Below are 57671 nucleotides of genomic sequence, written 5' to 3'. Positions count from 1 at the left end.
AGCGACGCGCTGCACATCATCCGGCGTGACCGCGTCAATCCGATCGGGGTACTGGACGTACAGTCGCCAGTCGCCGATCGCAATGGCTTCATTCAACTGAGACGCAACCTTCATCGGCCCGTCGCGATCGAATGCTTCGCTGGCGCGGATCTGGGTCTGCGCCCGACGTACTTCCTCCTCCGTCACGCCGTTTTGCTGCACCTCCCGGATGACGTCGTTGACCGCGTCCTCGACGTCGTCGTGCGTCTGGTCCGGTGCCAGGAACGTGAGAAGGCAGAACAGCCCGGGGTCGCGAAGCCGGAAGTTCATGGCATAGGCATCGGTGGTCAGTCCCCGATCCGTGCAATGCCGAAAGAGGCGACTCCCCTTCCCCGACGCCAGGATGCGTCCGAGGACGTCCAGCGCTTCGGCATCGTCGTGGCGGCCGTCCGGACTCTTGTAGGCGTGCAGGAGCGCCCCCAGTTGTCCGTCCTGCCGTACCTCGACACGGCGCGGCCCGCTCTGCTCCGGCTCGCGGACCGGGTGGTCCATGATCTCGTGCTCGGACGAGGGAATCTCGCCGAAGTGCTTACCGACCAGCGACAATATCTCCTCGGGATCGACGTCTCCGATGATCGACAGCGTGGCGTTGTTCGGCCAGTAGTACTGGTCGTAGAAGTGCCGCAGACCCTCATCGTCGACGCCCTCGATGTCGCTCCGCCACCCGATGGTCGGGTGGCGGTAGGGATGGGCCAGGTAGGCCGACGCCCAGACCTCGTCGAAAAGACGGGAGGTCGGGTTGTTGCGTCCGCGGTCGTACTCGTTCAGGATGACGGTGCGCTCGGACTCTACGTCGGCCGGGTCGAGCAGGGCACCGCGCATCCGATCGGCCTCAATTTCCACGGCGAGGGGCAAATGCTCCCGCGGTAGCATCTCGTAATAATTCGTCCGATCGACCCACGTGCTGGCGTTGACTTTTGCTCCCACGCTCTGCAATTCGTGGAAGATGGATGTACCCTTCGATTTGTGGAATCGCTCCGTCCCCTTGAACATGAGGTGTTCGAGGAAATGCGTGGCTCCCGTCAGTCCCATCGGCTCGTTGCGGCTGCCGACGCGATACGTCACCATGAAGGTGGCGACCGGAGCGGCCGACTCGGGTAGGATCAGGACTTCGAGGTCGTTCTTCGCGTGGCGATAGGATTGAATGCCACCAAGCGTTTCCACGTGCTCAAACGAGCCGGGAAGGTCGGAAGGAGAAGTTGAGGAAGTAGACGCCATACGTTCGAATGCAGTCACGAGTGCTGAAAAGGACGGTGTTCAGGCATGCCCGGAGCCTGCTGCCGACGCGAGGGGGAGCGAACCGGCAACGGGCAGTTCCCGGCGTGAAAGGCGGTCAATGAGCGGCCAGCCAGTTTTCTCCGCTGTCGATATCGACCACGACCGGGACGTCATCGAGCGGGAGCGCATCGCGCATTTCTTCCTCGACCAACGTGCGAAGCACGTCCTCCTCCTCCGGCGGCATCTCAAAGACAAGTTCGTCGTGAACCTGCAGGAGCATGCGGCCCTCCAGACCTTCCTCCTCGAGCCGCTCGTGCACCCGGTTCATCGCGATCTTGATCATGTCTGCCTGCGTTCCCTGGATCGGCATGTTGACAGCCACGCGTTCGGCCCAGGACCGGCGATTGGAATTCGAACTATCAATTTCTGGGATGTAGCGGCGCCGGCCAAGAAGCGTTTCGGCATATCCCTTCTCCCGCGCCTTCTCGACCAGTTGATTCAGGAGGGTCGAGACGCCGGAATATGATTTCTGGTACTGGCTGATGAGATCCTGCGCCTCATCGACGGGGACGCGGAGCCGCTGAGCGAGGCCCCACGGCGAGACGCCGTACGGGATCCCATAATTCACCTCTTTCGCCTTCCGGCGCTGGTCGCGGGTGACGTCCTCCGGGTCGATGCCATAGACGCGGGCTGCAGCATCCGTGTGGATGTCACCGTTCGTGCGGAAGGTCTCGCGCATCGCTTCGTCGCCGCTCATTGACGCCAGAATGCGGAGCTCGATCTGGGCGTAGTCTGCGGCGAGGAGCTTCCAGCCGTCTTTCGGAATAAAGGCCTCCCGGATCTCGCGGCCGACGGCCGTCCGAACGGGGATATTCTGAAGGTTCGGGTCGCTGGACGAGAGCCGCCCGGTCGCCGTCCGCGTCTGGTTGAAGCTCGTGTGGATGCGCCCGGTTTCCGGGTGCACCAGCTTGCCGAGACTGTCCAGGTACGTGCTCTTCAGCTTGTACGTCTTTCGCCAGTCGAGAACCAGGCCGGGAATCTCATGATCTGTCGCCAACTCCTGGAGCACGCTTTCCTTGGTCGAGGGATTACCCGTTGACGTTTTGGAAAGGACGGGCATCCCCATTTTTTCAAACAGGATCTCGCCAAGCTGCTGCGGGGAGTTGATATTGAATTCCTCTCCGGCCAGTTCGAAGATGCGTTCTTCAAGTTCGTCCAGCTCGCCGGCGAGTCGTGCGGAGATCCGATCCAGTACGTCGGTGTCAACACGGATCCCGAGATGCTCCATATCGGCCAGCACGGCAACGAGCGGATACTCGATGTCGTGGGCGACGTCGTCCAGATCGACATCCTGGAGCTTCTCCTCCAGCGCCTCTGCGAGTTGCAGCGTGATGTCGGCGTCCTCGCAGGCGTACGGCGCGGCATCTTTGACGTCTACGTCGCGCATGGACCGCTCATTAGCCCCTTCCCCGATCAGATCGCTGATCGGAACCATCTTGTAGTTCAGCACCGACCGTGCGACGTCGTTCAGGTTGTGATTCTCTTCGGGCGCCAAGAGGTAATGCCCGACCATCGTATCCACGACCGGCCCGCCGACCTCCACGCCGTGCCGGCGCATGACGAGCATGTCGTACTTCATGTTGTGGGCGATTTTGGTGGTCTCGCGCTCCAGAATCGGGCCGAGCAGTTCCAGAACTTCTTCCGTGGATGTGCCGTCCGGCATCGGCGTCGGGACGTAAACCGCCGTTCCGGGCTCCCAGGCGAACGACATACCAACCAGGGACGCGTAGTGGGGGTCGGTACTTGTCGTTTCCGTATCAAACGCATAACGGTCCTGCTCCCCAAGCGTCTCGGCAAAGGCCTCGAGCTCATCCCGGTGCTGCAGGAAGGTATAGTCGGCTTCATCCAGATCAATCGTTTTGACCTCTTCGTACGGACCGAAGTCGAACTCCAGGTTCTCTCCTTCGGCCGTTTCATCGACCTCTTCCGGGTCGACGTCGAAGCGATCGAGTAGGGATTCGAACTCGAGATCCGAAAACAGCACCTTGAGTTCGTCCATGTCTGGCTCGGCCGCGAGCAGCGTGTGCCAGTCCAGCGCAACGTCAAGGTCCGTCTTGATGCGGACGAGCTCTTTCGACATCCGCGCATCGTCGGCGTGGTCCACCAGGTTCTGTCCCCGCTTTCCGCCGATCTCCTCCGCGTGTTCGATGCAGCCCTCCACGTCGTGGTATTGCTTGAGGTACTTCATCGACGTTTTCTCCCCGATATTGGGAACGCCGGGCACATTGTCCGAGCTGTCTCCCCACAGGGCCAGCATGTCGACAAACTGCGCGGGGTCCAGGCCGGTCTCCTCCCGGAAATCGTCGTCGGTGATGATTTCGAAGTCCTGATCCCCACGTGCCGGCTTATAGATGCGGACACGCTCGGTCAGGAGCTGCTTGAAGTCCTTGTCCGGCGAAACGATAACGACCTCTGCGCCATCCGCTTCGGCATTGCGGGCCAGCGTCCCGATGACATCGTCGGCTTCGACGCCTTCCACCTCGACAACGGGAATGTCCATCGCCCGGACGATCTGCTTGATGAACGGCAGATTTTCCAGGAGTTCGTCCGGCGGCGGATCGCGGTGCGCCTTGTAGTCTTCCTAGATGTCCTCCCGGAACGTACCGCCCGCCCCGACAGCGTCAAACACGACCGCGATATGGTCGATCTCCTGATCGTTGATCAGCTTCAACAGGGAGTTGGTGAAGCCGTAGGACGCGGACGTATTCTGGCCTTTGGAGTTGACCAGCGGTCGACTGATGAAGATGAAATGCGCCCGGTAGGCGAGCGCCATCGCATCAATAAGGTAAAGCGTATTCCCGTCGCCGTTGGACGACTCGTGGACGAGATTCTCCATGCAGGAAAGGGCAGGCAGCGGTGGAAAAGAGTGGACCGGATAGTCCTATGCCGGGCAACCGGTAGGGTTCGGTCTCGACCGTGTGCTTTTCCCGGAAATAACCGGTGCCACGCGGGCTTCCATGGGGCGGACAGACCTGTCCAGCAGCCGTGGCAACGGGCCGTGGGATTTCGCACGGTCATCGGCCCGCAGGGCGCGCAATCATGCGAACGCCATGGAGGCGATGTAAACCGTGTATGCCGCAACGAGCGCGGCCCCTTCCCGGCGACTAAGGGACAGACCCGTGCGGAGAAGCGGCAGGAGCGCAGCAGCGAAGCCCGTCATGATGAGGGCATCCAGGGCCCGAAATCCACCGGTGTCGAGCGGGTGAATCACGACCGTCAGCCCCAGAATGCCGAGCAGGTTGAAGATGCTCGACCCGACGGCGTTGCCGATGGCGATGTCCCCCTCGCCCCGATAGGCAGCGGCTGCGGACGTCGCCAGTTCTGGGAGACTCGTCCCGACCGCGACCACGGTCAAGCCAACGATGACGTCAGGCACCCCGAGCGTGGACGCGATCAATACCGCCCCATCCACCAGTAGATGGGCGCCCAACAGCAATCCGGCCAACCCGCCGACCAGGTAGATCAGGTCCAGCCAGAGGGCGTGCTGCTGTGGAAGACCGGTCTCGAACTCCGCCTGTAGCGCCGCCGCTCTGGGTTCGCGGCGTGCGACGTATACGCTGTAGACGACGTAGCCGACGAGGGCGGCAAACAAAATAAGGCCGTCGACGCGAGAAAGCGTCCCGTCCACTCCAACCGCGATCACAGCGAGGGAGCAACCGACGAGAATGGGGGCATCGGTCCGGATGATCTGCGCTTTAACGCCGATAGGGCCGAGGAGCGCCGCACATCCGAGAATGAGGCCGATGTTGGCGATGTTCGAACCAACCACGTTGCCGAGCGCGACGCCCGGGCTACCGCGTAGGGCGGCGCCAACACTGACAAGAAGTTCCGGTAGGCTGGTCGCCATGGCCACGACCGTGAGCCCGATCACGAGCGGCGAAATGCCAACGCGACGCGCGATGGACGTTGCACCGCGCACGAGAATGTCCGCGCCACCGGCGAGAAGCACGAGGCCTGCACCGATAGACAGAATCGGGAGGACCATAAGGGTCGAAGGGGGGACGGTCGAAAGGGTGAGGGGCAATGGCCTGGATCACGCCGGACACGCATGACCTACGTCGGATGTTACCACCCGGGCCGGTCATCCGCAGACACCGCTCCCAACGCACGCCGTACCCGACCGTTCACGCTGTGACGCGAGAGCGTCGTCGCTGCGTTGCGATCACACGCCTCTGCCCGGTGACGCCGCGAGGTCCGCTTGCGACTCACCGCCGGACACAGGTCCCGGTTACGCATTCGAGACCGACGTGCTGAAATCTCTCGCTGATCGACTCGAGGCCAACAGAAACGCGCCCCCTCCCGATGGGAGACGACGCGCCCTGGGTGGTATCGTGGTAGGCGTCAGGGTGGCCTGTACGATTTGCATGCGCGGCGGCCGGGCACCCGGACGCCCGGCAATGGGCAGCCTTAGTTGAGGCAAAGCATTCCCATCTGCGTCGGAAAGACCGGCATGAAGGTCGCGGGCTGCGGTTCAGGTGCCGGCTCTTCGGCCGTGGGGGCACTGGAGGGTGCATCGGTATTTGCCCGACCAGGCATACTGACTGGCCCCGTCGATTCCAGATCCGGATGCGGATCTGGCGGCAGTTCCTCGTCTGACGGCTTGTACACCCCCTGCGCCTCGGCGATCACGTCACCGTCCGGCGTCAGCAGGGCTGACTGGACGACAAATTTGGGTGGTTGCGCCATGACGACGCGGGCCGTGGCAACCACGTCGCCGCGGTAGTCCGGCACCTGCACGTTCATGTCAAAGTTTTCCGCCGTGACCATCTGCTCCTTCTCTAGCGAGCCGGCCGCAAGGGCGGCGGCATCGCTCATGAGCTTCTGGTGCGGCAGGTCATTTCCACCGATGGTGGAATCAGACTCGCCCGTCAGCCGGCCGTTCAGGAGAGCACGGCCAAAATTGACCGATACACTGCCCGCGTTCGATTCGGACAGCTCGGATGAATAAATGTGTTCGAGGCGCCGGAAGTGCTCGTTTTTGATCATTCTGGTACGCTATCGTGCAGGGTAACCCGAAAGGATGGCGGGCAACGTGCGCCGTATGTACCGCAATGATCGCCCCCGGCATGAACCGCACTCGCTCACCGGGACGTCTGGTCGTCACTCTGCGCACGCCACCATATACAGCTTTGTTTGACTACTATCATGAACGAAAACGATGCCATCCTGCGTGACGGGGAGTGTGCCTGTCCTTGTGACACGCGCCATGTCACAGACGTCGTATTTCATGTTACAAACCCGAACACAGGGATCCACCGCGGCGTGATGCTGATATTTCGTCGCGTCCGCGGCCGTCGAAAGTGTGAAGCCGCGTGTCGATTCAGGCAACGTATCGAATCGATCAAGCGGCACCTGCCATCCGCTCATCACTTTTCGGGTACCGGAGCGAGCGCTCGACGCGTTACCATGCGGGCGTGCGCACCCGAACACCAGGCGTGCGCACCCGCACGATCGAGATACGTCGAGTTCAGTTCAGCAGCAGAGGCCACGGAACCGCAAGGCTCTCCGTCCCCCGATTCGCCGCGATGATCGGCGTCGCGTTCGGCTGTATCGAGCTCTGCCGTTGCCTGGCTCGTCTGTATTGATGTGCGGGCGCTCCCAATTGTGGTTTGATGATATGCCGTGCGTCCTCGATAACCACGCACCCTCTCAGGCTTCCGTTTTCATTTTCAGATCGACAACCTGCCCCCCCCATGCTCACACCCGAACAACAGCAGGCCGTTGCGCAGCACCTGAACACGCGAGCCCAGCAGCCGACGTGTCCTGTATGCGGTACGACATCCATGCGCGTTCAACGCGACGTGCTTGCCCTTCCTACGGCCGGCGCCGACACGTCAGACATTCGCCGGGTCATCATCACGTGCACGTACTGCGGCCACGATATGCATTTCGACCCGGATGTCATGGGTCTCTCCCTTCCGCCATCCACGAGTGAAGCGTGATGCCTTAATCAACTACAGAGTAGTACTTAGAAGCGAGGCCGTCCTCTCACGGTCACCATTTTTTGGACGAATGCACCGGTGCCCCCCGGACTTTGTGGACTCATATTGTGGAATCGGCCTCTCCGGCGGCCTGTCCGCTGTATCGTGAAAAGACGATGGGTGAGCGAAACCTACTTCCAGTGTCGGAATATACAGGTAGCGTTGAAGTTGTTATGACAGGACTCGTCAACTGAACCGGCCTTCATCTATGGAACTTATGTCGACCACATGGCCCTGGTACGTCGCCGGGCCGATCATCGGGCTGATGGTACCCGCCCTCCTGCTGCTGACAGGCAAGGCGTTTGGGATTTCGTCCAGCCTCAAGCACACGTGTGCCGCCACGCTCCCCACCAAGGCGGAATATTTCCAGTATGATTGGCGTGCTAGCGGGCTCTGGAATCTGGTGTTTGTCGCCGGGATTCTGATCGGCGGGATTCTCGCCGTGCAGGTGTTTGGGGGAGGCGGTCCGACCGGCATTTCCGAGGCGACGCAGACCGACCTCCAGGCGCTGGGCCTGACGGACTTCTCGGGCCTCGTTCCGCCGGAGCTCTTTAGCTGGAGCGCGCTTTCGACGCCCGCAGGCCTGATCACCATCGTTCTGGGTGGCTTTCTCGTTGGATTCGGGGCCCGATACGCCGGCGGCTGCACGTCTGGACACGCCATTATGGGGCTGGCCTCCCTGCAGTTGCCCTCCCTTATCGCTGTCATCGGGTTCTTCATCGGCGGACTCACAACCACGTACCTCCTTCTCCCGCTAATTTTGTAGCCGAGCCGAGGCCCCATCCCCTCTCGACCCGGTTCTCTCCACCGAAATTCCTTCCTACAGTATGCCGACCTCTACTCAGACACAGAGCGCCGACCAGCCGGCCGTCCGGACGAGCGACGTGTTCATCTATCTTGCGATGGGCATCTTCTTCGGCGTCGTTCTCATCCTCAGCGAAGTGGTGTCCTGGTTCCGGATCCAGGAAATGTTTCGGTTCCAGTCGTTCCACATGTACGGTATCATCGGAAGCGCCGTCGCTGTGGCCGCTGTTAGCCTTCAGATTCTGAAGCGGACGAATGCTACCACCATCCGCGGCGAACCGATCACGATTAAGGATAAGCCCTGGAACAAGGGGGCGAACCAGCTGATCGGCGGCACCTTCTTCGGACTTGGCTGGGGGTTGCTCGGCGCATGCCCAGGGCCGATCTACGCGCTCATCGGTGCAGGGATAACGCCCGTGATCGTCGGGCTCCTTGCCGCACTTCTGGGCGCCCTCACCTACGGTTACCTGAAACCAAACCTTCCGCACTAACCAGTACGGAGGCCCTCCGGCGGGTGGCCCACGGGTTGCCCCCGTGCTGCCGCCATGTTTACCCGACCCGGATGTCGGGGGAGGCCCCACAGCATGTTTTCGAGCCCTATCGTAGCATGCTCATACAACTTGTTACTACATGAGGGGACATACAGCCGATTGCGGGCATAGATGCAACACCTGCGGCCGAATGCGATTCGGTCACCGGCTCACGGCCGGGCGCCAACCCGCCCCTCATTCCGCTCTACCGCCACGGTTTCGACCTTTCCACCAACTCACCGAACGTATCCATGCTATTCCGACAGATCTTCGACGAGAAACTCGCCCAGTACGCGTACCTCATCGGCTGTCAGCAGACCGGCGAAGCGATCATCATCGACCCGGAACGGGACATTGACCAGTATCTTGACCTCGCCGAAGAAGAGGGGGTCGAGATTGTCGCCGTGACGGAGACACACATCCACGCCGACTTCCTGTCCGGGGCCCGTGAGTTTGCCGAGCGCCTCAACACCAAGCTCTACCTCTCGGACGAGGGTGACGAAAACTGGAAGTACGAATGGGTAAAACAGGATCGCGAGGCCGGCGGGTCGTACGACTACGAGCTTCTGTACGACGGCGACGTCATCACGATTGGCAACATTGAGATCGAAGCCGTCCACACCCCTGGACATACGCCGGAGCACCTCTCGTTCCTCGTGACCGACAAGGGAGGCGGAGCCACGCAGTCGATGGGCATCGTCACCGGCGACTTCGTGTTCGTTGGCGACCTCGGCCGGCCCGACTTGCTCGAGTCCGCCGCGAAAGTAGAAGGCGCAATGGATCCGTCCGCCCGGACGCTGTACGACTCCGTTCAGCGTTTCATGGACCTGCCCGACTACCTGCAGGTGTGGCCCGCACACGGCGCCGGTTCGGCCTGCGGCAAGGCACTCGGCGCTGTCCCGCAGTCCACGATCGGGTACGAGAAGCAGTTCAACCCCATGATCGATGCGGCGAAACGGGACGAGGACTCCTTCGTCGACGCCATCCTGGAAGGACAACCGGAGCCGCAGATCTACTTCGCCCGGATGAAGCGGGACAACAAAATGGGCGCTCCGGTTCTGGGCAAGTTGCCGGCCCCGCAGCAGATCACCGCTCGGGAGCTGAAGGACGTCGCACACGATGACGATGCCCTGATCATCGACACACGCCTGGACCGGTCAGCCTTCATGCAGCGCCACATTCCCGGCGCGCTGTATGCCCCGATGAACAAGACGTTCAATACCGTCGTCGGCTCACTCGTCGAAGATGAGACGCGCCCGATCACGCTCATCATCGACGAAGAGGACGTAGAGGAAGCCGTGCGCGACCTCGTGCGGATTGGATACGACAACGTCGTCTCCTTCGCCGATACGGAGACCCTTCAGCGATACTTCGCCGAGGACGGCCCGGTCGCCACGATCGATGAGATCGACTTCGATACCGTGGACGAGCTCCGTACGCAGGACGGCGTCGACGTGCTCGACGTCCGCTACCGGTCGGAGTATGAGTCCGCTCACGTTGAAGGCGCCCTGAATGCCTCGTACACGCGCATGCCGGAATACGTCGACGGATTGCCCGAAGACAAGACGCTCCTCGTCCACTGCGCCAGCGGTGCACGGGCGGCAGCGGCGAGTGCGTTCCTGCAGTCGGTCGGTCGAGACGTGAAGTACGTGAACGACGTATTCGCCGACTACAACGAACGCAAGCAGGCCGTGACGGCCTGACCGCACCCTTTCCCCGCCTCGATGTGGGTCCGGCGGATGCCGGATCCGACCGCGCCATCGGGGCCGGGGGATCGGAGGCGCCGGCGTCTTCAGGCGTCGGTCCTGCGGTCCCGGAGCCTGGCTCCGGGGCGATAGGTCTCGTTCCCTGCACACGGTGGCAGCGGACCTACCGCTTCGGAGCCCACTCCCCCTCCTCGCCAACGTACGCTTCCTCCCTCCCTTTCCTTCCCGCCCGTGTACGCAGCCTGGCTCGGTGCTCTCCTCGTCGGTCTCGTTCTCGGTCTGCTGGGCTCCGGTGGGTCCATCCTGACCGTCCCGGTCCTCGTCTACCTCGTGGGGGTGCCCGATAAACTCGCTATAGCCGAATCCCTCGGCATCGTGACGCTGATCAGTCTGGTCGGAGCCATCCCCTTCGCCTACCGGCGGCTGGTAAGCTGGCGAAACGTCTGGCTCTTTGGCCTACCGGGCATGATCGGCGCCTACGGGGGGGCCTACCTCTCGATCTACGTTCCAGGCCCCGTTCAACTCGCTATTTTCGCGCTGGTCATGCTGCTGGCAGCGGTCATGATGTTTCGCCGCCCGGCGGCGATGAGCGGCCCCGAGGATGGACGGCGGAAAAGCTGGAAGATCATGCTCGACGGGCTCGCCGTGGGCGCACTGACCGGACTGGTGGGCGTAGGCGGTGGCTTTCTCATCGTTCCTGCCCTCGTCCTGCTCGGCGGCTTGCCCATGCACCTCGCCATCGGGACCAGCCTGCTGATCATCGCCCTGAAAAGCATCAGCGGTTTCATCAAGTACGTCGACGTGATGCACGACGCCGGATTTTCGATTCACTGGGACCTCGTGTTCATCTTCGGGGCGATCGGCATTGTCGGCAGCTTCATCGGCGGAAAGATTGGTGCGTACGTACCGCAGGCCCGTCTCAAGCGCGGCTTTGCCGTCTTTCTTCTTCTGATCGGCGTGGTCATCCTCTGGCAGAATGCGGCCAAGATGATCGGATGATGCTCCGCCCCCGTTCCGTCCCCCACGTTCACCATGTTTCTCAGCTATGCAGCGACTTGCCTCTCTCTTTCCGATCGCGGAGCAACTGGGGGCCTACTCGCGCGATAAGCTCCAGGGCGACCTCTCGGCGGGGCTGACCGTCGGGGTCATGCTCATTCCGCAGGGGATGGCGTACGCGCTCATCGCGGGCATGCCACCGATTTACGGGCTGTACGCATCTCTCGTCCCGCTCGTCATTTACGCAATCGTCGGGACGTCGCGTCAGCTCGCCGTCGGACCGGTTGCCATGGTCTCCCTCCTGGTCGCCGCTGCGGTCGGCCCCCTCGCAGGTGGTGACCCGTCGACCTACATCGGCCTCGCGCTTCTGCTCTCGCTGATGGTCGGCGTGTTGCAGTTTGGCCTGGGCCTCGCCCGATTCGGCTTCCTGGTGAACTTCCTTTCCCATCCGGTCCTCAGCGGCTTCACGTCGGCAGCGGCGTTGATTATCGGACTGAGCCAGCTCAAGCACCTCCTCGGCGTGGACATCGAGCGCTCCCACCTCATTCACGAGATCCTTCTTGCTGCCCTCCGGCAATTCGCGGACATCCACGTCCTCACGCTGGCCATCGGTGTCGGAAGCATCCTCTTTCTCATTGCTCTACGCCAGTGGGTCCCCGCGATCCCCGGGGCCCTGGCCGTTGTGGTCCTGTCGACCGGGGGTGTCTGGGCCCTCGACCTCGCTGCAACGGGCGTCAGCATCGTCGGCTCTGTGCCGGGCGGTTTGCCGTCTCCGTCGCTCCCCCCAATGGACGTGGACGCGGCGCGATCGCTCGTCCCCTCGGCACTGGCGATCGGCCTCGTCGGATTTATGGAATCGATCGCCGTCGCAAAGGTCTACGCCTCCCGGCACCAGTACGAGGTCGACGCCAACCGCGAGCTCGTCGGTCTCGGTCTTGCGAACATCGCGGGCGCCTTTTTCAGCGCCTATCCCACGACCGGCGGGTTCTCCCGGACCGCGGTGAACGACCAGGCCGGTGCTAAAACGAACGCGGCGGCCATCGTCAGCGCCGCGGTCATCGCGCTCACGCTCTTACTCCTGACACCGCTCTTTTACTACCTGCCGAAGGCCGTTCTGGCAGCCATCGTGATGGTTGCCGTCTTCGGATTGATCGACTGGGAAGAGGCGACGTTTCTCTGGCGGGTGGACCGAAAAGACTTCTACCTGATGGTGGTCACGTTCGCCGCTACGCTTTCGCTGGGAATCGAAGCAGGAATCCTGACCGGCGTCATCGTTTCGCTGATGGTCGTCATCTACAAGAGCTCAACGCCACACACGGCGGTGATGGGCCGCCTTCCCGGCACCGAAACCTACCGGAACCTGAAGCGCAACCCGGAGGCACTGACAGACTCGTGCCTCGTCATCGTCCGGATGGACGCGGGCCTCTACTTCGCCAATGTCAACGCCTTCAAGGACCTGGTCATGGAGATCGACGCCGAGGACGACTCCCTGGAGGCGCTCGTCATCGACATGTATCCGGTGAACACGCTGGATTCGACAGGCGTCCACGCGCTGAAGGACGTGATTGAAACATGCCGGCGAAACGACGTGAGTGTCTATCTATCCGGTGTGAAAGGGCCGGTGAAAGACGTGATGAACCGGGCCGGCCTGACCACCATGCTCGGGCCCGATCGCTTCTTTCACGAGGTCCATGAGGCTGTCGAAGCAGCCGAGTACAACACTTCCCTCGACCCGGCGAACCTCGATCTCCCAACCCGGACGACGGCCGACGTGTCGTGAGCCGACGCCGCGGAGCCTGCATCACCCGGGTTGCCCCTTCCCGACCCCGGGACTGTAGCACCTCGCCACGCCACGTGTCGATGCAAAGAGCGGATTAAGCCTGGACATGCGACCGAATTATGTTCAGATTACGCTTTCCTCCATGCGGGATCTGTCATAATTCAGCTACAGTGTATGTTTGACTCTTCGCACCGCCGTTACGGCGCACGTTCTCTGTGCGCGCTGCTCGTGATGCTGTTGGCCCCGCAGCCATCCACCGCGCAAACCAACGCACCGGCCCAGGACTCGGCCAGAACCCACTCTGACGTTCAAGACGGCCCAGTCATGGCCGTCGATGGCGCTACGCTACGCCTCGGTGGCGTATACCAGATGGATTTCACGGCCCAGGACGCCGAAGAGGCATCCGGCTTCGACGTGCGGGCCGCCCGGCTGCGCACCACGATCGTCAGCCACGGGCTCGAGGCCTTCCTTCAAACGGAATTTACTGGCGCTCCGGCCGTATTCGACGCGCGCCTTCGGTATGCCTTCAGTGAGTACGTTCGCATCAGCGCGGGTCTCTTCAAGTCGCCGTTTTCTCGATCTCACCTGATCTCACGTCCTGTTCTTCCCTTTTCGGAACGCCCGGTCGCCGTCGACGCGATCGCACCGCGACGCCAGGTCGGAATGTCGGCACGCGTCCAGGCACCGTCGGGGTGGTTCTCTTTGACCGGTGGGATCTTCAATGGAAACGGCCGGACCGTCACGCCGAATGACAACCAGCATTTTCTTTACGTGGGGCGCGCTACGCTTCGTCCCAAGGTGGCGGGCGGCCTTCTGTCCATTGCCGGAAACATCGCGCTAAGTATCGACGAGAGCGTTCGCCTCGGTGCCCTCTCTCCGTCCTTCTCCGGCACCCGTACCGTGTACGGCGCGGATGCATCCTACGTCCGCGGTCGCTGGCTTCTGGCGGTTGAGGGACTGATGGCGGAGCTCGACCCGGCACCAGGCGAAGACCAGATTAGCACCGGCGGATACGTGATCGGCGGCGTTCCGCTCTTTTCCGAGTCGCTACAGCTCGTCAGTCGATACCAGCGGTTCGATCCCGACACGGGATCCGTCGGGGCCCTCGCACGTGTCGAGGCCGGCCTCAACTACCAGCCCTCGCCCACAGTGCGTCTACAGTTCAGCGGCAGCGTTCCGACAGAGGAGCTTCCGGGCGAAGAAGATGGTCTCCGCGCCACGCTCCGTCTGCAACTCGCGCTTCGGTAGACGCACAGGCCGGCGCATTCCGATTCTTCCGGGCATGGCATATGGCCCCCCGGTGACGAGGTCTGTGACGCCCCCTGACCTGCCTGCAGCTAATGGATCACGACCTGAAACGCCATCATGGCCGCAACCGCGATCGTGACTGCGACGGCCACGGCGTTCGGTGATGATTTCTCCAACGCCTCGGGCACGAGCTCCGAAAACACCATCCAGATCATGGCACCGGCGGCCACGCCTAGACCGACCGGCAACACTGGCTGAAACCATTCCACGAACAGGAACGCCGGCACGGCCATCAGAGGCTGGGGAAGGCTTGAGAAGATGCTCCACAGGGCGGCCTGCCAGACGGCCTCCCCACGGGGGACCAGAATAAGTGAGATGGCAAGACCCTCCGGAATGTTGTGGACGGCAATGGCCAGGCTGATGAACGCGCCGAATTCACTCGTTTCGCCAAACGAGACGCCCACGCCGATCCCTTCGGCGAACGAGTGAACCGTCATCACGCCGATGATGAGGACGGCCTTGATCGCGCCGGCCCCCGCCAGATCGCCCACACTTGGCACCTTATTTTCTGGGAGGAGCGTGCGGCTTACGACAATGCCCCCCAGCCCCAGGAGAACGCCGATCGTGGTTCGAGGCATACCGTAATGGATGCCTTCGAACACAAGGTTGAAACTTGCCGAGAGCATCAGTCCGGCCGCCATGGCATTCCCGAGGCCTACCCACCTGTCGGGCACATCCCGCATCAGGTACAGCGGCAACGCCCCGATCCCCGTTGCCAGGGCGGTCAGCGATGCGTACAGGAAGACGGTAAAAACGGTGGAGTCCATGAAGAGAGGCACGGGGTAGGCGACGGGAAGCCGCGGCCAACGGCACTCTGATGGTAATTCTCACCGCTACGAGGCTCCCGCCCCGCCCGGTCGATGTGCGTGAAGCTCCGACCTTAGAAGGTGGCCCCACACATCGTCGTACGGGTGAACCTCTCGGACCGCTGCCCCATCCCGAACAACGCGCCGCCCTTGATTCGCCCACCGAAAGATCGACCCGCGCAGGTTGACGACATTTCGAAATCCAGCCTCCGTCATTCTCTTGGCAAAACGGGCCGACCGGTAGCCGACCGAACAGTAAACGACGATGTCGGCGTCACGGTCGATCGAATCCAGGACCGACAGATCTTCAAGATCCGGGTCGACGCGGCGGGCACCGCGAAGATGGCTCACCGCAAACTCTTCTGAAGAGCGGACATCGAGGAGGACCGGGCGCTGACCGCTTGACATCTGCTGGTGCAGTGCTCCCGTGGTCATCTGGTGCACGTCCCCGAACTGGGTCTCAATCATCCGGTGGACCGCGGACCACTTCGTTTCGTCACTGCAACCGGTGTGCAGAGCAGCGACGCACAGCGCGGACATCGCCCAAACCGTCACGCGTTTCATAGAATCACTCCGGTCGTGCGTGGTAGAATGAACGGATGCCGAGCCGGCTATCGGGTATCGTCGGACCGTTCCGCGGCGTCGGCATCGAACACCGGTTCGAAATCTCGGAGAGGCATTCCCGAGTGGGGGTCGTCGTGGTCGGTGCGTTCGAGCTCCAGTTCGTACGCGACCCGGTCGCTGCGGTAGTATCGCCGCTGGAAATACACGTACTTGTCACCTCGAGAACAGGAGGTCCGTTCGATCACCAGGACCGCCGTGCCGGCTGAAATGCCCAGGTGGTTGGCGACATCGTCCGGCGCGTTGGTGGCGGTGATGCGGTAGTGCCCGCGAATGACCGGGATGTCGTAGTCCTGTTCGAGGATGTTATAGATGGTCTCGTGTTCGAGGTCGTGGCCCTCGAGGAGCGACGCATAGAACGGCGGCATCCAGGTTCGGTCGAAGGCAATCGGCTCCTCGTCCCCCAGACGAAGCCGATCCAGACGTACGACGCGCGCGTCCAGCTCCTGGTCAAGCCGGGAGGCGACGTAGCCAGGCACGCGTTCGGGGTCGAAATGTGTTACCCGCGACGATGCTTCCAGCCCGGCCTGGGCCATATCCTGGGCGAAGTCCGTCAGTCGAACCAGCCCCTGCGTTTCGTGCCGTTCCTTCACGAACGAACCAAGACCCTGGCGCCGATAGATGTAGTCCTCGTGCTCGAGGGTCTGCAGGGCCCGACGGACGGTAACTCGGCTCACGTCGAAGGTGGTCCCAAGCTGCTTCTCCGATGGCAGTTGCTCGTCGACGTCGTACTGCCCGGTCTCAATCTGCTCGCGCAGGTAATCGCTGATTTGTTCGTGGCGCGGACGACCTGATTCGAGTTCCATAAGAGCAGTTGCTACGGTCGATACGAGGGGACGTGAACCGATGCAGACGGCAAAATCCACTTGCGATCGGAAGTCTGATACAGGTCATAACAGGTACGAACCGGGCGAAAGTTCCTGCGTGCCCGACCGTAGGTCAGAAAAAGTTAGTTCAGAAAAAAAAATACGGAGACGCGACGCAGCGGGTGCCCGGAACAAGAAACCGAAACGAGTGGGTACGGCGGTGGACCGCTCCCTCGTTTCGGTTCGGGCGTCCGGGTCGTCGGTACGGGTCGACGACCCTTTCATGAATGTCGATACTACGGCCAACGGCTCACGTGAGCGTAGACGTCATGTACTTCGTCCACGACACGCCGTCGGTCTCGGACGAGGGCGGCGACGAAGCGCCGGGGGACGCGCCGTCTCCTCCGGATGGTGATTGAATGGATCGGAGGCGTTGCTTCAATTCGGCCCAGTCGTTTTCAAGTTTATCGATGAGCTGTCGACGGGTCGTTTCCGAAAGCGTCTCATAGGCGCTGCCGCGGAGGGCACTGAGAGCGCGAGCGTGGTGGCGCAGGGCACGCCGGAGATCGTCTTCTCGCCAGGAATCGCCCGTACCGGATGAACCGGTTGCGGACGGAAGCGAGAGCTGCAACGATGATGCAGGGGGCGACGTGGAAGCGCTCATGCGTCAAGGGGTCTGAGTGAGAGAAGAATTCGAGCGATCCGATTGCACCGTCGATCCCACGGAGACCGAGTGCGCGCTCGACCCGGAAGCGGTTCCAAAAGAAACCGAATGTACCGGTCGTTGGGATGCGCAGCTTCTCGCGGGGTCGTGATGGTACCGTATGATACCACCCTGTTGCTTGTTGTGCTTGAGGCAATCATTAAGCCAGCACCATGAAATGGCTAATCATCCATACGGGGATACCCCCACACGTAGCTCGGTTTACGGTTTACCCCGATCATGAAGAGATTGCAGCGTGCGGCTGTCCGGTCACCACGTCTCCGGCGTGTGTCTGTCCCGCGGGCAACGTGTCTCGAACGTGAGATGTCGAGACACCTGACGTGCGCATGCACTCGACCCTCCGTGTCTCTTTCCCACCGAGATGTTACGAATGTCCAGAGGTAGACCCTCTCGCAGCGGCCGGCAACGATGAGGGGCGTCGTCCGTGAAACCCCTGGAGAGTCCTTTTTTCCTCCCTTACACCGGTTCGCCTTGGCTTCCCCCCCTCCCACCACACTTGCTCCTCCCACCCCGTTGCGGGGGACCGACGGTTCGTCCTTCGCCCACTACAGTATCGTGGTGCGTCTGCCCGAGATTCTACGGCGCGTCCTGGATGAGAATCCGTTCCCCCCGGGCGTCCAAGAAGCTCTTCAGCAACTACATGCGGAGATTCCCTCGACGCCGCTTTATCCGATCGACGACCCGGGGGCTCCGGATGTGGACGCATGGACCGAGTACGTCGAGCGACTCAACGGCGCTACCTGGTTGGAGGCGCCGTGGTTTTTTGCGGAGACCTACTTCTACCGGCGCATCATTGCAGCGACGGGGTACTTCTCCGGCCCGCTCTACCACGAGGACCCCTTCAGGAGCGAGAAGGAAACGGGTCTACGAATGAATCGCAGCTCCATCCGTCGTTTCGCCCGGCGCGTGAGCAATGCTCTCCGATCTCGACCACCAACGGACGCGGACGTACAGGACCTGATCGGACAGAGCCTCTGGGGCAATCGAGCAGATCTCAGCCTCTGGGCGGCCGACGAGGACAAGCGGGGTGCACTCGACCAGCCGGACGATCGGCTCCTCGCAGACCATCGCCAACGCGTCGTCTCCGACCTGATCGACCACGGCCCGAACGGTCGCCTGTTCTTCGTTGCCGACAATGCCGGTCTCGAGCTAGTGGGGGACCTGTGCCTCCTCGACGCACTCCTATCGGGCGGCGTAATTTCGACCGTGACGATGCATGTGAAGTCGCACCCCACGTTTGTCTCGGATGTCGTCATCCCGGATGTCGGGCGGACGATCGCATTTCTCCGTGACTCCGTTGATCGGCGAGTACAGAAAATGGGAGGGCGCTTACAGGAGCACCGTGACGCGGGACGCATCCTGGTCGATGACGACCCGTTCTGGACGTCGCCGCATCCCCTGTGGGACATGCCGGAACGGATCGCCGACCCGATGCGCGCGCACGACCTGACGATCCTGAAGGGCGATGCAAACTACCGGCGGATGCTGGGAGACCGCCACTGGCCCTACACGACGCCGCTATCCGATGCGACTGCCTACCTGCCGGCTCCCACGCTGGCGCTGCGCACGATGAAAGCGGAGGTGGCCGTCGGTCTGTCGCAGAAAGACATTAACCGGGCCGCAGCCGCCGGCCAGAACTGGGCCATCAGTGGCGAATGGGGACTCATTCAGTATGCAGGCAGACCGGACTGATCCAGCCGGCGTCTAAGCATGCGTCGGCGGACCTCCCTCCGGGCTCTCCGTCGGTCGGGACACCAGAACTAGTACGCTTCGACCGGCCATGGCGTACCGATCCGTCACCTGCAGGGGCGGCGCCTCCTGGATCGATGTGATGTCGCTCGGGATCGGCCGGGCGGTGTCGGCGACGCGGTGCCAGGCGCTGCCCATTTGTGCCGGCGGAAGCAGAATGTTCGTCGACTCCGTCCCGGCGTGAAAGACCGCCACGAGGTCTGGCCCGTCCGGATCGCGGACGTGCATGCCCAGCGTCCGTGCGTTCGGGTCCGACCAATTGACCGTTCGGCCACGCGCATCGAACCACTCCACGTCCTGCGGGCTGTAGTACCCATCCGCTCGAAGCATCGGAAGCTGCTTCCGCAGGCGAATGGCCTGCCGCGTGAACTGTACCAGATCGTCGTATGCGTCTCGCCGCTCCCAGTCGTACCAGCTGGTTTCGTTATCCTGGCAGTACGCGTTGTTGTTGCCTCCCTGCGTACGCCGAAACTCGTCCCCGCCGAGAATCATCGGCACGCCGCGGGCGAGAAGCAGGGTCAGCAAAATATTTCGGGCTTGCCGGTTTCGCGTTCGCTGGACGAGCGGGTCATCTGTCGGACCCTCGACGCCGTGGTTGTTGCTGTAGTTGGCGTCGGTACCGTCCCGGTTGTTTTCTCCGTTCGCCGCATTGTGCTTGTGGTTGTAGCTGATCAAGTCGTTCAGCGTAAACCCGTCGTGACTGGTTACGTAGTTCACGCTCGAATGCGGCCCGCGCCCCGACGACGCGTAGAGGTCGGCGCTCCCCCCCAGCCGGCTGGCCAGATCATCGATGATGCCGCCGTCGCCCCGCCAGAACCGGCGCACCGTGTCGCGGAAAGGTCCGTTCCACTCAGCCCAGCGGTGCTTCGAAAACGTGCCGACCTGGTACGCTCCGGCCGCATCCCAGGCCTCCGCAATGATCTTCACATCACGAAGAATGGGGTCCTCCGCGATCCGCTCGACGAGGGGCGGGTCCGCGAGCAGGCTGCCGTCCTGGTCGCGCCCGAGCACGGACGCGAGGTCGAAGCGAAACCCGTCCACGTGCATCTCCATGACCCAGTACCGGAGTGCGTCCAGGATGAGCTCGCGCACGACCGGATGATCGGCTTTTACCGTATTGCCGGTCCCGGTATAGTCGCGATACCACTGTCGCTCCTCCTCAAGAAGGTAGTACACAGAGTTTTCCAGGCCGCGCCAGGAAAACGTCGGACCCAGATGGTTGCCTTCCCCCGTGTGATTGAAGACGACGTCCAGGATCACCTCGATACCGGCTGCGTGCAGCGCGCGGACCATCTGCTTGAATTCGAGCACCTGCTCGCCGCGCGTTCCTGCGCTCGAGTAACTGCCGTGCGGTGCCATGAAGGCCGCAGGGTTGTACCCCCAGTAGTTCGTAAGTGACTCGCCCGTGACCGGATTCGTTCGTGACAGCTCTTTCTCGTTGAAGGCCTGGACCGGGAGCAACTCCACGGCCGTGATACCGAGGGATTGCAGGTACGGGATTTTCTCGATCAGCCCCCGGTAGGTCCCGGGATCTGCCACGCCGCTCGATTCGTCGCATGTGAAGCCGCGGACGTGGACTTCGTAGATTATCGTTTCCGACCACGGCCGGCGAAGGAGCGTATCGCCCTGCCAGTCGAAGTGCTCCCACGTCACCACGCTCTTCGGCGTTTCCGCGGCATTGTCGTACGCATCCGGCTGCCACTCCTGGCCGTTGTCCCCGTGATGGTAGCCCCGGGCCTTTTTGAAGTCCCAGGTTTCGGTACCGGCGATCGCCCGCGCATAGGGGTCTATAAGGAGCTTGTGCGGATTGAAGCGATGTCCGCGTTGCGGCTGGTGCGGTCCATCTGCCCGGTACCCGTAGAGCGTCCCCGGAGCAAGGCCCTCGACCCAGACGTGCCAGATATCCCCCGTCCGGTTGGCGGCGGTATCAAGGCCAATCACTTGGGAGGGCTCACCAGCGGTCGGGTCATCGTAGATTTCGAGCCATACCTGCGTCGCATGTCGGCTGAAAATGGCGAAATTGACGCCTCCGTCCCGAATCTCGATGCCAAGCGGCAGCGGCAGCCCCGCCCTAACACTTCCCGTTTCGAGAAGTCCCTGGGCGAATGCGCGAAACCCATGACTGCGCGGCTCGGATACAGCGGTCGCGTCGGAATCCGTTCGGTGGGAACGAGGGTCTTGACTGGACATGACGGATACGCACTTCGGAGCGCATGACTGGCGATCAGAAACAGCGGCGGCGTCTCCCGCCTCACCCGAAAGCCGCAAAGCTCGTAGGGTGAATCGGACAGACGCCGCAATATACGCCGTTTGTGGAAAAAATGCGCGGTACGCCTCTCTCCAGTTACGTAGCGCGCGTTGTTACCACGCCGGAGCGTAAACGCTGTAGCCCGCCGGGAACGGCCGGCATGTCATGGGCCTGTGCGGCCCGGAGTTCAGATGTCTGGTGTGGGGTTGCGGAGAATCATCTTCCTCACCCCTCGATGATGCGTATCATGGCTCGTACCGTCCGGTCCAGGTCCTCAATCCGCTCGATCAGACTCCGGGCAGCGACGGGAGCCATGACGCCCTCACGCTGCCGGTAGATCACGTCCAGCCGCGCTTCCTCGAGCTTCGCTCGGAACGCGCTCAAGTCGGACACCCTGGCACGTGCACCGGGAGCGTTATCGAGAACCTCCACGATGGACCCTGGCCCGGAGGGAAGATCTTCCTCGGGGACGACGAACGCCGTGTCGGACGCGGCCGTGTCGGCCATCGGGGCCGCATCAGCCGCAATGACCGGCCGAGCGGACTCCTCGCCCGTTGAGTCGGCAAGGGAGACACCGGGCCCGGCCGGACTGGCAACGGTGGAATCGGCCTCGCTGGAGTCAGGGGCAGCGTCATCCGCACCGGGCGTTGCAACCGGTGGCGCGTGCTCCGTCAGAGACCGTTCATCGAGAAACGTTGCCAGCCCCGTGATTTGCCGCTTGTACACAGGCCGGTAGAGGCTGGACAGCGCCTCGCGCGAGTAGCGGACGAAGACGGGAATCTGATCCAGCGGCGCCTCGACCCGCAGTTCGATGTCGCCCGAATACACCTCCTGCGACCAGAAGTCCATCCATTGCCCGGGCGGAAGATATACGGTGCGGGCGGCTGTGGAGTCGACCACGGGAGCGACGAGAAGGTCGGATCCAAGGAAATACTGGTCCGCCCGGTCCGTGCGTCGAGCCGAACGGGGCACCTCAAGCATGAGGGGACGCATCACTGGCCTGCCAGTAGCGACCGCCTCTTTGTACTGGCGCCACAGGTACGTGCTGAATGTGTGATGCAGGCGTGTGTACCGGCGGATGATGCGCGCCATCTCCGGATCGGAGAGCCAGGATTCGACCCTGGAGGGTGCGCCCAGGTGGAATGACGGCGTAAAGGCTCGGAATTGCACCCATCGGGCGAACGCATCTCGCTGCACCGACGCCGTATCGGTGGTGGGTGCGGCTGTCCAGATCGGAACGCCGGCAAATCCGGCCGTTTGCGCAGCCGTGACGGCGGCCGGCAGTCCCGTTGTGGAGTCGAAGTCCGCCGTCCACCCCGTCGACTGGACCAGAGTCAGTCCGCGGGAGGCCCTGTCGTCTACCGCACGCCCAACGATTACCGGGTGCTTCACGCCGGCGTCCGTGAACGCCTCTCGCGTCGCATTCACGTACCGCGTCCGCCACCGGTGCCAGACGCTTCGCGCGGCCTCTCCGGTGTGATATCGACCGCTGTCCGGCAGAGCAGCCTCGTTCAAAACGACGCCGTTAACATCCGCTCGGTAGAGGCTCACCATCTGATCTTTCCACCAAGAGGCGGCCTCCGGATGCGTGAAGTCAACCACAGCTACCGCCGTCGACCCGGGCAACGATCTCGACGTATCTGGCCGCGACATCGCGGATGGCGCCGGCACCAGGAGCGGGGCGCCGACACTGTCCGCGACCAGAAGCTTACGCGCTGCGGCCTCCTCGAAGGCGGACGTCTCCGGCTCCACCAGAGGCCAGACATCCACCATCACCTGGAGGCCGGCATTCCGGAGGTCGTCGACGGAAGAGGCGGGAGCCGAGCCGGTTGGCTGTGCCGATGTAATTTGAGCCGTAGACGTGGCCGATGCGCGGTCTACAACGTACATCGTAGCCATCACATCGTAGGCCCGCAGAAGCCGCGATTCGGCGGTGATCTCCTCTACGGTCGCCATGGGCTGGGCATGCTTCCAGACGCCGTACTGGGCGGTCGGCGGCAGTCCCATGCGACCGGTCTGCTCCGTGAAGCGCTCGACGATCTCCGCCGGATCGGGGTCGGTGTAAAAGTAGAATGTGACCGACGATCCGTCTGCCCAGAACGTGAATAAGTCAACCGTGGAGCCGAAGTCCAGGCCAAAGTCGCCCTCGGTCGGCACGTAGACGCCGTACCCGCGGCTGCTCAGAGCCAGCGGCACGGCGCTTGAGTCGCGGCGGCTGTCGACCTGCGTGCCCCGCCGATCGAGGACCGCCGAGTTGCGCACATAGGTGTAAAATTGTTCGTCGCCCGACGGGACGAAGCCGTATCCGATTCGATCGATGTCTGGAGGCCCTTCGAGCGTCACGGTACTCACCGTTTCACCCGCGTCCACGGTGATCCGGAGGGGCGTTCCCCGTTCCGTCATGGCATTGTACACGCCGGGACTGCCCTCCACTGGCTCAGCCGATAGAACCCGCTCCCAGACGCCGCTGAAGTATAGACCGAACGCTGCCGCTTCGTTCGCCCGTGGAGGCGCACCGATCACCGACCGCGTGTTGTCATCAAGCTGCAGGTTGATGCGGAACGGGTCGGCGTCGACAGACACCGACTGCCCGACGGCCGCCAGCGTCCAAGCGGCCAGAAGAGCAACCGAGACGATTCCAATTCGGGCGAAAGCACGCACAGTCATCTTCCGAAGACGGGGGTAGGGGAATCAGTACGACCGTGGTCACATCGAAAGGCACGGCACAGCACAAAACTGAATTGCAAGCCCGATGCCACAGCCCCGTTTCGACCGCCCGACGGTTGGCGCCCTCCATTACGGAAACGGGAGCCCCGCGGGATGCTCGTCGCCTGCAAGGCCGACCTTCACGATGTGCAACCGCTCCTGGGTCGGTGCCGAAGCCGCATTCTTTTCCAGATTGAGGGACGCGTAGCTCCAGCCGATCATCCCGCCCAGATATGCGAGGGCGACCAGTGCAATTCCGGCATACTGGAGCCAGAGACGCACTTTTCGGCGACGGGGCGAACGTGGAGGGCGCGTGGGGGATGCACCGTCCTCAGGCCCCCGCTCGTGCGAGGATCCGCCCGTAGTTGGCGTGGCAGAAGTGTCCATGGCAACGCGTACCGGTTTGGGTGGGATCTGAATAGAGCCAATGCCACACGCGCCGACAGGTTGCCGCCCGGCCACCCGAACGCATCAATTTACACGACACGGTTGCAACTCCGATCTGCACCAGCACACGTGACGGTGTATCAGTGTCTGTCTCACGGTGTATCATCCGATGCATTCACCGACACACGCATCAACCTGTGCGGGGGAACGACATCCGATGGGTACCTATCGGGCAAACAAAGCAAACCCGTGCCGCGGATGAGGCAGGCACGGGGAAGGGGTGGGGCGCAACCCGATCGCCGGACGAGGCGGACCGTCATGCGTCAGCGTGACGATCGATGGTGTCATTCAGGTTTTCGTGCTCTCCCTCAAGGATACCGGCGATGAACAAACCGGTTTTGTTCTCCAGTTCCGCAAGTGTATGCGTTTCGGGTGCCCGGCGGTATTCGCGTTTTATAAACTCATCTTGGATCGCTTTCGTCGCCGCTTCCTGTTCGTCGTCGGCCTGCGTGACGTTCGTGAACCGGTCGAACCCGTCCTTCGTGAAGCCGATGACAGTGTAGGTGGCCATAGTCGCTTGGTATCAATCAACGTGTGTCGGATACCCCTCTTACGGGACGAAGGGCCTGTTGTGTTCGACCATTTCCATTCATGCCCGGAAGTGTTCTGCTACTGAGCGTCATCATTCACTGCCCACTTCGACGTAGGCCACTCGGTCCTCGACGACCTCAAGTGTGCGTACCAGCTTCTGTCGTCCGCGGTAGCACGCCGGAGAGGCGAGGCGGAGCGTCGTCTTATCCGGTGCTTCGGGCGGGTGAAGGTCCTTCAGAACGCGGCGCCGTGCGCTCTGGAGTCGCCGGCGGGTCGCACCAACATCGATGGAAACGTAAAGCGTTTCGCCAGACGACGAGGCCCGCTGAACGTCGCCGCAGAGGGCGTCGGGGGCTAACGATCCGACGGCCTCCTCCGCGACGCCGTCGGCATCTCGGTCGAATGCAACCCGGCCAACGGACACCGAACCCGCGACCACCAAAAACTCGCCCTCCTGCTTTTCGAATCGGACGGGTTTGCCCACCCAGTGGTCGGCCTGCGCGCCATCGTACGCGATCGGGACCTCGACCGCGGGAAGAACGAATTTTTTCTCTCGGAGATGGTCGAGATCCTCGGAGATCGGGTCCAGCACCTCAGCCTTTTGCCGCTCATACTCATCCTTGGCCGAAGCGTACGAGGATAGGCGCTGCCTCGCTGAAGAGATGGCCTCCTCCAGTGCGGTGATGCCTTCGCGTAGCCTCTCAAACCGTCCACGGTCGGGCGTCCAGCGTTCGAGCAGAAAGCGGTCGATCTGTAACTCGTCCACCGCTTCGCAAAATCGCGCGAGAACCGCCGTGTCAATCCTGTCGATTGGGCCGTGAAGCACCTGCCGGCAATGGTCGCACTGCTCGAGGACTCGCTCCGCATCGACGCCGCCGAGTAATGGTGAGATGGGTTCAGACTCGTCGCGGAAGAGGTAAAGCTCGTCCATCGCACGGGTAATCGCCACGTAGAATAGCCGGCGCTCTCCCTCGATGGCCTCCGCATTCGCCTGGCCTTCCGGCTCATCTTCGTCGTCTGTTTGCGAGCGCGATTCCCCTTCGTCCGATGCACTCTGAGACGCGGCGTCATTCGACGCGTCCTGTTTCTCAGACATGTCCTCCGGCGGTGCACTGCCTGCATCCATCCCCGTCAGGTTGGGGATGGTGCCGTCGTTGCAGTCCGGCACGAACACGACCGGCCACTCCCTTCCCTTCGCCCGGTGAATGGACCGGATCTCGAGACAGTTCGACGTCGGGCCTTGCTCCATGCGGTCGAACGAAATCTGCTTGATGCGCTCCAGCAGCGCGCGTGTGCTCGGGAGGCCCTGAGCGAAATGAACGAGGGAGCGGGCCGTCTGGATGCGATCGTCCGCCGTTTCCTTGAATGCGCTATGCTGACGGATGTAGCCTTCGTATCCCATCGCATCGATAAGCCAGTCAACCGTCTGATCGGCAGGTTCGTCGAGGCGACCCCGCAACTCCTCCATGACGCCCAGAAAATCGTCGATCCCCCGCGCAGTGCGGGCGTGCATGTCACCGCGGTAGCCGCGAAGGACGTCGAGGACTGAGGCTCGCTTCCGGCGCGTGCGTCGGCGAATGCGGGTCAGAACCGACCCGGAGACGTACCGATTCGGTTCCAGCATCACCTTCTCGAATCGATCGAGGTACTGCTGCACGCGTCGACCATTGTCGAACCAGCCGTGCTCACGGACCTGCCGGTCAAGCATGGCGAAGAAGAGGTGGCGCAGCAGCGCCTGCACCTGTGTTCGAAGATAAAAGGGCGAGCTGCCAGCGATCCGATACGGGATCTGTGCCCGGATGAGAGCCTGCTCGATGAACGGCGTCTGCGCGTACTGGCGGACGAGAATCACGAGATCCGAAGGCGGGGCCCCGGCATCGAGGTGCGATTGAATTTCAGCCACGAGATCTCGGGCCTGCCCGACCTGTCCCCGACCGGCACGCAGGTACGTGTACCCGTCGAAGGTGCGCGTCGGATGAAGTCGTTTCGGGTGCCGGCGCCGGTTCTCGCCGATCACGGCATTGGCCAGACTGGTCTGTTGCCCGGTCGACCGGAAGTTGTCGGAGATGACGTACTCGGACGCGTCGTATCGATTAGCGAACCCGAGAATGAACGACGGATCCGCCCCTCGCCATTCGTAGATGCACTGATCGTCGTCGCCGATCGCCATGTAGTTGCGATGCGACGCCGTGATCACGTCCAGGAGCCGGACCTGAACGGGGCTGACGTCCTGAAACTCATCGACGAGGACGTAATCGAACTGCGCCTGCGCCGCCTCGCGGACGTCGTCGTAGCGCATCAGGACCTCCCATCCCTCCCGGAGCATGTCATCGAACGTGATCCAGCCGCGCTGCTGGCGCAATCGTTCCGCGTATCGATACAGCGTGAGGAAGTCCTCGTTTTCGTGGTCCGCCTGCGTGGCATGCTCGCGGGCCTCGGCCGGTAACTGCGTCGCGTCCAGGTCTACATAGGCCAGACACGTCTTCCATGCGGAAATCCGGTCCTCCAGATCCGACTGCGGGATGCCCAAGGCGGACGTGTCGATGCTTCGCTCCATCGCAAGTTGCGTCCGAGCTTTTCCCGCCAGAATGCGCGCCATAGACGCCGGGTCGACCTCGCCATTTCGAAGCTGTCGTGGGCGGTGCCCGCGGCGCTCTGCATCCGCGATGAACGAACGGCCGAGCGAGTGGATCGTGCGGCACTGTACCCCTTCGACGTCCAGGGCGATGAGCCCGCGTTCGAGATCGTCGACGGTCGACCGTGAAAACGAACTCGCCAGAATCCGCTTCGGGCTGGCCCCGTCGTTCACGAGGCGCCGGATGCGGTGCACCATCGACGTCGTTTTTCCGGCGCCGGCGACGGCGAAAACCAGGGCGGGGCCCTCCTCATGCTCTACGATGCGTCGCTGCTCCGGTGTGAGCGTCCCGTTCTGAAGAGCGAGACCGGGGGTACGACCGGCAGCGACGGAGTCGGACATGCGTTAATCGGGCAAGACCTCGTGGACGATGAACCGCAGCGTTTCACGAGGTCCATGCGGTGTTCGTTCGGCCTACACAGCGATTCCACGATCGGTACGGTCTACGAAAAAGCGGCCCCGATCGACCTGACCGGCGCCGCCGTTCATCCAGCATACGTTGCTCGTTCGAATCTACTCCACCTTATCAAACCGTACGCCGCTCGTCCGTCCGTTGCCGGCACGCAGACCCATGACCTTTCCTGCCTCGTCCCGGACAAACTCGACATCCATAACCGGGAAAGCACCGGAGAATTGATCCTCCTGCCCAGGCTTTAACGTAATATCGTCGAGACGGGTATGCGTGAGCACGAGCTGCCCCTCCCGAACGGTCATGACGTAGGCGGTCTGCAACTCCTCGCTGTAGTAACGACCCTCGTACGCCTTTAGCGAGTCTGACGTCGGGCTCCACGGGTCGCGCTTGATGCGGGATGCCGTTTGCACCCCGTTCTGAAAGAGCGTGAGCGACTGCGCCTTCCCGTCCTCTACATCCTGAAATTCCACCCGCGCCTCGACCCGAACGAGTTCAAACGTGGAGGGCCCGGTCGGGCGGATTTCCAGGCGCGGCTGACCGGTCGCCTGCGTGTAATACGTACCGTCCTCCTGCATGAATGTCAGCACGAAGCCGGGAACGTTGTCCAGTTCGTACCGACCGACGAACGATTCAAAGTCCTCTGCCGTCATGTCCGCCGGCTCGAAGGAGGCAGTCGACGTGTCGGCGGGCGCGGCGGACCCCGGTTTGACCGGCTCCATGTCATCGCCGAAGAACGCCTCGGCCACGTCCAGCGGAAGAGAACCCGGTGCGGTCGCATTATTGGTCATCATGATGATTCCGGCATTCAGCTCCGGAAAGTACGTCACCTGCGCGCGATGAGCCATGTCTGCTCCGCCGTGCTGAATCGTCTTCAATCCGCGGATGTCCTGTACGAAAACGCCCAGTCCGTACGCGGTTGTATCCCCATTGGCAAGGACGTAGGGCGTGGTCATCTGCTCGTATGCACCCGCCCCGCCGAGTTCATGGGTGTTGAAATTGTCGATCCACTTGGCGAGATCGCTCAGCGTCGCGTATATGCCGCCCGCTCCCATTGCAGCCGGGAGATCGATGCCCTCCCGGTAACTGCCGTCGCTCATCGTGTATCCCCGTGCCGATCCCGGTACGACCTGGGATCGCGGGGCCCGAATCATCGTGCGGTTCATCCCCAGCGGCCCGAACACCCGGTCGTCCATGTACTCCGGGAACGACATGCCGGAAACGGTCGCGATGACGTCCGCGAGCAGCTGATAGCCGGTGTTGTTGTAGTTCCACTTCGTTCCCGGCTTGTTCTGAAGCTCTGGCTGTCGCTGGACGACGTCGACGATGTCTTCCTGGCTGATATAGTCGCCCCGGTCGAATCGGACGCCGGCCATCGCCAGGGTGTTGATGCTCTCCCGGTACCCGCTCGTGTGCGTCAGCAGGTGGCGAATTCGAACCGTGTCCTCGAACGCTTTTACATTCGGCAGGTGCTTCGTGACCGGGTCGTCAAGCGAGAGCTGCCCATCCTGCGCCAGGAGGAGCACCCCCATCGCCGTGAACTGCTTCGAGACGGATCCAATGTTCGATCTGGTATCGACCGTGAAAGGCGTCCCCGTGGTGAGGTCCGCCATCCCGAAGGCCTCCGTGTAGATCAAGGAACCGTCTTTCACCACGCCGACGGCCACGCCGGGCGCATCGCCGGATACCCGGTGGACGAGTTGCCTGACCCGGTCCGACGGCGCCGTCGCAATGGGCTCCGCTCCGTCGAGCCGTAGCGTGTAGCGGCCGGCGTCCTCCTCGAACGACGTGACGACGAGCCGGTGCACGCCCTCCGCCTCCGTTTCGAACTGAAACGGCTCCGGCCCTTCCCCGGTGACGTCGATGCGTGCGAGTTCTGAACCGTCCGGGGAGTGAACCTCGATAACGACATCCACGGTGTGCTGCTCGGCGACACCGTACACGAACCGGTCGGCGGCCAGATCGATCGTGTAGCTATGCTCATCGTCGGCACCGAGGGAGTCCGCGGTCGACTCCGCGACCGAAAGCGCACGATCGGCCGGCTGACCGGCGGCCGGCACTGCAACGAAGAACGCAGCAACACACGCAGCAAGCAATAAGACAGCGACCGGTGACGCCGTCCGCTGGCACTTGAAGAACGATCGGGACGTGAGCATGAGATAGACAGAGTTTTTTGTCGGGGAATATTCGCCGCATAACACGTCGATTCCGACCGGGTCGTTACACGACGTCCATGATGAGATGTCGCTGTCATGGACGGAATCCGATCGCGGCGGTTTCCGGAACCCGGCGGCAACGAACACCATCGCTCCACAGAAGAACGTGACGCAACGGCGGCGTGCCTGAGGGACAGGGCCCCGTCCTCTTGATCGTTCACGCGGAGCAGCACTCGCGGCATCGGCGCGGATGCTGAGTCCCGGTGAGCCCGAGGGACGGCCCGGCCCGCGATCAGAGACATGAACTTCAGGGAGGTGCGTGCGCGCGACCGGTACGCTGAATCGACCAGCGAAGCCGAATCACGGGCATGGAACGGACCGGGCGCGCCCGGAAAGGGACGCGCATCCAGACAGGGACGCGCATGAGCACACGAGCCTCTTTGACTCGGTGGGGTCACGTTCGTACGGGTCCGCAGCGAGCCCGGAGACGCTTATTCTACGGTGACGCTCTTCGCCAGGTTACGCGGCTGGTCGACGTGGCACCCGCGCATGACGGCGATGTGGTAGCTAAGAAGCTGAAGAGGCACAACGGTCAGCAGCGGCGAGAGGAATTCTTCGGTCTTGGGGATCCGGAGGACGTATTCGCACAGCTTGTCGAGTTCGCCATTTCCTTCATCCGTGATGGCGATCACGGATCCGTCGCGCGCCACCACCTCTTCGATGTTGGACACGACTTTATCGTACGTCGAATCCTTCATCGCAATAAAGACCACCGGCATGAACCGATCGATGAGCGCGATGGGGCCGTGCTTCATTTCTGCGGCCGGGTATCCCTCCGCATGAATGTAACTGATCTCTTTGAGCTTCAAGGCGCCCTCCAGCGCGACCGGGAAATTGTAGCCGCGCCCGAGATAGAGGAAGTTGGATGCATAACGGTATACGCTCGCCATTTCTCGGATCTCGTCGTTCATCCCCAGCACCTCGTCCACCTTGTCGGGGATGGAGGCAAGCGCGTGGAGATTGTGCGCCATCTCCGCGGTTGAGAGCGTCCGATTTTCGGCGAGTTTGAGCGCGATCATGGCGAGAACGGTCACCTGCGCCGTGAAGGCCTTCGTTGACGCAACGCCGATTTCCGGTCCCGCATGCAGGTACACGCCGGCATCGGTTTCCCGGGCGATGGTCGAACCGACGACGTTACAGATTCCCAGGCAGAGTACGCCGTTCTTCCGGGCCTCCCGGACGGCTGCGAGGGTGTCGGCCGTTTCGCCGCTTTGCGAAATTACGATCACCACGTCCCCGTCCCGCAGGATCGGATTGCGGTATCGGAATTCGCTGGCATACTCGACCTCGACGGGGATGCGCGCGAAGGACTCGATGAGGTACTCCCCCACGAGGGCCGAATGCCACGACGTGCCACAGGCGGCGATGATGATCCGGTCGGCGTCCACGATCTGGTCCCAGTGGTTGTAGAGCCCCCCGAGAACGACGCGCGGATCATCGGGGAGAAGCCGACCGCGCATAGAGTCCGACAGCGACTCCGGCTGCTCCATGATCTCTTTCAGCATGAAGTGGTCGTAGCCGCTCTTCTCGATCTCGCTGAGATCCCACTCGAGCTCATGCACCTCCTTCTCGAGGGGCACGTTATCGATGGTTTTCACCTCGTAGCCGTTGCGGTTGACGGTCACGATCTCTCCATCGCTCAGATACACGACCTGACGCGTATGTTCGACGAGCGGTGCGGCGTCCGACCCGATGAAGTATTCGCCGTCCCCGATCCCGAGGATCAGCGGGCTGCCCTTGCGTGCGGCGATCAACTGGTCGTCTACGCTCGACACCACGGCAATTCCGTAGGTGCCCACGACCTGCGTCAGGGCTTGGCGGACGGCCTCGCCGAGGGACAGATCCGTTTCTCGACGAATGTCCTCGATCAGGTGAACGAGAACTTCGGTGTCGGTGTCGCTGACGAACTCATACCCCTTTTCCTTCAGGCGCTTCCGGATGACCCCGTGGTTCTCAATGATCCCGTTGTGGACGAGGGCGAAGTCGCCCGAGACGCTCGTGTGCGGGTGGGCATTCGCATCCGTCGGCGGGCCATGCGTGGCCCAGCGGGTGTGACAGATGCCGAGGGTTCCAAGCAACGGTTGGCCGTCCACCGCGGAACGCAGTTCGTCCACTTTCCCCTTTCTTTTCTCCACCACGAGGCCGTCATCACCGACGATCGCAAGCCCCGCGGAGTCGTACCCGCGATATTCAAGCCGCTTTAGCCCGGTCAACAAAATCGACTCCGCTTGCTGACTGCCGATGTATCCAACAATTCCACACATATAAACGCGCTTGAGGTGTAGTCAGGGTGTTCAATCGTCGCCTCTCGTTCTCCGGTTTACCGGTTCCCTACCGGCACGAGAATCGTGCCACGCAGGACCGGGAATCCGGTGAGAGATCGACCATCCGATTAAGAAACGCCGGGGAATGCACGACTGCAACTGATTACGATGCGCATGGCGTTAAAACGTATCGTTCCGATATTCCTGAATTAAATCTTGCAAAAGGCCCAATCTGAAGCAATTCGGCGCGAGGGCACTAGTACCGTTCGAGCGAAAATTTTTCCCCGAGATACCGTTTCCGCACTTCCGGATCCGCAGCCAGTTCTTCGGCTGTTCCCGCCTTCAGGATGTCGCCCTCGTAGAGGAGGTACGCCCGGTCGGTGATTGCCAGCGTCTCGTGGACGTTGTGGTCAGTGATGAGAACGCCAATGCCCCGTTCCTTCAGTCCGGCGACGATCGACTGGATGTCTTCTACCGCGATTGGATCGACGCCGGCGAAGGGCTCGTCGAGGAGGAAGAATTGCGGGCGCGTGGCGAGGGCGCGCGCGATTTCCGTACGACGGCGCTCGCCGCCTGAAAGCGCGTATCCCTTCGAGTCGCGAACCCGGTCGAGTCCGAACTCGCGGATGAGTGACTCCACGCGGGCTACGCGCTCTTCGGAGGTGATAGGCTGGAATTCGAGCACGGCGTGCAGGTTGTCTTCGACACTTAGCTCACGAAAGACGCTCGTCTCCTGAGCCAGATATCCCACGCCCCGCCGGGCGCGCTTGTACATCGGCAGCCGCGTTACATCGTCTCCGTCGAGCAGGATACGGCCCGCGTTCGGCCGAATCATCCCGACAATCATGTGGAACGTCGTGGTCTTTCCGGCCCCATTTGGCCCAAGCAGGCCGACGATCTCCCCCTGCTGAACCCGAAGGCTGACGTCCTTGACGACCGCACGCTTATTGTACCGCTTCGTGAGATGCTCGGCGGCCAGGACGATCGGATCGTCCGGTACAGATCGCTGGGCGACGGTGTGATCCGGCGCCTCGGTTCCGGAGGATACAGAATCACTCATACGGAGGATGCACGGTCGTGCTATCGAAGAGGGGGCTTCGGGGTCGAATCAGGGCGGCGCGAACGTGGCCGCTCGCGTCGTGGCGCATCAACGGTCTCGTCGCTTGAATCCGACCGCCCGGCTCTGGATCCGTCGCCGGACGGGGTTCGGCGACCTGTACCAGGTGTCTCCGTGGACCCGGCACCTGCAGCGAGGCTGTCGGTTCGCGGCGACGCGGGATCCGTTGGGGATCGCTCCGTGTCCGGTTCAAGTCGGCGGCGGACACGATCATCGTCCAGGAACATGCGCCGCGTGGGGCGCCGATCCGGGACCCACATGAAGCCGTCGAGCCGGAAGGGGTCAGGGACAATCGCCTGCTTGTAGTAGGTGGTTTCCGTGCCGCCCAGCACACTCACACGCTCGACTTGCTCGTCGACAAACCGCAGAACGATGCGGTCCGCACTCGTTCGTGCGGCCCCGTTCTCAGATCCGTCTCGACCGGTCATAAAGCGAATGGCGCGAGCGTTCGGGCGGGCAATGATTTGCCGCAACGAGTCGTGCCGGAAAACGGCGGTGATGAGGCGTCCTTTCAACTGTTGGATACGGCCACTTACGCTATCCTCCTGCGCGGCGAAAGCATTCGATCGTACGTAGACGGTGTCGACCGAGCGATTGCGTACAACAACACGGATGGTGTCCCCCGATACCTGCGACCCATCAAACCATGCGAGGGGCGCACGATAGAGCCTCGTCTCCTCGAGCGACGGGACATCATCGTCCGTTCCGTTTAGGAAGCGATCATAAACGACCGAGTCGGCGACCGCGGACAGGTCGGGCTGCCAAATCCGAACGGAGTCGATCGCCACCATGCGCCGGAGCGTGTCCGACCGCTGCGCGTTCAGCCGGTGCGACCGGACCAGAAGCGTATCGGTCGGGCTGCCAGCGCTGTCGGTTCGCACCTGTAGCAGCAGCGCACGGCCGGTCACGCGGCTCGTCTTGCGCTCTTCGTCGTTCCGGGCTTCGTCGCCCCAGAGGAGCGTTTGTTCGCCGGCATCGGCTGGATTCGCCCGATCGGCCGACGGTTCGTCTCCCGGTTCGGGCGCCATGCGGCCGTCGTTCCGGGCTCGAATCTCCAACGAATCATAGCCCACGTCTCGTTCGGCGGCGTCGTCGGCGCTCGGGTTCCGGTCGATGAACACGTTGCCGCGAGCCTCCGTCCGCTTCTCGTTTCGGTAGTACACGACGGTGTCCGCCTCCATGTACGTCTCCGGGTCGCGGACGCGGACGTTGCCGAAGAAGTCTGCCCTCTGCGCGTCGGACAAATACACGCCAGATTCCGCGCGGAGGGTTTTGTCGTCATCCACGAGAAGCACGGAATCGGGAAAGACCGATCGCTTCTCGTCCGCGTAGTAGATCGCGCGACTGGAATAGACGTCGACATCACCATCCGATAGGTGAACGCGGCCGAAGGCACGGCCGACTTTCGATGGGCGATCGTACCGAACGGTCGCGGCGCGTAGCGTATCACCCCGCTCGTAAATGACGACATTCCCCCGGAAGAGAAACTCGTCGCTTTCCAGGTATCGGACCGCCTCTTGCGAGCGAAGCCGCGTACTGTCCTGTCGCACGAAGACATTCCCGAAGAGCTCCTGCAATCGATCGCCCTCGTCGCTTTCCCGGGCAGACAGCGAATCGGCGCGCACACGGACACGGTCGGACTCCGCGCGGCTCTGCTGTTCGCCCGACGGAATTGTATCCTGCGGCGTGAGGCGGCGTAGAGAGTCGTTCGACGGTCGAGAATCACCGGCGGTGTCCGGCAGCGCAGGAGCCGGCACGAGCGTATCCCCCCCCTCGACAGACGCCGAGTCTTGGAGGGCAAGCGAGTCCGGTGGATCGATCTCCGAGCTTTCGGCCGCGGTGTCGGCAACGAGTGTGTCCGCAGCACGTCCCTCCACGTCGGGCCCCTCCGGTGCCGTCGACTGGAACGCAGCGCAGCCGGACAGCAGGGCAAGCCACAACCCGACGGAGGCACCGGCTACCCACTTGCGCAGACGCATAACCTGGGAAGTATGAGACATACGAGCGGGTACAGAACCGGGCCGTGGAAAAGGAAGATGGGGCGAGCGTTCGGTCGCTGCTATCGTGCGTCGGTTGTGTCCGCAGTCGCAGCTTCATCTTGAGGCGGCGTTGCGGGAGGCGATGGTTCCAACGGGGAGGCGTCCGGTTGCGTATCGCTGGAGGACCCGTCGCCGGACGCCTCGTCGTCGACATCCACGTCCGCCGTGAAGCGCCCGATCTGATACGTGTCAAGGTTTTCATCCGCAACGAGACCGTTCCCCTGAACGTCCTCGGTTGGCGTCACGATCCGGACGAACCGACGCGTTCGCAGTTTCCGTGTGTTCTGGTTCCACGTGAGTTGTTCGGTACTCAGCCGTTTTCGATCGACCGTGTAGACCTCGACATCACCGAACGCTTCGAACCGCCCCTCCTCCGCAAAGTACAGCATGCGCTCCGCCGTGATCACCGCCGACGAGTCGCCCTCTTCAAACACGTACGCAACGACTCGATCCGATGGGAGAGATCGGCCGCGGAAGCCGGGCAGGGAATCGCGCGGTGGGTCGGCTTCATCGGCCACCCTGTTCACCCACGAAGACGGACCATTGGGGGACAGCCCATCGGCTTCTGTCGTTACGGTATCGATCGGGAGCTCGCCGTCGATGGTGAACTCGATATATGTACTGTCCTCCGTTTCGAAATGAGCCATCCGATCCGCAACGAAATGGGCGCGGCGCAGACCGTTCTCCTGGATGCCGAGGCGGACGTCCCAACTTACCTGACCCGGGCCGGCGTCGGCCGAATCGGCGGCAAGGGCCGCAGAAACGTCACGCTCCCGGCGTTCGCAGCCCACGACCAGGCTCAAGACCAGGATCACGACGCCCACGGCGCACACGATGCTGAGCGGTCGTTGAAACCACAAGTAGGCCGCCAATGGGAGACGTGCCATAACGGGCACGGAGGTTGTGGTTGGTATCAGCACGAAAACACGCAGGAATCACGTACGGAGCGGATTGAAGCATTTATCCGCCCCAATCGCGCACCGACTACGTGTTGTTGAGACGATCGTACGCGGTGCCGTAAACATCATCGCGGCAGTTGTCACGAAAAGCATCACGCGGCCTGTTTCGTGTTCAAACACATGAGCAGCGTACGACGCCCCGTTGAACCCTCGTTTCCCCAGCACGTTTGCCGAATCTACGAATAAATCCGTGGAATCGGTGCACGGACGGTCTCACGCTTCGTTCGGGGCATTGCGTTCGCCCGAATTCTTTCCGACGTTGTGCGACAGCAAACAGAGTGTGCCGGCCGGGACCCGGACGGGTGTGCGACGTGCCCCTCGTACCGAGTCGGATCGCAGCCGCTTGCCATCCATAGTACGACTCCTGCGCAAACGGATTCCGGCGTTAGATGGCACCTTGAAGCGCCTGCAGGCCCGACCGGTCCGCCGGAAAGCGTCCCGGCGGGTTGCATTCCTTGTCACGCGACGACCTTTACACAATCGATTCATATGGGTTTTACGGTAGAATCTCTCTCTCCGACAACGGTCGTTATCCGGATGGGCGAAGCCCTGGATTTCCGCAACGCCGACGACTTCAAGTCGACCTTTCAGTCGGAGATCGAAAACGGGTCCGTGAATTTCATTCTGGACTTTTCAGATACCGCCGTCCTGGATAGCACCGGTCTGGGCTCGATTTTCTCGCTATATCGCCAGATTTCTCCCGATGACGGACAGGTCGCCTTCGCCGACGTGTCGCGCCCCGTGCAGGTCGTCGTACAGTTGACGCGCACATACAAAGTATTTCGCCAGTTTCCTACCGTCGACGCCGCAGAAGAAGCGTTATCCTAACCGTCGCACGGCCCCATCTGGTTTTCCGGCGGACGTCTCCGCCGAACTGGCGCATGGACAAGCATTCGATTTCTCAACGTTACGACGATCTCGACCGCGCGATTGATGACGTGCGGAACCTGCTCGATGAGTGGCTGGACGAGTTCGGCGAGGATCCGGTCTCGACGTGGCCATCCACCCCCTCCTCCGCCGACCCTCCCGCCGGCAACAGCGTTCCGGACCGCGTAGGAGAGAAACCTGGCGCCCCGGTCGGGAGCGACGATTCGCATCCGTCCGGGCGACCGTCCGTTGTCCGCTACGCACAGGTGGTCCTCCACGAGTGGCTGGCAAACCTGGTGCAGCACGCGGACTTCGACTCGCGCACACCGGTCGTCCACATCCGGATCCGCGCAAGTGACCGGAATATTTCTTGCGCTGTGACCGATAATTCCACCGGCTTCAACCTTTCGGCCCAACTCGTCACTCAACGAAAGGAAGCTCGAGCGCTCCCAGAGCGCGGAATGGGCCTCCGAATCATCAATGCCTGCACCGGTCAGTGCTCATACCGCCCGACCGATTGCGGGCGGTACCGTTTCGAATTTTCCATCCCCGTCGATCACGAACCATGGCTGAGCATGCTATTCTGATCGTTGAGGACGACAGCACCGTACGCGAGTTGCTGAAGTACCGCCTCAACAAAAAGTATGACGTGGCGACGGCAGCGAACGGTGAGGAAGCCCTCGAACAGATCGAAGAAAAGACGCCGCACCTGATCATCTCGGACATCATGATGCCGAAGATGGACGGGTTCGCCCTGCAAAAAAAGCTACAGGCCGATAAAAACACGCGCGTCATCCCCTTTATCTTCCTTACGGCGCGGGCCGATGAACCCACCCGCCGTCAGGGCGCGCGCACAGGCGTCGACGATTACATCACGAAGCCCTTCGACATGGAGCAGCTCCTGAACCGCATCGAGCGGCTCCTGGAGCGCATGCAGGTCTTTCAGACCCAGCTGGACGCGGAGATCGGCCGGGACTTTTCGAATCGGCTGCTCCCGAAAAGTATGCCGGAGGTGGACGGATACCGCATCTTCTTCCACTCCGAGGCTCGAGAACAGGGCGGTGGCGATCTTTTCGACTGGACGCAGGTCGACGACGGTACCTACTTCATCACCATCGGCGACGTGATGGGAAAAGGCATCCGCGCGAAGTTCTATGCGTTCAGCTTTCTCAGCTACGTGCGCGCCACGCTGCACACCCTGCTGCAGGAATCCACCTCGCCGGCGAACATCATGTCGCGTATCAATGAGATGCTGCTGACGGATGAGGTGCTGGAAGACACGTTTGCGTCTTTTCTGATCCTGAACTGGGATCCAGCCGATCACTCCGTCACGTACGCGAATGCCGGACACTGTCGGCCGGTCCTGATCACGCCAGAAGGCGCCTCGGTCGCGGAACACAGCGACCTCATCCTCGGCCTCGAGGCCGATGCCAGCTTCCGCGACGAGACGATCGATCTCGCTCCGGGAAATGCGCTTATGGCCTATACCGACGGCCTCCTGGAGCACCCGGTCGACGGCACGGAGGTTCTCGGCGAGGAGGGCATTCTCGAGATTGCCGAGCAAACCCTCGACACGGACGACCCGATCGACGCCCTTTTGGACGCTGCGCTCGAGCGCGGAGACGACGCCTTCCACGACGATGTACTCGTCTACTGGATGCAGCGTGAGGCGTAACGCGGCTGCCTCCCTGCACGCCCATCTGTAACGCCACAGAGTGGCACTGGACGGCCGCTTCCTCCGCCCCGCCTGCTCCTGACCATGACTCGATCCTCCACGTCCTGGCGCGCTTTCGTGTTCGCGCTTCTGATGGGCGGCCTCCTCCTCACCGCGTGCGACACGGCCGACCTGTCGTCCCTGCCCGACGAATCGATCATTGATCTGATGCAGGGCGTCCAGGAAATGCGAACGTTCGCGGCTGTCGTCGGGGCGGACTCCGCCCTTGCCGCGTCACTTGCAGAAGACGGCGCGTACACGGTCCTTGTGCCACGGTCCGTCGGCCTCGCGAACCTCCAAACGGACACGCTGATCAACGACCCGCAACTGCGGGCGCGCGTCGCGGATCGGCATGTCATCCCGGGCACGGTTCTCCAGGCCGGCGACATCACCGACGGCATGTCGGTGACGCCGATCGAAGGCACACCCCTCACCTTTTCGACGACGGACGGACTCCGCGTGAATGGGGCTCGCATTGTGACGACGGACGTGCCGGCGTCCAATGGTGTGATCCACATCCTGGATCGCCCGATTCTAGACCGCTTGAACACCGCAGAGCGCATCCTGATCGAAAGCGACCTTCAGGTCCTGGAAACGAGTCTCGATCTGTCGGAAGGCCCGCTCCAGGCACGCCTGCGGGATGATAATGTGAACCAGACCGTCTTTGCCCCGACAAATGACGCGTTCGCTGCCGTTGTGGACACCAACGGGGACGGGTCCGTCAGTGAGGCCGAGCTGGGCCAGGTGGACCTGGACCGCGTGCTTCTCTATCACGTCCTCCCAGATCGGGTCCTGGCGCAACAGATTCCGCTATCATCCACCGAGTACGAGACGCTTCTGGGCCCGAACGTGCAGGCCGTTCGGAATGCCGAAAGCGGGAGCGTCACCGTCGGCGGCAGCGTGAACCGTCCAACGGCAACTGTCACGCGAGCCGATCTGCGGTCGCGAAATGGTGTTGTCCACGTGATCGACAGCCTGCTGGTCCCGCCGGCAAACGGGTCCGGGGACCAGAAGTGATACGAAACGAAAAACGGACCGGCTCCGCCTGCATATCTGTGGCAGGTGGAACCGGTCCGTATGCGTTCGGTCGCTGTGAACGCAACCAGGAGGATGCAACCGTCGCGGTTGTGTCAGGCTGCCTCCTCCAGGCTTTTCGAGTATTCCATCTGACGGTGTTCTCCCTCCAGCATAGCAAAGCTCACCTTGTCGTAGTACTCTCCTTCCCGGTAGAGGTAATCACGGGCAACGCCCTCCCGCTGAAAGCCCATGCCCTGTACGAGGTCCCTCCAGGCCGTGTTGTACTCAAACGTCTCCGCGCTGACCCGGTGCAGCTGGAGGTGGTCAAAGCAGAACTCGAGCAAGAGTGCCATCGACTCACGGCCATACCCCTTCCCCCAGAACTCCCGGTCGCCGATGGTGATGCCGATGAGTCCGTGGCGGTTGTGCTCGCTTATCCGTGCGACGTAGGCGATCCCGATCAGTGTACCGTCGGCGTGAATCTCGAAGTCCCGATGGGACGACGACGGGTTCTCGCACATCTTCTCGAACCGTTTCTTGAACTGCCCGAACGTTTCTTTTTCGTAGGGAATCTCACTGTCGAGCCGATTTAGCTCGGGATCGTTGTTCCACCGGAAGTGGGTGTAGATGTTATCCATCTGCAGCGGGGTAAACCGGACGCGGCCGCGTTCCAACGGGGCGACATCGCGGGCGGTGACAAGTGTACTCATAGATTTGGAAGCGCTTCCGATCATGGGCGTGTCAGAGGTTTATACCAGCTGGTGCGTCCGCCGGCGTGTACCGCGTCGACGGTCCCGCCAGTAAGGCGACGACGTCCAAAAGGTATCCCCTGTGTAGGTGGGACGGGTAAGGCTTTCTGTGGTTCGGATGGTCGCCTCCGTTTGTGTATATGGGGGAAGGTTCGGCGCAGAGGGATACACGGACGGACTTGTTGCTCCCCGTGATAATGCCGCGTCCTCCCCTCGGAGTTTTTCCGACATACACGCAGTACCAGGCGGCCCGGCAGGACTTATTCATTTCGCAACTTACGTGCCGCCTCCCGAAGCAGGTCGTAGTCTACCTTCATGCGCCCGTCCACGGCCGCGTCTGGCATACGATGAATGGCATCCGGTACTTTGTACCCGGCGAGGGCCTGGCGCAGCTCGACGAAGAGGTCCCTCACCTCCGCGTCCGGTCTCCACTGGACAAAGGCGACCGGTCGCTCACCAAACGTCTCGTCTTCGATGGCCACGACGGCGGCGCGCCCGATCCCGTCGCACCGTGCAAGTTCGGCTTCGATCTCTTCGGGGTGGACGTTCTCGCCTCCCGAGACAAACATCCGATCCGCGCGCCCGGTCACATGCAGGCGGTTCTGTTCGTCCAGGAAGCCAACGTCCCCGGTGTCGAACCAGCCGTCCCCCGTTCGGGCGTCGCGGAGCCGTCCCGCCGCCCCCTCCGTTGCTACGTACCCCGAAAACAGGGTCTTCCCGCGGACCTGGATTCTCTCATCCACGATCCGGAGGTCGCGATGTGGGAGCACCTGCCCGGACGTTGTCAGCGTGTCTCGATCGGCCCCGGAGGATGTCGTCGTGATCTGCGAGCTCATCTCCGTGCTGCCGTAACTGGTGTGCACCGGCCATCCCCGATCAACGGCCCGGTCCAACAGGCCGGGCGGTATGGCGCTACCCCCGAGAAGGAGGGCTTTGACATGGGCGATGGCGTCCGGTGCTCGCTCCAGGAGCCGACCGAGTTGGGTGGCGACGAGCGATGCGTGCGTCGGTCGAAGCGTCTGGATCGACTCGGCGACGGAGTGACCGCCATCTGGCACCGCCACGGAGGCCCCGCCCATCGCGGACCGGAACAAAATGGCCAGGCCGCCGACGTGATACAGGGGGAGCGACGCAAGCCAGCAGTCGCCCACTGCGACGGGGATATTTTCCGCTGATCCGCGGGCACTGTAGACGTGGTTGCCGAGGGTGTGCACGGCGATCTTCGACTGGCCGCTGCTCCCGGAGGTCGACACAGCAGTGGCACGGGCATCGAGGGGAAGTCGCCTCGGGCGCATCGTCGGGTCCGCGACCGGCGTAGCCAAGTCCTCCGGGGATTCAGTAATCGCTGCGAGGCGCGCGGTACGGAGCCCGGCGTCCCGTGCCTGCGTCATCACCTCTTCGTCGCGTCCGATGAACAGGTGCGCGCCGGCCCGGCGTGCCGTGGTCACCCGTTGGGCGGTCGGGTCCCGCAGGTTGAGCGGCGCCGCGATCGCCCCAACGCGCCAGACGGCCCAGAGAAGGGCGATCGAACGCGGATCACGGACGGCTTCGAGCGCGACCACCGATCCGGGGCGGCACCCGGCGGACAGCAGCCGGCCTTCCACAACCTGCGTCCACGCATCGAGTTCGGCATACGTCCAATGACCGGACGGCGTCCGGAGCGCTTCGCGTCCGGGGGAAGCGGTTGCGGTGACGATGAGCGGATCGTCGAGGTGAGACATCGTAAAGCGTCAGGGCGGTCAAGAGAATGCATGAGTCCGGGCGTCCATTACAGATCCGACGGAAGGGCCTCCCAGAGTGCTGAGACATGGATTGACGGGCCGCCGATGGGAAGACGTGCCTCGACGACGTCCCGGCTCAGACGCTGGTAGGTGTCGAGACCGGCGGGTATGGGGCGGGTCCCGATGGCGGTGGCGAGAGCGGCCAGCCCAGCCAGACCGATGCCGGATTCGTACGCGGAGGTGATAACCAGGTCGACTCCGGCCGATGCCACCTCGCGGGCAAGATCAAGCGTGCGGTAAAACCCCAGGAGTGACGGCTTGATGACGAAGGCGGCCGCGAACGTCTGTCGGGCCAGTTCTTCAACAGAGAGCTCACGGGTCGTCTCATCCAGAGCAACAGGCACACCCGTTTTTCCGGCCCAGCGTCGTAGATCGGAGGCCTCCGTAAGCGGTTCTTCGATGTAGGCGATCGGGGTGTCGTTTAGCGCCGCGACGAAGCCCTCCGCATCTGCACGACTCCAGGCGCGGTTTGCGTCGAGACGAATGTCCACGTCGCCGCCCCAGACACCGTGCAGGTGACGAACGGCCGCCGCCTCTTCCGCCGGATCGTGTCGCCCGACCTTGATCTTGACCGCACGGTAGCCGTACTCACCGACGTCCAGGTCGACGCCAGCGGCGACGATCTCATCCGGTGTCCCCGTCAGCAAGGCATTCAGAGGCACGCGGTCGCGGGCGGTTTCGCTGAGCCACTTGGACAGCGGCACCCCGGCATGCCGCGCGATCGCTGTCGTGAGTGCCTGTTCGAGCCCGAATTGTGCAGACGGGCACTCTCCCGCATCCTCCGCGATGACGCGATCGAGGTCGCGCAGCGATGGCGACGCCGGGAGCTCCCGGCCCACTAGATTCGGGATCTGCGCCTCGACCGCTTCCCGTGCGTCGGACAGGGATTCACGGCTGAAGTGCGGCAGGGGGGCGATGTCGCCCAGACCCGAGGTGTGCGCTGAGCCCTGCCGCATCCGGACCCGCACGAGGCACCCTTTTCGAACGCTCAAGCGGAATCCGCCGAGGTCGACAGGGGATGTTAGCGGGAGGACGTACGGGTGGAGCGTGACGGATTCGATGACAGCCATAGGATGAAGCGATCCACGGATGGGCGAGGTGGACAGGGCCGCACGCATCGTCGCTCCTGTTTACACGTTCCAACCGACCGAGAACAGGACGGCCCACAGCACGAGCAGGCGGCCCGTCGCACCGAGCAACGGGTTGAGCGCCTCCGGTTGCGTCGTCGAACGGAGCGTTCGAATCGAACCGAGCCCCGGCGCGAGAATGAGCAATGTCATCATTGCCCACGGATGACTCCCGTTCAACAGGTACAGAACGACCGGTACGACGGCGGCGGCTGTCAGGCACACGGTGTAGAACGCAACGCCGGCAGACCGGCCCAGACGGACGACAAGCGTTCGCTTCCGAGCCGAGCGATCCCCCTCCACATCCCGGATGTTGTTTACCAGCAGGATCGCAACGGCCAGGAGGCCGGGCCCCGCTCCCGCGAGGATGACCTCATGGCTGATCGTCAGCATTTGCACGTAGTACGTCCCGCCGACGGCCACAGGGCCGAAAAAGAGGAAAACGAAGAAGTCCGCCATCCCCATATACGCCAGGGAATACCGCCCCCCTGTGTACCAGACGGCAGACACGATGGACGCAACGCCGATGGCAAGTATGGGCCATCCCCCGCGCCAGATGAGATAGCCGCCGGCCAGGACCGCGCCGGCGAACACGCCAATGGTAGCAGCACGCATCGTCTCGGGTTCGACCAGGCCTGCTTGCGTCACGCGCTGCGGACCGACCCGGTCGTCGGTGTCCGTGCCCTTCAGGAAGTCGTTATAGTCGTTATGGTAATTGACACCGACCTGAATCAGGATTGCACTCAGTAGGGCTAGAACGGCAGACATTGGATGCAATCCGCCGGCTTCCATTGCCATCGCCGTACCGACGACCACCGGAGCGACGGCCGCGCCGAGTGTTTGGGGGCGGGCAGCCTGTACCCAGGTGGACGGTCCGGCAGTGAGGGTCGACATCGGCGACGCAGATCGTAAACGGGGCGTTTAGCTTGTGGAGTGAAACCGGACGAGTTGCGACAGGAAGGCCTGTGGCCGCTCCGCATGCACGTTGTGCCCGGCATCCGGAAAAATCACCGTCTCCATACGTCGCGACCCGATCGCCATGAAGCGAGAGATCTCGACGTACTTTTCGTCCAGTTCGCCTGTGCACGCGAGCGTTGGTATATCCAGATCCTTCAGCCGTTCCCAAAGAGATGGTTGCGCACCGACGCTCAGCCCGACGAGGGCGCGAGCCAGTTCGTCCGGGTCATTTGAGGACCGCTTTTCGATCATCGTCTGCACGAGGTCATGTCGATCGAGCGACTCGAAGAGGGGAATTCGGTACCAATCTTCGAGAAATGCAGGAAAGTCGTCACGAATGCGGCGGGCGCGTTCTGCGTCGACATCCCGGCGTGACGCCCGATCCGCGGAGGAGGTGAGCCCGGGCGACGACGACTCCAGAACGAGCGATCGGACTCGCTCGGGGTGATGGACGGCGAAGTACAGCGCCGCACGCCCTCCCATGGAATATCCGACGAGATGGCACTGCTGAACGCCCGCGTCGTCGAGAACATCGGCGAGCGCCTGTGTCGCTCCTTCCATCGTATACTCATACCCCGGTCGCCGTACGGACCGGCCGTGCCCCGGAAGGTCGACAGCGATGCAGTAAGCGTTCGATGAGAGCGCATCCGTAATCTGGGTCCAGTCAGACGTGCTACCCATGAAGCCATGGAGGAAGCAGGTGGGAGGCTGGTTCGCAGTACCTGTCGTCGTGTAGTACAGCATGTACAAGAGTTTATTCGGGAACGGGTGATGCAGAGCCCGCAAAGAGGCTCTGGGACCACGACGGCACATCGTCGAATCCGCATGGGGCCGCTTCTACGGTGCGGGTGTCCGGCAATCTGGCATCGTCCCCTTCCAACCGAATTCCACATCCCCGTCGGTCCGGCGCGGGGGGACACCACGACGGGGAACTTCGTAACATGACCGTTTCTGCCGAGCTTGGTTATCAATAACGGAGGATCATACGTTAACCCCTGTCATCCCTGTTCTGCTCCCAACCTGCTCAAAAGATGCTTTCTCGCCGAAGATTCCTTCGAATTGCCGGGGGTATACTGGCTGCATCCACGGTCAAATACCCATCTTTTGCCACGGCTCGGACACTTTCTGGAACGATCACAGAACTACGTCGCGGTGTCGGCACCTACGTGGATCGCGGCGGAACGATCGGATGGATGCTCCGCGACGACGCACTGGCCATCGTAGACACGCAGTACCCGCAAACGGCGGACGCTACGACGGCCGCCTTCGAATCACATGCGGAGAAGTCATCGACACCCCTGATCGACCTGCTCATCAATACGCACCATCACGGCGATCATACGGGCGGGAATGCGAAGTTACTCGACCGGTCGAATCGCTCGGTCGCGCATGCCGAATGTGTTCGGCTTCAGCGGGTCACGGCAGAGGATGGCGCAACTCCCGCTACGGCCGCGACGACCTTCGACGACGCCTGGTCCACGGATCTCGCCGATGAGACGATCTCCCTGAACCACGATGGTCCAGCCCACACCGGTGGCGACGCCACGATCTTTTTCGAGAACGCAAATGTCGTTCACACGGGCGACCTCGTATTCAACCGCGTCATCCCGTTTATCGATGTCGACGGAGGCGCCCTGGTGGAAAACTGGATCACGACGCTGGAGACACTCCACGACCGCTACGACGACGATACGCTTTTTATCTTCGGACACGGGCATCCGGACCACGGACTCACCGGGTCTCGTGCGGGACTGCATCGGATGCGAGACTACCTCACGGCCCTGGATGAGTTCGTTCGGGCGAAGCGCGCGAACGGTGTGACCGTGGAGGAAATGAAAAAGGAGACCAATCTGCCCGGATTCGAGGCGTACTCGTCGGAGGACTGGCCCCTGCCTCTGGCGCAAAACCTGGAAGCCGTCTACCGGGAGCAAACCGGTGACACGCCGGCAACCGCCTCCTGATGCAGAGGCCCGGCCCGTTCCCCTCCATGAGGGATTTATTCGGGTCGCAGATCGGCCACCGCCTCGGCGCACGCCGCGTCGAGCCGGTCGTGAATGTGCCGGTTTTTGGCGCGATCTGTCACCACCTCCAGGACGGTCGACTCTCCGGCTTCTTCTGCCCGCTTGCAGGCACGCCCGTACGCCCGCACGAATTCGGACGATGTTTGAGCACGGACGCACTTAATGTCAAATCCAGCGGCCACACGGTCGAAATGGACGGGTTGAGGCGTCGCAAAATACGGCTCGAACACATCTTCGTGCTCCGCGATGGGCAAGAAGTGGAAGATGCCGCCGCCGTTGTTGTTGATGAGGACGGCTACGACCGGGTGGTGCTGCAGCAAAGCGAGCGATGACAGGTCGTGGAGCGAGGCGAGGTCACCGATCAGCAAGGTCGTCGGCGCCTCGCGACCGATCGAACATCCGGCTGCCGTCGCGAACGTGCCGTCAATGCCGCTCGCCCCTCGGTTCGAGAATACCAGGACCGGTGATCCTGTGGTCTCGGCGTACCGGTTGGCATCCCGGACGGGCATGCTGCTCGCCAGCACCAGCGCATGAGACGAGGGGATCTCGCGGGACAGCAGCCGCGCCACGGCGGGTTCGGATAGTTCAGACGTCCCGTTGTGGGTCAGATGCCGTGTCAACACGTCCGCAACGACACGATCTGCGCGCGTCCATCGCGTCGTCCAGGACGAACGGCGTGACGCCGAAGTGACGGCATCGATAAAGTGCCGGCAAAAAGAGATTGGAGCCGCCTCGATGTGGTGGGTGACGTAGTAATCCGGATCGATTCTGGACGGGTCGGGACGAACCACCGCGTACATATCGGGCACGGCGTCCCGCAGTAGATGCCGGAGCCGCTTTGAGACGAACCGCCCGCCAATGTGCAGCACGACGTCCGGATGCCAGTCGCTGCCTCTCCCCGCTCCCGCCAGCACGGCGTCGAAATGAGCGATGCGCGCGATCTCCGGGTCGGATCCCAGGCGGAGCTGCGACGTGATGTCGGGGAGCACGGGCCAGTCGAGGTGCCTCGCGAGGCATCGAACAGCATCTGCCTCCTCTGGCGTATCCAGGCGCCCTGCCACAATCAATCCCCGTTCTACCGAACCCGCCTGTTCTGCCAGCCTTCTCGCAGCGTCGGGCGCAACCGACAATGCCGACGGAGCCCGGCGGGTGAACGGTTCGCCGGAACCTGCCCACCGCCGGATCCGGTCGGAAACACCCGGCGTGGCGCCCTTCGTGACGGGCTCAAGCGGCTTGCGAAAGGCGGCGTTTACGTGAACGGGGCCGCGCGGAAGGCGATGCGCATGATGGACCGCTTCGTCCAGCTTGGCGAGCACCGCAGCGAGCGGAATCTCGGAGGTCGGCGGGGGAAGATCGACGAAATGACGAGGATAAGATCCGAAGATCCGCGTCTGATCGATCGTCTGGTTGGCACCGGATCCACGGAGTTCGGGCGGGCGGTCGGCCGTCAGGCAGATCATGGGAACGCCATCCATAGAGGCCTCAACGACAGCAGGCAGGCCGTTGGCGACGGCAGTCCCGCTTGTCGTAATCCATGCAGCCGCTCGACCGGTCGAGCGACCATACCCGAGTGCGGCGAACGCGGTGCCCCGTTCATCCACATGGACGATGACCCGGGTATCCGGATGTTGCGCTACTGAAATGGTAAGCGGCGTGGACCGCGAGCCCGGCGCGACAAAAAATGTGTCTACACCCGTTCGGACGAGTTCTTCGATCAGGCTTCGAGCCCACAGATAGGTCGTGCTGGCGGCATGAAGCGGAGAGTCGGGCAACGTAAGGGCGGGCGGAAACAGTGATGGGCGTGTGAGATGTCGGCAGTCAGCACGATCCCCCGATCGCGCGAAATCAGCGCGGGCAAGGACGACCGATTAATCGACGAGGCTCAGGAAGTTGCCGATTTTCTGTTCGATCTCATCCCACTCGGCTTCGGGACGTGACCCCCTCACGATACCCGCCCCCGAGTACAGGTCCATCGTGGCATTGCGGATTCTCGCGGATCGGATCGCGACGGCGAACTCAGCACGGTCACGCCCCATCCATCCGACCGGCCCGGCGTACCACCCCCGATCGAAGCCTTCGAGACGCCGAATCTCTTCGAGAGCCTCGTTCGTCGGCACTCCGCCGACGGCAGGCGTCGGATGGAGCGCCAGAAGGAGCTCTGGGGTAGATACCTGGTCGTGCAATGTGCCCTGCACACGCGTCCAGATGTGTCGCCCTCCCGTGAGCCTCATCTCTGTGCGACGGTCTGGCGTGTCCAGATTCGTACAGAAATGGGTAAGGGTGTCGCGAATCGCGTCTTCGACGTACGCGTGCTCGCGGCGGTCTTTTTCACTGGCCAGGAGCTCATCGCGAAGTGCCCGATCAGCAGTCGTCGTTCGGGCACGCGACCGCGTCCCTGCAACAGCCTCGCTGTACACCTGGTTGTTCGACCGGAAGAACAGCCGCTCGGGGGAGGCCCCGACGAAGGCCGCTTCGCCATCGAACGCAAAAGAAAAGTGGAAACAGTTCGGCGTTGCACCTGCAAGGTGCCGAAGAACCGAATATGGGTCGAGCGACGCGTCGTGCTCGAGGGACGCACGGCGGGCCATCACGACTTTTTCGACCGTTTCTACGTCGATAGTCTGCAGCACGCCACGAATGGTCGACATCCAGTTGTCCCGCGTCGGAACGTCGTGGCGTGCTATGGGCGTGGAAAGCTCTACATGTGATACATCGGCGCCCGGAAGCACGAGGTCTGCGAGGTCGTCGAGCACCTCATCGATCTGACGCACATCGGCCGGTCCCACCAGATTGCATGCGAGCCGGGTATCCGAACCGGTCCGGACAAGTTCGAAGCGCGGCAGGACGAACCGGTACGTTCCGAACGCAGACCATCCGTCGTCCGGGTACGCTGCCGCGGCCGGTTGGTGTGCGTCGAACCGCATGCCGCCGTAGTAACGGCTGGCGTCCGGGATGTCCGCCGTGCGAGGTGATATGGCCTCGGTGAATCGGTCGGTGTCAACGGGGACCGTGCTGCTGCTGATTTCCTCCGCAACACCGACGGCTGCAACCGACGTCATCGATCCCCGCCCCGACCAGAAGACGCTCGCTCCCAGTTCGTTCGAGCGCAGGAACGCCGCCACGTCGATGGACGCGCGCACCGGAACGTCCACACGTTTCACGGTCCGATGACCGTTGACACCCTGGATGGCGGCACGGATCCGACGCGCCAGTGCGGAACGAGCCGCATCCGCGCCGTCGATTTCCGTCGTCGAAACAGCTCGCAAGTCGGATTTCTGCATGATGGAGGGTCGAACGATAAGAAAAAACGCCCGCGGTCGGTGCGGCTCAGGAAACGGGTTGCAGATGCGCGGTACAGTTGAGAATGTCCGCCGTAAAGAGGTCTCCGTTGAAGACGATCCGATTCACGCAGGTGTTGTCATGCCCGAGCGAAGCCATGTGCGATAGATCGTAGCCGTCACAGATCGACGATAGCAGGACGCGGAGAAAGCGTCCGTGCGTGATCGTCAGCACGGTCTGACCGGGAGCCGTATTCACGATCTGTCGCGCAGCACGGATGGCGCGGGACTGGACGTCGAGGATGGACTCGCCGCCCGGCACGGCGTGCCCGTAATGACCGTCGCTCCACTTCGCCTTGATGTGCTCCAGCTTCCGGTTGCGCTCATCCGAGGGAGGTGCACCTTCCATTCGCCCCCAGGACATTTCATTTAGATCATCCAGTTCGCGGCGGGCAACACCCGACAGATGCGACGCCACAATTTCTGCCGTCTGCCGAGCGCGAGTCAGCGTGCTCGAATACAGCGCATCGACGGGGTCGGCTGCAAACCGTTGACCTAAGAGATCGGCCTGACGGCGTCCGGTGTCGTTGAGGATGCTATCGATACCGCTCCCCTGCACGATCCCCTTCCGGTTGTACTCCGTCTCGCCGTGTCGGGCAAAATAAAGAACGGTGGTATCCGCATCTGTTGAAATCGTGATCCGCTGCATCCGGAAGAGAGGCCAGTGGAAGGAAAGCGATGAGAGGGTGCGTCATCGTCACGATGACGCATCACCGGAGTCACCCCAGCGAGACATCATCTCCGATGCCATCTCGTCGAGCTGTGGAATCGGCAGACGGCGGTTGAGGGCCGCGCGGATGAGAAACGCACGCAGGACCTGATCCGGTAGCGGCAGCACGTAGATAGCGCGCCGGGCCGGACGGGTCACGAACCGAACGCTCTTGTCAACAAGACGAAAGCGCAGCAGCACGAACCCTGTCAGCGCCACCACCGTGGCACCATGCGCACCGCCGGCTGCGAGTGCACTCAGAACCAGCACGTAATACAGGCCCTGCACGAACACATTCTCCAGCCACCCGAACACTCGGGCACCGACCTCGCTCACGAGGGACGGCCCGACAAGCGTCCACGCAACATGCGCCAACACTGTCGCGGCCACCGCCCATGTGGGCGACAGCCACCAGAGCAGGGCGGGCAGGAGCCAGAGGGCCAGCGTTCGCGGGGAATGAAGCCACGTCGAGGCCCATTCGATCAAGGTCTCGATGGACACAGCCTCTATCACGTCCCCGGCATAGGCATTCAGATCCGCCTCCGTCACGTGAAACCAGATCCCGTGCTCCGTAAACAGGCCTCGTGGCGTGTCCACGTACGAGGTCGGCTCCGGCTCAGCCGGGCGCTCCGCTTCCGGCGACGGTGGGGATTCGGTCATGAGAAAGGGGTAGCCCCGGATAAATAGGTTCGTGGGCACTCGCTTTTCGTCGTTGTCACGTACCCAGAACGACACGGGCAGTTTCAGTATTTTTTGAAAGATCCATTCCGGGCACCGTCGCTACGGACCAGCCCATGTCGGTTGGCGAGTCAATGATGACGAAACCGGCACGGTCGGCCGCCAATCGCACATTCTCGTAATCGACCGGGCCCCTGTCCGTCGACGGGAAACGCCACACTGGGCTGCCGGTCCGAGCGAATACACCAGCTTACCGAACGAAGTCGCACATGCTATGGCACTCGAAAGACCTATTTCAGAATTCCTGGACCGGACCGGTGTGATCGTCTACACCGCACCGGAGACGCCGGTGCAGCAGGCAGCGGAGACGATGTCTCAGCACAACATCGGGTCCCTTCTCATTATGGAGGACCACGAGAGCCTGGTTGGCATTTTCTCCGAGCGCGACCTTCTCAATCGCGTTGTCAGTGAGGGACGCGATCCGACCGCGACGCCGGTGCGCGATGTCATGACGGATGACGTCATCGTAGTATCCGACGAGACGTCCCGCGGCGAGGCCCTCCGGATCATGCAGGACAACCACATCCGCCATCTTCCGGTCGCCAACGACGAAACGCTATACGGCATTATTTCCTTGCGGGATATCCTGCAGTTCGAGAAGGAAATGCAGGAGCAAGAGATCAAGCAGCTGCGGCAGATGGTGTACGACAAGCCGTATCCTGCCTACCCCGGATGATGCGCCCCTACAGCGTGTCCCGACCCGCGGGAAGCGTCTCTGGCGGCCCCGAGGGCGACAGCACCAGGTCGCCGCCGATGCGGAAACGGAACTCCGGATCCTCGATGCCGGCGGATTGCAGGGCCGGCGTCAGCATCGCCTGAAGCGCTCTTGCTGTATTGACTCGCGGCTGGGTGGAGGATGCGAGCCGGGCCTCCGCCTGCCGTCGCAGCGTAGCTTCGACCCGTGACAGGGCGTCTCGGCGCACCTGATCCTGCATGTCGCCTGTGAACATCTTCATCCAGCCGCGCGACGAGGTTTCCACCTCCAACTGCGACAGGTCGGGCTCGACACTCTGAACGGCGAGGTCTGGGATCGACACGCTGACGACGCCGTCTTCGATCGTTATCATTTCCGGCTTCAGCGTCTGCACATCGAAGCCGTACGATACACTCCCGGGGATGCGCAGCCGGACCGACGCCGTCCCCATCGTGAAGGGCAGTAGCTCCGGCTGCGTTACCTGCAGCATGGTCGTGACCCACGAAGGCGTCATCGTTGAAGTAGAGTCGACGTCAATCGTCGTCCGGAGCCCGAGCGTCCCCGTCACGAGAATGGATCGGGGAGATTCCTCCTGAATCGTCGTCACGACCGTTCGCTTCACCGTCGCCTCCGACGGTCCTCCCAGCCACCAGACGAAAACGGCACTGATCAGAATGCCGGCGAGGATGCCACCGATGACGGCACGTCGCTGTTGAGAAGTCAAGGATCCGTTCGAGGGTCGATGTCAGGTCAGCGGAGAGGGGTTGCGCATTCCGATGCTATCCCGCGGTCGTTGTGAACGAAAGCACGGCCTGAACGCCGGCGATTAGGTCAACGTCGGAAAGGAGAATCAACCCGACAATCGCCAGGCCAAGTCCCCACAGGTTGGTCCGAGAAAGGCGCTCCTGCCAGAAGGCCACGCCGAGGATGGCAGCCAGGACGACGATCGAGATATTGTTGACGGGGAAAACGACGGTCCCGGGAAGCTGCTCCAGCGCGCGAAGCAGAAATTCCAGGGACCCGTAATTGATCACGCCCAGTCCGATGCCCCACACCCACGTATCGCGTCCCGGCCATTGTCCCGTTCGAAAACCCTTCTGCAGGACGTAAACGAGTCCAATGAGAAAGGAGATACCGAACGCCAGCAGCAAGAACAGGAACCGGCTGTTATCGGCGCCAAAGCTCTCCTGAAATGTCTTCATCGTGATATCGACAGCGCCCCCGGAAAGGAAAAGGATGAAAAGGGTCCCAAGGACACGGGCGCTGGGTTCCGGGACTTCGAGTCCGGCGGAATCCTCCACTGCCGTCGCCGCCTCTCCGTGGCGTGCTGGAGCCGTTTGCACACGATTCGAGGCAGTTTCTTCGGCCCCGGCCGCAATCGGCTCCCGCGTCGCCGCCGCCCGCGATGCATCGGTCGACGCCTCCTTCTGGCTCGCGATCAGGAAGAACGACACACCCGCGCAGGTCATGCCGGCCATCTGTAGGACGGAGGGCTCCTCTGCCCAGATGAGCCAGGAGGCGAGAAACGGAATCACGACGGAGACGCGCATCACGCCGATGGACAGTCCCATCCCTGCGATGTCCGTTGCGACGGACAGCATGAAGAACCCGAAGATCAGCAGCGCACCCGTTCCTACGCCCAGCAAGAGCAGGGGCATCGAGAGCGCCAGGCCGCTCGCTGCGCCCCTCCCTCCCATCGCAATCAGCACGCCGGCTACCCCGACCGCCGCAGCATAATTGATGGTTAACAGCGCCGTTCGATCAAGTTGACGCCGCCCCGCCACCTTGAAGATCATTCCGATCGAAACGCTACAGAGAACGGCGAGGCACAGGAAAAGCATGCAGAAACAGAAGGTCGCAGGGTAGAAGGGGCATGTTCGGGAGCAAGAATCAGATCGCCCCCGGGAGACGCGGTCTCATACAGCGGGCGAGCTCTTCACTCTCCCGTCACGAAGGTATAGTAGCGAAGCCGCTGGGGCGACGGCTTCGGATCACGGATCTGCAGATCGGACGGGACCGTGATCTCCGGCTCAACGAAGCCCGACGTGTCGGACCGAATTTCTTCGTACGAGACCGTCGCGAAGAAGCCGGGAGCGGTCTTGGCCTTGAACGTGTGCTCGAACAGTACGCGGTACTTCACCGTCACCACGGACGGTTCGAGGGCAACCAGATTCTGGTCGGACGGGACCCCGCTTACCTCGACGTCTACGCGTAGCGAGTCCTCGGTAAAGCGACCCGCCCGTGCCTCTGCTGTTACGGTGGAAATGCTTTTTTCAAGCAACTGATCGAGGGTGTCAGAGAGCGACACCTGCACCCGGATGGAATCTCGAACGTCGCGTAGCGTTTGCGACTCCGTCGACCACATGGAGAAGGACTCGACGATGGACTCGGCACCGGAGATCGTCACGGAATCCGGTCGCAGCCGGACGGGTCCAAGCATTTCGTAGGACGGCGGAAGGTCCAGGGTCAGGCGCGACCGAACCGGGAGACGCCGTTCTATGCGCGGCTCGGTGGGAACGCGAATCTCGCGGGGCGACACGCTCACGACCTCCACGTTCTGGGGCTCGGGAAGCGTCAGGGCTCCGCGCACATCGATGGATTCTTCGGAGACATCGAGAGGGACCGTCGGCGGGTCGATGTGCATCTTGATCAGGGCGAATCCCTGCCCTTTAAGCTCGACGCGAACGGTTTCGGGCGGCAGGTCGGTCATCGCCCGGGTCGACGGCAAGTTTACGACCGACGTTGGCGCGTCCAGTACAACCGTTCGCTGCTCATCCAGGGTCAGCGTAAGCCACAGCGTCGCTGCAATGAGCAGGCAGATCGCAATCACAACGCTTCGCTGCGGGTCGTCCGGCGACGACTGACCGTCTGTGGACGTCTGAAACACTTTCCGCAGGCGTTCCCAGAAAATCGGTCCTTGTGAGCCGGTATCGGTGGAGGGCACGTTGGGGACGACAGGTGAACGAAACGAGCAAAAATGAAACCGGCGCAGCCGTCAGCCGGAATCATGCCTTGCACGCGGGCTTCTTCGTCTGGTTCGCTCGTCTGCCCGCGTTCGGTCGCCACGGCGCCGAACAGTCGGTGAAGGCGTGATCGTCTGCCTGCGAGCCGTTGATCTTACCCTGCATGCCTTCGTACCATGGGCGGTAGCATGGATTCGCGTGCGGTATCCTCGGTTGTCTCCTCCCCCAATCTTCGCCTGGTGTGGATCTCGAAAAACTGACCCGCCGTGTTGCCAGGGGGAGCGGAATCGTCTTTGCCGGTCAGGTCGCCGGGAAAATCATCGGCGTCTGCCTGCAGGTGGTACTGAGCCGCGGTCTCGGACCGCTGCTCTACGGCACGTACACGCTCGCCGTAAGTGTGATGAAGATTCTAAGGGAGGTCGGTACCCTTGGCCTGCACGGCGGTGTCGTGCGCTTCAGCGCGGAGGCCCAGGCCAAGGGCAACCAGGCCCGGGTCAAGGGAACGCTTACAGCCAGTCTCGGCATCGGCATCGTCGCCTCCGCGGCCCTCGCGCTGTCGCTCTACGCCGCTAGCGACTGGTTGGCCACCACGGCCTTCTCGGATGCCGGATTGGAGCCGGTGCTTCGAGCCTTTGCCGCCGCCCTCCCCTTCTACACGCTCACGTTCCTGGCCTCCCGCGCCGCCCGCGGACTCCAGGTCATGACCGCAGACGTAGCGGTTGGGACTGTCGCGCAGCCGCTGGTCAATCTCATCGCGGTCAGCATCGCGTTTCTCCTGGGATGGGCGCTCGACGGGGCCGTCGCGGCATTCGTGCTATCCACTGGGGTCAGCGCCGGCATCGGGCTCTACGTGGTCTTCCGGATCGCACCAGTCCTCCTCGACCGCGACGTCATCGCCTCCTATGACCTCGGCGAGCTGGTCGGCTACTCCCTCCCCGTCATGGGCGTGACGCTCACGGCGCTCTTCGTCGACCAGGCCGACCGCATCATGATCGGACTGCTGGCCTCCTCGGCGGATGTCGGAATCTACAACGTCGCGGCCCTTCTTGCCACGCAGGTGCGATTCATGCTGACGAGCGTGAGCGCCGCCTTTACGCCGCTGATCTCCGACCTGTACCATACAGGCCGGCGAAACGACCTGCGCACGCTGTTTCAGACGACGACCCGGTGGATCGTCACGCTCTCGATGCCGCTCGGGCTCATCCTGATTCTGTTTCCGGAGCCGCTTCTCTGGCTCTTCGGCGCCGACTTTCTCGCCGGAGCACCGGTCGTGATGGTCCTCGCCATCAGCTCTCTCTTAAACGCAGCCGTCGGAACGATCGGCCTGATGCTTCAGATGAGCGATCACGAGCGACTTGTGCTGATCGACAACGTCCTCCTCGCCGTCGTCAACGTCGGCCTGAACCTGTGGCTGATCCCGATCTATGGAACCGTGGGAGCTGCCGTCGCGACGGCGGTGTCCGTGACGTCGATCAACGTGGTGCAGTATGCTCAGCTCCGCCACCTGCTCGGCATCACTCCCTTCAGCCTTGCTTACCTTCGACCGCTCGCCGCCGGCCTCGGAGCCGGTCTCCTCGGCTGGGGCGTCGGCGCTGCTCTCGAGCCGTGGTTCCTGCACGGGGTGGCGGGGATGCTGGTCACCGGCGTGGCCTACATCGGCGTGCTGCTATGGATCGGACTTCCCGAAAAAGACTGGGAGATCATGGCTCCCTTTCTGAAACGCACAGGCCTTCTCCGGCTGATCCCGGGAGCCGAGGAGGCTGAGAACCACGATCCGTCGGCCTGACGGATCATGCATCGGTATCCGAGCGCCAGCCCTTCTTGCGCGCGCGGCGACGCACGACGATGCCGAGCGACCGTGCCGCCGTGGCAAGCGCGTCCGCCCAGAACCCGGCATCGAGCGCCACCGGTGGGGTTGGATACCCGAACGCATGCATGGCGTCACGGCAGATCGCCTGCAGTACCCACCGCTGCGCCGGGGCGAGCGTCCCGCGCCACTTCTCCGTGTTCGACGGATCCACCGGGCGACGCGCGTTCCGTTTCCATGGCTCCGCGCTCAGGGCCGCATCGGCCCGTTCGTGAAACGAGAGCATCGCCGGGTTGAAGTCGACCGCGAGGAGCCTGCAGATGCGACGAAGCTCACGCTCAGGGTGCCGAAGCAGATCCTCGTACCGAAGGTCATGGAACCGGTCGCCGTACGCCGACCGGTAGCGCTCAACACGGCGGGCATACGTTCGCCACGTCCAGGCGGTCTCGACAATCGTGTCCCGGTTCCACGGCATCGGCTGCTGCGAAAG

The 57671-nt window shown here is 62.5% G+C and carries 45 protein-coding genes and 1 pseudogene (1 of these 46 running past the window's edge); 15 read left to right on the top strand and 31 right to left on the bottom strand.

From position 1 onward, the window contains the following. The 4 genes and pseudogenes from ACFCU0_RS07455 to ACFCU0_RS07440 form a co-directional block, all read right to left on the bottom strand. Positions 1–1257: the 5' portion of a M16 family metallopeptidase gene (locus ACFCU0_RS07455; protein ID WP_434973037.1), read on the bottom strand. It extends 111 nt beyond the left edge of the window; 1257 of the gene's 1368 nt are visible here — the first part of the coding sequence; its start codon is at positions 1255–1257; the stop codon falls past the left edge of the window. Between the two features lie 115 nt (positions 1258–1372). Further along, positions 1373–4153: pseudogene (gene polA / locus ACFCU0_RS07450) on the bottom strand (DNA polymerase I). Positions 4154–4354: 201 nt separating this feature from the next. Then, on the bottom strand, positions 4355–5302 hold the full coding sequence (locus ACFCU0_RS07445; RefSeq protein ID WP_434973036.1) for a calcium/sodium antiporter: 948 nt from the start codon (positions 5300–5302) through the stop codon (positions 4355–4357). A gap of 422 nt (positions 5303–5724) precedes the next feature. Then, positions 5725–6303, bottom strand: a complete 579-nt coding sequence (locus ACFCU0_RS07440; protein WP_434973035.1) for a hypothetical protein — start codon at positions 6301–6303, stop codon at positions 5725–5727. A gap of 707 nt (positions 6304–7010) precedes the next feature. Here ACFCU0_RS07440 and ACFCU0_RS07435 point away from each other — a divergent pair. The 7 genes from ACFCU0_RS07435 to ACFCU0_RS07405 all read left to right on the top strand — a co-directional run bounded on the left by ACFCU0_RS07435 (position 7011) and on the right by ACFCU0_RS07405 (position 14362). Continuing rightward, positions 7011–7259: a hypothetical protein gene (locus tag ACFCU0_RS07435; protein ID WP_434973034.1), complete on the top strand. Its 249-nt coding sequence runs from the start codon at positions 7011–7013 to the stop codon at positions 7257–7259. A gap of 247 nt (positions 7260–7506) precedes the next feature. Then, entirely contained in the window at positions 7507–8064 is a 558-nt protein-coding gene (locus tag ACFCU0_RS07430; protein WP_434973033.1) for a YeeE/YedE family protein, read from the top strand. Between the two features lie 61 nt (positions 8065–8125). Next, the gene (locus ACFCU0_RS07425; RefSeq protein ID WP_434973032.1) at positions 8126–8593 is read left to right on the top strand and encodes a DUF6691 family protein; all 468 of its coding nucleotides are present in this window, start codon (positions 8126–8128) and stop codon (positions 8591–8593) included. 290 nt (positions 8594–8883) lie between these two features. After that, the gene (locus ACFCU0_RS07420) at positions 8884–10335 is read left to right on the top strand and encodes an MBL fold metallo-hydrolase (RefSeq protein WP_434973031.1); all 1452 of its coding nucleotides are present in this window, start codon (positions 8884–8886) and stop codon (positions 10333–10335) included. Between the two features lie 234 nt (positions 10336–10569). Beyond that, on the top strand, positions 10570–11337 hold the full coding sequence (locus ACFCU0_RS07415; RefSeq protein WP_434973030.1) for a sulfite exporter TauE/SafE family protein: 768 nt from the start codon (positions 10570–10572) through the stop codon (positions 11335–11337). Positions 11338–11383: 46 nt separating this feature from the next. Next, positions 11384–13114, top strand: a complete 1731-nt coding sequence (locus tag ACFCU0_RS07410) for a SulP family inorganic anion transporter (protein ID WP_434973029.1) — start codon at positions 11384–11386, stop codon at positions 13112–13114. A 324-nt stretch (positions 13115–13438) separates the two neighbouring features. Then, positions 13439–14362 carry a porin gene (locus ACFCU0_RS07405; protein ID WP_434973028.1) on the top strand — a complete coding sequence of 308 codons (924 nt, stop codon included), beginning with the start codon at positions 13439–13441 and terminating at the stop codon, positions 14360–14362. 89 nt (positions 14363–14451) lie between these two features. On the opposite strand, the gene ACFCU0_RS07400 is transcribed toward ACFCU0_RS07405, so the two are convergent. The 4 genes from ACFCU0_RS07400 to ACFCU0_RS07385 form a co-directional block, all read right to left on the bottom strand. Then, on the bottom strand, positions 14452–15189 hold the full coding sequence (locus ACFCU0_RS07400; protein WP_434973027.1) for a ZIP family metal transporter: 738 nt from the start codon (positions 15187–15189) through the stop codon (positions 14452–14454). Positions 15190–15255: 66 nt separating this feature from the next. Beyond that, positions 15256–15792 (bottom strand): rhodanese-like domain-containing protein, encoded by a 537-nt coding sequence (locus ACFCU0_RS07395; protein WP_434973026.1) that lies wholly within the window; start codon positions 15790–15792, stop codon positions 15256–15258. A gap of 47 nt (positions 15793–15839) precedes the next feature. Beyond that, entirely contained in the window at positions 15840–16655 is an 816-nt protein-coding gene (locus ACFCU0_RS07390) for a GntR family transcriptional regulator (protein WP_434973025.1), read from the bottom strand. A gap of 310 nt (positions 16656–16965) precedes the next feature. Beyond that, positions 16966–17319: a hypothetical protein gene (locus ACFCU0_RS07385; protein WP_434973024.1), complete on the bottom strand. Its 354-nt coding sequence runs from the start codon at positions 17317–17319 to the stop codon at positions 16966–16968. 531 nt (positions 17320–17850) lie between these two features. Between ACFCU0_RS07385 and ACFCU0_RS07380 the strand changes: the two genes are divergently transcribed. After that, positions 17851–19071 (top strand): damage-control phosphatase ARMT1 family protein, encoded by a 1221-nt coding sequence (locus ACFCU0_RS07380; RefSeq protein WP_434973023.1) that lies wholly within the window; start codon positions 17851–17853, stop codon positions 19069–19071. A 12-nt stretch (positions 19072–19083) separates the two neighbouring features. Here the strand turns inward: ACFCU0_RS07380 and glgX are convergent, their stop codons facing one another. The 10 genes from glgX to ACFCU0_RS07330 form a co-directional block, all read right to left on the bottom strand. Further along, on the bottom strand, positions 19084–21318 hold the full coding sequence (glgX, locus tag ACFCU0_RS07375; protein WP_434973022.1) for a glycogen debranching protein GlgX: 2235 nt from the start codon (positions 21316–21318) through the stop codon (positions 19084–19086). A 283-nt stretch (positions 21319–21601) separates the two neighbouring features. Further along, a complete protein-coding gene (locus ACFCU0_RS07370) occupies positions 21602–24043 on the bottom strand; it encodes a TIM-barrel domain-containing protein (RefSeq protein ID WP_434973021.1) in 2442 nt (813 codons plus the stop codon). 129 nt (positions 24044–24172) lie between these two features. Then, entirely contained in the window at positions 24173–24469 is a 297-nt protein-coding gene (locus ACFCU0_RS07365; protein ID WP_434973020.1) for a hypothetical protein, read from the bottom strand. Between the two features lie 316 nt (positions 24470–24785). Continuing rightward, the gene (locus ACFCU0_RS07360) at positions 24786–25040 is read right to left on the bottom strand and encodes a hypothetical protein (RefSeq protein WP_434973019.1); all 255 of its coding nucleotides are present in this window, start codon (positions 25038–25040) and stop codon (positions 24786–24788) included. A 111-nt stretch (positions 25041–25151) separates the two neighbouring features. Then, on the bottom strand, positions 25152–28037 hold the full coding sequence (locus ACFCU0_RS07355) for an ATP-dependent helicase (RefSeq protein ID WP_434973018.1): 2886 nt from the start codon (positions 28035–28037) through the stop codon (positions 25152–25154). Positions 28038–28208: 171 nt separating this feature from the next. Beyond that, positions 28209–30260 carry a serine hydrolase domain-containing protein gene (locus tag ACFCU0_RS07350; RefSeq protein WP_434973017.1) on the bottom strand — a complete coding sequence of 684 codons (2052 nt, stop codon included), beginning with the start codon at positions 30258–30260 and terminating at the stop codon, positions 28209–28211. A gap of 491 nt (positions 30261–30751) precedes the next feature. Further along, positions 30752–32584, bottom strand: coding sequence for a glutamine--fructose-6-phosphate transaminase (isomerizing) (glmS, locus tag ACFCU0_RS07345; protein ID WP_434973016.1), 1833 nt, complete (start codon positions 32582–32584; stop codon positions 30752–30754). Positions 32585–32840: 256 nt separating this feature from the next. After that, positions 32841–33569, bottom strand: coding sequence for an LPS export ABC transporter ATP-binding protein (gene lptB, locus ACFCU0_RS07340; RefSeq protein WP_434973039.1), 729 nt, complete (start codon positions 33567–33569; stop codon positions 32841–32843). 95 nt (positions 33570–33664) lie between these two features. Continuing rightward, a complete protein-coding gene (locus tag ACFCU0_RS07335) occupies positions 33665–35701 on the bottom strand; it encodes an OstA-like protein (RefSeq protein ID WP_434973015.1) in 2037 nt (678 codons plus the stop codon). 59 nt (positions 35702–35760) lie between these two features. Continuing rightward, entirely contained in the window at positions 35761–36627 is an 867-nt protein-coding gene (locus tag ACFCU0_RS07330; protein ID WP_434973014.1) for a hypothetical protein, read from the bottom strand. Positions 36628–37188: 561 nt separating this feature from the next. Between ACFCU0_RS07330 and ACFCU0_RS07325 the strand changes: the two genes are divergently transcribed. The 4 genes from ACFCU0_RS07325 to ACFCU0_RS07310 all read left to right on the top strand — a co-directional run bounded on the left by ACFCU0_RS07325 (position 37189) and on the right by ACFCU0_RS07310 (position 40297). Then, on the top strand, positions 37189–37527 hold the full coding sequence (locus ACFCU0_RS07325) for an STAS domain-containing protein (protein WP_434973013.1): 339 nt from the start codon (positions 37189–37191) through the stop codon (positions 37525–37527). A gap of 53 nt (positions 37528–37580) precedes the next feature. Continuing rightward, the gene (locus tag ACFCU0_RS07320) at positions 37581–38153 is read left to right on the top strand and encodes an ATP-binding protein (RefSeq protein ID WP_434973012.1); all 573 of its coding nucleotides are present in this window, start codon (positions 37581–37583) and stop codon (positions 38151–38153) included. After that, on the top strand, positions 38132–39241 hold the full coding sequence (locus tag ACFCU0_RS07315; protein ID WP_434973011.1) for a PP2C family protein-serine/threonine phosphatase: 1110 nt from the start codon (positions 38132–38134) through the stop codon (positions 39239–39241). The genes ACFCU0_RS07320 and ACFCU0_RS07315 overlap by 22 nt, the downstream gene beginning before the upstream one ends. Before the next feature lie 84 nt (positions 39242–39325). Beyond that, positions 39326–40297: a fasciclin domain-containing protein gene (locus ACFCU0_RS07310; RefSeq protein WP_434973010.1), complete on the top strand. Its 972-nt coding sequence runs from the start codon at positions 39326–39328 to the stop codon at positions 40295–40297. Positions 40298–40410: 113 nt separating this feature from the next. On the opposite strand, the gene ACFCU0_RS07305 is transcribed toward ACFCU0_RS07310, so the two are convergent. The 5 genes from ACFCU0_RS07305 to menH form a co-directional block, all read right to left on the bottom strand. Next, complete coding sequence (locus tag ACFCU0_RS07305) at positions 40411–41007, bottom strand: GNAT family N-acetyltransferase (protein WP_434973009.1); 597 nt, start codon at positions 41005–41007, stop codon at positions 40411–40413. A 299-nt stretch (positions 41008–41306) separates the two neighbouring features. Continuing rightward, positions 41307–42767, bottom strand: a complete 1461-nt coding sequence (gene menE, locus ACFCU0_RS07300) for an o-succinylbenzoate--CoA ligase (protein ID WP_434973008.1) — start codon at positions 42765–42767, stop codon at positions 41307–41309. Positions 42768–42814: 47 nt separating this feature from the next. Beyond that, the gene (menC, locus tag ACFCU0_RS07295; RefSeq protein ID WP_434973007.1) at positions 42815–43897 is read right to left on the bottom strand and encodes an o-succinylbenzoate synthase; all 1083 of its coding nucleotides are present in this window, start codon (positions 43895–43897) and stop codon (positions 42815–42817) included. Between the two features lie 60 nt (positions 43898–43957). Then, on the bottom strand, positions 43958–44848 hold the full coding sequence (locus ACFCU0_RS07290; protein ID WP_434973006.1) for a 1,4-dihydroxy-2-naphthoate polyprenyltransferase: 891 nt from the start codon (positions 44846–44848) through the stop codon (positions 43958–43960). Between the two features lie 27 nt (positions 44849–44875). After that, positions 44876–45655, bottom strand: coding sequence for a 2-succinyl-6-hydroxy-2,4-cyclohexadiene-1-carboxylate synthase (gene menH, locus ACFCU0_RS07285; protein ID WP_434973005.1), 780 nt, complete (start codon positions 45653–45655; stop codon positions 44876–44878). Positions 45656–46104: 449 nt separating this feature from the next. Here menH and ACFCU0_RS07280 point away from each other — a divergent pair, with 449 nt between their 5' ends. Further along, positions 46105–46872, top strand: coding sequence for an MBL fold metallo-hydrolase (locus tag ACFCU0_RS07280; protein ID WP_434973004.1), 768 nt, complete (start codon positions 46105–46107; stop codon positions 46870–46872). 35 nt (positions 46873–46907) lie between these two features. Here ACFCU0_RS07280 and menD read toward each other — a convergent pair whose 3' ends face one another. The 4 genes from menD to ACFCU0_RS07260 form a co-directional block, all read right to left on the bottom strand. Beyond that, entirely contained in the window at positions 46908–48704 is a 1797-nt protein-coding gene (menD, locus tag ACFCU0_RS07275) for a 2-succinyl-5-enolpyruvyl-6-hydroxy-3-cyclohexene-1-carboxylic-acid synthase (RefSeq protein WP_434973003.1), read from the bottom strand. Between the two features lie 96 nt (positions 48705–48800). Continuing rightward, a complete protein-coding gene (locus ACFCU0_RS07270) occupies positions 48801–50213 on the bottom strand; it encodes an isochorismate synthase (RefSeq protein WP_434973002.1) in 1413 nt (470 codons plus the stop codon). A 46-nt stretch (positions 50214–50259) separates the two neighbouring features. Further along, positions 50260–50919 carry a histidine phosphatase family protein gene (locus ACFCU0_RS07265; RefSeq protein WP_434973001.1) on the bottom strand — a complete coding sequence of 220 codons (660 nt, stop codon included), beginning with the start codon at positions 50917–50919 and terminating at the stop codon, positions 50260–50262. 48 nt (positions 50920–50967) lie between these two features. Next, positions 50968–51639, bottom strand: a complete 672-nt coding sequence (locus tag ACFCU0_RS07260; protein ID WP_434973000.1) for a hypothetical protein — start codon at positions 51637–51639, stop codon at positions 50968–50970. 292 nt (positions 51640–51931) lie between these two features. Here ACFCU0_RS07260 and ACFCU0_RS07255 point away from each other — a divergent pair, with 292 nt between their 5' ends. Continuing rightward, complete coding sequence (locus ACFCU0_RS07255) at positions 51932–52393, top strand: CBS domain-containing protein (RefSeq protein WP_434972999.1); 462 nt, start codon at positions 51932–51934, stop codon at positions 52391–52393. 7 nt (positions 52394–52400) lie between these two features. On the opposite strand, the gene ACFCU0_RS07250 is transcribed toward ACFCU0_RS07255, so the two are convergent. From ACFCU0_RS07250 to ACFCU0_RS07240, 3 genes are all read right to left on the bottom strand, one after another. Beyond that, the gene (locus tag ACFCU0_RS07250) at positions 52401–53135 is read right to left on the bottom strand and encodes a DUF4230 domain-containing protein (RefSeq protein ID WP_434972998.1); all 735 of its coding nucleotides are present in this window, start codon (positions 53133–53135) and stop codon (positions 52401–52403) included. A gap of 55 nt (positions 53136–53190) precedes the next feature. Continuing rightward, complete coding sequence (locus ACFCU0_RS07245; RefSeq protein WP_434972997.1) at positions 53191–54252, bottom strand: EamA family transporter; 1062 nt, start codon at positions 54250–54252, stop codon at positions 53191–53193. Positions 54253–54347: 95 nt separating this feature from the next. Continuing rightward, the gene (locus ACFCU0_RS07240) at positions 54348–55355 is read right to left on the bottom strand and encodes a CdaR family protein (protein WP_434972996.1); all 1008 of its coding nucleotides are present in this window, start codon (positions 55353–55355) and stop codon (positions 54348–54350) included. 260 nt (positions 55356–55615) lie between these two features. Between ACFCU0_RS07240 and ACFCU0_RS07235 the strand changes: the two genes are divergently transcribed. Then, positions 55616–57160 carry a flippase gene (locus tag ACFCU0_RS07235; RefSeq protein WP_434972995.1) on the top strand — a complete coding sequence of 515 codons (1545 nt, stop codon included), beginning with the start codon at positions 55616–55618 and terminating at the stop codon, positions 57158–57160. Between the two features lie 4 nt (positions 57161–57164). On the opposite strand, the gene ACFCU0_RS07230 is transcribed toward ACFCU0_RS07235, so the two are convergent. Next, the coding region (locus tag ACFCU0_RS07230; RefSeq protein ID WP_434972994.1) for a sulfotransferase at positions 57165–57671 on the bottom strand (507 nt) is incomplete at its 5' end.

It is taken from the genome of Longibacter sp., from assembly GCF_051155795.1.
GTDB lineage: Bacteria > Bacteroidota > Rhodothermia > Rhodothermales > Salinibacteraceae > Longibacter.
The sequence above is the reverse complement of the archived record's forward strand: the minus strand, read 5'-3'. Positions and strand labels throughout refer to the sequence as shown.

Bases quoted from the DNA above. Each gene is read 5' to 3' on its own strand.
- ACFCU0_RS07445 (WP_434973036.1), bottom strand. From the start codon at position 5,302: ATGGTCCTCCCGATTCTGTCTATCGGTGCAGGCCTCGTGCTTCTCGCC.
- ACFCU0_RS07440 (WP_434973035.1), bottom strand. From the start codon at position 6,303: ATGATCAAAAACGAGCACTTCCGGCGCCTCGAACACATTTATTCATCC.
- ACFCU0_RS07435 (WP_434973034.1), top strand. From the start codon at position 7,011: ATGCTCACACCCGAACAACAGCAGGCCGTTGCGCAGCACCTGAACACG.
- ACFCU0_RS07430 (WP_434973033.1), top strand. From the start codon at position 7,507: ATGGAACTTATGTCGACCACATGGCCCTGGTACGTCGCCGGGCCGATC.
- ACFCU0_RS07425 (WP_434973032.1), top strand. From the start codon at position 8,126: ATGCCGACCTCTACTCAGACACAGAGCGCCGACCAGCCGGCCGTCCGG.
- ACFCU0_RS07420 (WP_434973031.1), top strand. From the start codon at position 8,884: ATGCTATTCCGACAGATCTTCGACGAGAAACTCGCCCAGTACGCGTAC.
- ACFCU0_RS07410 (WP_434973029.1), top strand. From the start codon at position 11,384: ATGCAGCGACTTGCCTCTCTCTTTCCGATCGCGGAGCAACTGGGGGCC.
- ACFCU0_RS07405 (WP_434973028.1), top strand. From the start codon at position 13,439: ATGGCCGTCGATGGCGCTACGCTACGCCTCGGTGGCGTATACCAGATG.
- ACFCU0_RS07400 (WP_434973027.1), bottom strand. From the start codon at position 15,189: ATGGACTCCACCGTTTTTACCGTCTTCCTGTACGCATCGCTGACCGCC.
- ACFCU0_RS07395 (WP_434973026.1), bottom strand. From the start codon at position 15,792: ATGAAACGCGTGACGGTTTGGGCGATGTCCGCGCTGTGCGTCGCTGCT.
- ACFCU0_RS07390 (WP_434973025.1), bottom strand. From the start codon at position 16,655: ATGGAACTCGAATCAGGTCGTCCGCGCCACGAACAAATCAGCGATTAC.
- ACFCU0_RS07385 (WP_434973024.1), bottom strand. From the start codon at position 17,319: ATGAGCGCTTCCACGTCGCCCCCTGCATCATCGTTGCAGCTCTCGCTT.
- glgX (WP_434973022.1), bottom strand. From the start codon at position 21,318: ATGTCCAGTCAAGACCCTCGTTCCCACCGAACGGATTCCGACGCGACC.
- ACFCU0_RS07370 (WP_434973021.1), bottom strand. From the start codon at position 24,043: ATGACTGTGCGTGCTTTCGCCCGAATTGGAATCGTCTCGGTTGCTCTT.
- ACFCU0_RS07365 (WP_434973020.1), bottom strand. From the start codon at position 24,469: ATGGACACTTCTGCCACGCCAACTACGGGCGGATCCTCGCACGAGCGG.
- ACFCU0_RS07360 (WP_434973019.1), bottom strand. From the start codon at position 25,040: ATGGCCACCTACACTGTCATCGGCTTCACGAAGGACGGGTTCGACCGG.
- ACFCU0_RS07355 (WP_434973018.1), bottom strand. From the start codon at position 28,037: ATGTCCGACTCCGTCGCTGCCGGTCGTACCCCCGGTCTCGCTCTTCAG.
- ACFCU0_RS07350 (WP_434973017.1), bottom strand. From the start codon at position 30,260: ATGCTCACGTCCCGATCGTTCTTCAAGTGCCAGCGGACGGCGTCACCG.
- glmS (WP_434973016.1), bottom strand. From the start codon at position 32,584: ATGTGTGGAATTGTTGGATACATCGGCAGTCAGCAAGCGGAGTCGATT.
- ACFCU0_RS07335 (WP_434973015.1), bottom strand. From the start codon at position 35,701: ATGTCTCATACTTCCCAGGTTATGCGTCTGCGCAAGTGGGTAGCCGGT.
- ACFCU0_RS07330 (WP_434973014.1), bottom strand. From the start codon at position 36,627: ATGGCACGTCTCCCATTGGCGGCCTACTTGTGGTTTCAACGACCGCTC.
- ACFCU0_RS07325 (WP_434973013.1), top strand. From the start codon at position 37,189: ATGGGTTTTACGGTAGAATCTCTCTCTCCGACAACGGTCGTTATCCGG.
- ACFCU0_RS07320 (WP_434973012.1), top strand. From the start codon at position 37,581: ATGGACAAGCATTCGATTTCTCAACGTTACGACGATCTCGACCGCGCG.
- ACFCU0_RS07315 (WP_434973011.1), top strand. From the start codon at position 38,132: ATGGCTGAGCATGCTATTCTGATCGTTGAGGACGACAGCACCGTACGC.
- ACFCU0_RS07310 (WP_434973010.1), top strand. From the start codon at position 39,326: ATGACTCGATCCTCCACGTCCTGGCGCGCTTTCGTGTTCGCGCTTCTG.
- ACFCU0_RS07305 (WP_434973009.1), bottom strand. From the start codon at position 41,007: ATGAGTACACTTGTCACCGCCCGCGATGTCGCCCCGTTGGAACGCGGC.
- menE (WP_434973008.1), bottom strand. From the start codon at position 42,767: ATGTCTCACCTCGACGATCCGCTCATCGTCACCGCAACCGCTTCCCCC.
- menC (WP_434973007.1), bottom strand. From the start codon at position 43,897: ATGGCTGTCATCGAATCCGTCACGCTCCACCCGTACGTCCTCCCGCTA.
- ACFCU0_RS07290 (WP_434973006.1), bottom strand. From the start codon at position 44,848: ATGTCGACCCTCACTGCCGGACCGTCCACCTGGGTACAGGCTGCCCGC.
- menH (WP_434973005.1), bottom strand. From the start codon at position 45,655: ATGCTGTACTACACGACGACAGGTACTGCGAACCAGCCTCCCACCTGC.
- ACFCU0_RS07280 (WP_434973004.1), top strand. From the start codon at position 46,105: ATGCTCCGCGACGACGCACTGGCCATCGTAGACACGCAGTACCCGCAA.
- ACFCU0_RS07270 (WP_434973002.1), bottom strand. From the start codon at position 50,213: ATGCAGAAATCCGACTTGCGAGCTGTTTCGACGACGGAAATCGACGGC.
- ACFCU0_RS07265 (WP_434973001.1), bottom strand. From the start codon at position 50,919: ATGCAGCGGATCACGATTTCAACAGATGCGGATACCACCGTTCTTTAT.
- ACFCU0_RS07260 (WP_434973000.1), bottom strand. From the start codon at position 51,639: ATGACCGAATCCCCACCGTCGCCGGAAGCGGAGCGCCCGGCTGAGCCG.
- ACFCU0_RS07255 (WP_434972999.1), top strand. From the start codon at position 51,932: ATGGCACTCGAAAGACCTATTTCAGAATTCCTGGACCGGACCGGTGTG.
- ACFCU0_RS07245 (WP_434972997.1), bottom strand. From the start codon at position 54,252: ATGCTTTTCCTGTGCCTCGCCGTTCTCTGTAGCGTTTCGATCGGAATG.